Annotated in this window: 55 protein-coding genes, 2 tRNA genes and 1 rRNA gene (1 of these 58 running past the window's edge); 41 read left to right on the top strand and 17 right to left on the bottom strand. The window is 68.5% G+C overall.

The window, feature by feature from the left end; genetic code table 11:
- The 5 genes from B9C99_RS18105 to B9C99_RS18085 all read left to right on the top strand — a co-directional run.
- Positions 1–838, top strand: partial view of an aspartate-semialdehyde dehydrogenase gene (locus B9C99_RS18105; RefSeq protein WP_088898809.1) — the 3' portion only. Its footprint begins 224 nt before the window's first position; only the last 838 of its 1062 coding nucleotides appear in the window; the start codon falls outside the window, past its left edge; it ends in the stop codon at positions 836–838.
- A 143-nt stretch (positions 839–981) separates the two neighbouring features.
- Complete coding sequence (locus B9C99_RS18100) at positions 982–1560, top strand: TetR/AcrR family transcriptional regulator (RefSeq protein WP_088898808.1); 579 nt, start codon at positions 982–984, stop codon at positions 1558–1560.
- The gene (locus tag B9C99_RS18095) at positions 1557–3062 is read left to right on the top strand and encodes an NAD(P)/FAD-dependent oxidoreductase (protein ID WP_088898807.1); all 1506 of its coding nucleotides are present in this window, start codon (positions 1557–1559) and stop codon (positions 3060–3062) included. The genes B9C99_RS18100 and B9C99_RS18095 overlap by 4 nt, the downstream gene beginning before the upstream one ends.
- Positions 3059–4771: an FAD-dependent oxidoreductase gene (locus B9C99_RS18090; RefSeq protein ID WP_026061351.1), complete on the top strand. Its 1713-nt coding sequence runs from the start codon at positions 3059–3061 to the stop codon at positions 4769–4771. The genes B9C99_RS18095 and B9C99_RS18090 overlap by 4 nt, the downstream gene beginning before the upstream one ends.
- The gene (locus tag B9C99_RS18085) at positions 4764–5396 is read left to right on the top strand and encodes an acetoacetate decarboxylase family protein (RefSeq protein WP_088898806.1); all 633 of its coding nucleotides are present in this window, start codon (positions 4764–4766) and stop codon (positions 5394–5396) included. The genes B9C99_RS18090 and B9C99_RS18085 overlap by 8 nt, the downstream gene beginning before the upstream one ends.
- Position 5397: 1 nt before the next feature.
- Here the strand turns inward: B9C99_RS18085 and B9C99_RS18080 are convergent, their stop codons facing one another.
- Positions 5398–6270, bottom strand: a complete 873-nt coding sequence (locus tag B9C99_RS18080; protein ID WP_088898805.1) for a helix-turn-helix transcriptional regulator — start codon at positions 6268–6270, stop codon at positions 5398–5400.
- A 116-nt stretch (positions 6271–6386) separates the two neighbouring features.
- Between B9C99_RS18080 and B9C99_RS18075 the strand changes: the two genes are divergently transcribed.
- The 3 genes from B9C99_RS18075 (at position 6387) to B9C99_RS18065 (ending at position 9385) form a co-directional block, all read left to right on the top strand.
- The gene (locus B9C99_RS18075) at positions 6387–7307 is read left to right on the top strand and encodes an SDR family NAD(P)-dependent oxidoreductase (RefSeq protein ID WP_088898804.1); all 921 of its coding nucleotides are present in this window, start codon (positions 6387–6389) and stop codon (positions 7305–7307) included.
- An 87-nt stretch (positions 7308–7394) separates the two neighbouring features.
- On the top strand, positions 7395–7829 hold the full coding sequence (locus B9C99_RS18070; RefSeq protein ID WP_024102806.1) for a Fur family transcriptional regulator: 435 nt from the start codon (positions 7395–7397) through the stop codon (positions 7827–7829).
- A 95-nt stretch (positions 7830–7924) separates the two neighbouring features.
- The gene (locus tag B9C99_RS18065) at positions 7925–9385 is read left to right on the top strand and encodes a catalase (RefSeq protein ID WP_088898803.1); all 1461 of its coding nucleotides are present in this window, start codon (positions 7925–7927) and stop codon (positions 9383–9385) included.
- A 27-nt stretch (positions 9386–9412) separates the two neighbouring features.
- On the opposite strand, the gene B9C99_RS25925 is transcribed toward B9C99_RS18065, so the two are convergent.
- A complete protein-coding gene (locus B9C99_RS25925) occupies positions 9413–9556 on the bottom strand; it encodes a hypothetical protein (RefSeq protein ID WP_160876060.1) in 144 nt (47 codons plus the stop codon).
- Positions 9557–9716: 160 nt separating this feature from the next.
- Here B9C99_RS25925 and B9C99_RS18060 point away from each other — a divergent pair, with 160 nt between their 5' ends.
- The 3 genes from B9C99_RS18060 (at position 9717) to B9C99_RS18045 (ending at position 14150) form a co-directional block, all read left to right on the top strand.
- Complete coding sequence (locus B9C99_RS18060) at positions 9717–10550, top strand: metal-dependent hydrolase (RefSeq protein WP_088898844.1); 834 nt, start codon at positions 9717–9719, stop codon at positions 10548–10550.
- A gap of 76 nt (positions 10551–10626) precedes the next feature.
- On the top strand, positions 10627–12375 hold the full coding sequence (locus tag B9C99_RS18055) for a cholesterol oxidase substrate-binding domain-containing protein (protein ID WP_088898802.1): 1749 nt from the start codon (positions 10627–10629) through the stop codon (positions 12373–12375).
- A 281-nt stretch (positions 12376–12656) separates the two neighbouring features.
- Complete coding sequence (locus tag B9C99_RS18045) at positions 12657–14150, top strand: amino acid permease (protein WP_088898801.1); 1494 nt, start codon at positions 12657–12659, stop codon at positions 14148–14150.
- 64 nt (positions 14151–14214) lie between these two features.
- Here B9C99_RS18045 and B9C99_RS18040 read toward each other — a convergent pair.
- A tRNA-Pro gene (locus B9C99_RS18040) sits at positions 14215–14288 on the bottom strand.
- Positions 14289–14342: 54 nt separating this feature from the next.
- Complete coding sequence (locus B9C99_RS26290; RefSeq protein WP_059383099.1) at positions 14343–15296, bottom strand: metallophosphoesterase; 954 nt, start codon at positions 15294–15296, stop codon at positions 14343–14345.
- Positions 15297–15362: 66 nt separating this feature from the next.
- Between B9C99_RS26290 and B9C99_RS18030 the strand changes: the two genes are divergently transcribed.
- On the top strand, positions 15363–15839 hold the full coding sequence (locus B9C99_RS18030; RefSeq protein ID WP_088898800.1) for a GatB/YqeY domain-containing protein: 477 nt from the start codon (positions 15363–15365) through the stop codon (positions 15837–15839).
- A gap of 78 nt (positions 15840–15917) precedes the next feature.
- Here B9C99_RS18030 and B9C99_RS18025 read toward each other — a convergent pair whose 3' ends face one another.
- Positions 15918–18344 carry a transglycosylase domain-containing protein gene (locus B9C99_RS18025; protein WP_088898799.1) on the bottom strand — a complete coding sequence of 809 codons (2427 nt, stop codon included), beginning with the start codon at positions 18342–18344 and terminating at the stop codon, positions 15918–15920.
- Positions 18345–18637: 293 nt separating this feature from the next.
- Here B9C99_RS18025 and B9C99_RS18020 point away from each other — a divergent pair, with 293 nt between their 5' ends.
- Positions 18638–18961 (top strand): WhiB family transcriptional regulator, encoded by a 324-nt coding sequence (locus B9C99_RS18020; RefSeq protein ID WP_006552432.1) that lies wholly within the window; start codon positions 18638–18640, stop codon positions 18959–18961.
- 49 nt (positions 18962–19010) lie between these two features.
- Here B9C99_RS18020 and B9C99_RS18015 read toward each other — a convergent pair whose 3' ends face one another.
- Both B9C99_RS18015 and B9C99_RS18010 read right to left on the bottom strand, forming a co-directional pair.
- A complete protein-coding gene (locus tag B9C99_RS18015) occupies positions 19011–20141 on the bottom strand; it encodes an ArsA family ATPase (RefSeq protein ID WP_088898798.1) in 1131 nt (376 codons plus the stop codon).
- On the bottom strand, positions 20138–21151 hold the full coding sequence (locus tag B9C99_RS18010) for an ArsA-related P-loop ATPase (RefSeq protein ID WP_037190610.1): 1014 nt from the start codon (positions 21149–21151) through the stop codon (positions 20138–20140). The genes B9C99_RS18015 and B9C99_RS18010 overlap by 4 nt, the downstream gene beginning before the upstream one ends.
- 53 nt (positions 21152–21204) lie before the next feature.
- Here B9C99_RS18010 and B9C99_RS18005 point away from each other — a divergent pair, with 53 nt between their 5' ends.
- Genes B9C99_RS18005 through B9C99_RS17995 form a run of 3 tightly spaced genes read left to right on the top strand, consistent with a single transcriptional unit; the run spans position 21205 to position 22684 of the window.
- Complete coding sequence (locus tag B9C99_RS18005; protein ID WP_006552429.1) at positions 21205–21369, top strand: DUF4177 domain-containing protein; 165 nt, start codon at positions 21205–21207, stop codon at positions 21367–21369.
- 3 nt (positions 21370–21372) lie between these two features.
- Positions 21373–21837: a RidA family protein gene (locus B9C99_RS18000; RefSeq protein WP_016693226.1), complete on the top strand. Its 465-nt coding sequence runs from the start codon at positions 21373–21375 to the stop codon at positions 21835–21837.
- Between the two features lie 58 nt (positions 21838–21895).
- Positions 21896–22684: an MBL fold metallo-hydrolase gene (locus tag B9C99_RS17995; protein WP_088898797.1), complete on the top strand. Its 789-nt coding sequence runs from the start codon at positions 21896–21898 to the stop codon at positions 22682–22684.
- A gap of 79 nt (positions 22685–22763) precedes the next feature.
- Here B9C99_RS17995 and B9C99_RS17990 read toward each other — a convergent pair whose 3' ends face one another.
- Both B9C99_RS17990 and B9C99_RS25920 read right to left on the bottom strand, forming a co-directional pair.
- Positions 22764–23438, bottom strand: a complete 675-nt coding sequence (locus tag B9C99_RS17990; protein WP_006552426.1) for a Crp/Fnr family transcriptional regulator — start codon at positions 23436–23438, stop codon at positions 22764–22766.
- Positions 23439–23629: 191 nt separating this feature from the next.
- Positions 23630–23902, bottom strand: a complete 273-nt coding sequence (locus tag B9C99_RS25920; protein WP_060653839.1) for a hypothetical protein — start codon at positions 23900–23902, stop codon at positions 23630–23632.
- A 72-nt stretch (positions 23903–23974) separates the two neighbouring features.
- Between B9C99_RS25920 and nth the strand changes: the two genes are divergently transcribed.
- Genes nth through marP form a run of 4 tightly spaced genes read left to right on the top strand, consistent with a single transcriptional unit; the run spans position 23975 to position 27324 of the window.
- Positions 23975–24769: an endonuclease III gene (nth, locus tag B9C99_RS17980; RefSeq protein ID WP_016693229.1), complete on the top strand. Its 795-nt coding sequence runs from the start codon at positions 23975–23977 to the stop codon at positions 24767–24769.
- A gap of 4 nt (positions 24770–24773) precedes the next feature.
- Complete coding sequence (locus B9C99_RS17975) at positions 24774–25445, top strand: TlpA disulfide reductase family protein (protein ID WP_088898795.1); 672 nt, start codon at positions 24774–24776, stop codon at positions 25443–25445.
- On the top strand, positions 25442–26140 hold the full coding sequence (locus B9C99_RS17970; protein ID WP_016693231.1) for a CoA pyrophosphatase: 699 nt from the start codon (positions 25442–25444) through the stop codon (positions 26138–26140). Before B9C99_RS17975 ends, B9C99_RS17970 begins: the two co-directional genes overlap by 4 nt.
- Positions 26137–27324, top strand: a complete 1188-nt coding sequence (marP, locus tag B9C99_RS17965) for an acid resistance serine protease MarP (RefSeq protein WP_016693232.1) — start codon at positions 26137–26139, stop codon at positions 27322–27324. Before B9C99_RS17970 ends, marP begins: the two co-directional genes overlap by 4 nt.
- 27 nt (positions 27325–27351) lie before the next feature.
- Here the strand turns inward: marP and B9C99_RS17960 are convergent, their stop codons facing one another.
- The 3 genes from B9C99_RS17960 to nhaA are packed head-to-tail and all read right to left on the bottom strand — an operon-like array spanning position 27352 to position 30033.
- A complete protein-coding gene (locus B9C99_RS17960) occupies positions 27352–28287 on the bottom strand; it encodes an alpha/beta fold hydrolase (RefSeq protein WP_088898794.1) in 936 nt (311 codons plus the stop codon).
- A 16-nt stretch (positions 28288–28303) separates the two neighbouring features.
- On the bottom strand, positions 28304–28819 hold the full coding sequence (locus tag B9C99_RS17955) for a phage holin family protein (RefSeq protein ID WP_088898793.1): 516 nt from the start codon (positions 28817–28819) through the stop codon (positions 28304–28306).
- Positions 28819–30033, bottom strand: coding sequence for a Na+/H+ antiporter NhaA (gene nhaA, locus B9C99_RS17950; protein WP_088898843.1), 1215 nt, complete (start codon positions 30031–30033; stop codon positions 28819–28821). Before nhaA ends, B9C99_RS17955 begins: the two co-directional genes overlap by 1 nt.
- A 201-nt stretch (positions 30034–30234) precedes the next feature.
- Here nhaA and B9C99_RS17945 point away from each other — a divergent pair, with 201 nt between their 5' ends.
- Positions 30235–31605 carry an MFS transporter gene (locus tag B9C99_RS17945; RefSeq protein ID WP_229566877.1) on the top strand — a complete coding sequence of 457 codons (1371 nt, stop codon included), beginning with the start codon at positions 30235–30237 and terminating at the stop codon, positions 31603–31605.
- A 66-nt stretch (positions 31606–31671) separates the two neighbouring features.
- Here the strand turns inward: B9C99_RS17945 and acs are convergent, their stop codons facing one another.
- Complete coding sequence (acs, locus tag B9C99_RS17940) at positions 31672–33603, bottom strand: acetate--CoA ligase (protein WP_016693237.1); 1932 nt, start codon at positions 33601–33603, stop codon at positions 31672–31674.
- A gap of 198 nt (positions 33604–33801) precedes the next feature.
- Between acs and B9C99_RS17935 the strand changes: the two genes are divergently transcribed.
- On the top strand, positions 33802–34551 hold the full coding sequence (locus B9C99_RS17935) for an oxidoreductase (protein ID WP_172414998.1): 750 nt from the start codon (positions 33802–33804) through the stop codon (positions 34549–34551).
- Positions 34552–35000: 449 nt separating this feature from the next.
- Here the strand turns inward: B9C99_RS17935 and B9C99_RS17930 are convergent, their stop codons facing one another.
- The gene (locus B9C99_RS17930; RefSeq protein WP_088898841.1) at positions 35001–35834 is read right to left on the bottom strand and encodes an HAD family phosphatase; all 834 of its coding nucleotides are present in this window, start codon (positions 35832–35834) and stop codon (positions 35001–35003) included.
- A gap of 365 nt (positions 35835–36199) precedes the next feature.
- Between B9C99_RS17930 and ssd the strand changes: the two genes are divergently transcribed.
- From ssd to B9C99_RS17875, 11 genes are all read left to right on the top strand, one after another.
- Complete coding sequence (ssd, locus tag B9C99_RS17925; RefSeq protein ID WP_088898791.1) at positions 36200–37270, top strand: septum site-determining protein Ssd; 1071 nt, start codon at positions 36200–36202, stop codon at positions 37268–37270.
- Positions 37267–38439 (top strand): TadA family conjugal transfer-associated ATPase, encoded by a 1173-nt coding sequence (locus B9C99_RS17920; protein ID WP_088898790.1) that lies wholly within the window; start codon positions 37267–37269, stop codon positions 38437–38439. The genes ssd and B9C99_RS17920 overlap by 4 nt, the downstream gene beginning before the upstream one ends.
- Complete coding sequence (locus B9C99_RS17915; protein ID WP_088898789.1) at positions 38436–39239, top strand: type II secretion system F family protein; 804 nt, start codon at positions 38436–38438, stop codon at positions 39237–39239. The genes B9C99_RS17920 and B9C99_RS17915 overlap by 4 nt, the downstream gene beginning before the upstream one ends.
- On the top strand, positions 39236–39811 hold the full coding sequence (locus B9C99_RS17910) for a type II secretion system F family protein (protein ID WP_088898788.1): 576 nt from the start codon (positions 39236–39238) through the stop codon (positions 39809–39811). Before B9C99_RS17915 ends, B9C99_RS17910 begins: the two co-directional genes overlap by 4 nt.
- Positions 39812–39896: 85 nt before the next feature.
- Positions 39897–40076 carry a DUF4244 domain-containing protein gene (locus B9C99_RS17905; protein WP_160876163.1) on the top strand — a complete coding sequence of 60 codons (180 nt, stop codon included), beginning with the start codon at positions 39897–39899 and terminating at the stop codon, positions 40074–40076.
- 9 nt (positions 40077–40085) lie between these two features.
- Positions 40086–40460 carry a TadE family type IV pilus minor pilin gene (locus B9C99_RS17900; RefSeq protein ID WP_088898786.1) on the top strand — a complete coding sequence of 125 codons (375 nt, stop codon included), beginning with the start codon at positions 40086–40088 and terminating at the stop codon, positions 40458–40460.
- Complete coding sequence (locus B9C99_RS17895; RefSeq protein ID WP_088898785.1) at positions 40457–40816, top strand: Rv3654c family TadE-like protein; 360 nt, start codon at positions 40457–40459, stop codon at positions 40814–40816. Before B9C99_RS17900 ends, B9C99_RS17895 begins: the two co-directional genes overlap by 4 nt.
- A 485-nt stretch (positions 40817–41301) precedes the next feature.
- Positions 41302–42873, top strand: a complete 1572-nt coding sequence (locus B9C99_RS17890; RefSeq protein WP_315899239.1) for an ABC transporter substrate-binding protein — start codon at positions 41302–41304, stop codon at positions 42871–42873.
- An 81-nt stretch (positions 42874–42954) separates the two neighbouring features.
- Positions 42955–43878 carry an ABC transporter permease gene (locus tag B9C99_RS17885; RefSeq protein ID WP_016693248.1) on the top strand — a complete coding sequence of 308 codons (924 nt, stop codon included), beginning with the start codon at positions 42955–42957 and terminating at the stop codon, positions 43876–43878.
- 5 nt (positions 43879–43883) lie between these two features.
- On the top strand, positions 43884–44825 hold the full coding sequence (locus tag B9C99_RS17880) for an ABC transporter permease (protein WP_229566890.1): 942 nt from the start codon (positions 43884–43886) through the stop codon (positions 44823–44825).
- 46 nt (positions 44826–44871) lie between these two features.
- Positions 44872–46542 (top strand): ABC transporter ATP-binding protein, encoded by a 1671-nt coding sequence (locus B9C99_RS17875; RefSeq protein WP_172415000.1) that lies wholly within the window; start codon positions 44872–44874, stop codon positions 46540–46542.
- A 7-nt stretch (positions 46543–46549) separates the two neighbouring features.
- On the opposite strand, the gene B9C99_RS17870 is transcribed toward B9C99_RS17875, so the two are convergent.
- Positions 46550–48898, bottom strand: a complete 2349-nt coding sequence (locus B9C99_RS17870; protein ID WP_088898783.1) for a DEAD/DEAH box helicase — start codon at positions 48896–48898, stop codon at positions 46550–46552.
- A 434-nt stretch (positions 48899–49332) separates the two neighbouring features.
- On the opposite strand from B9C99_RS17870, the gene B9C99_RS17865 reads away from it, so the two are divergent.
- The 4 genes from B9C99_RS17865 (at position 49333) to B9C99_RS17850 (ending at position 54135) form a co-directional block, all read left to right on the top strand.
- The gene (locus B9C99_RS17865; protein ID WP_003935252.1) at positions 49333–49536 is read left to right on the top strand and encodes a cold-shock protein; all 204 of its coding nucleotides are present in this window, start codon (positions 49333–49335) and stop codon (positions 49534–49536) included.
- Positions 49537–49699: 163 nt separating this feature from the next.
- A complete protein-coding gene (locus B9C99_RS17860) occupies positions 49700–50305 on the top strand; it encodes a hypothetical protein (RefSeq protein WP_088898782.1) in 606 nt (201 codons plus the stop codon).
- Positions 50306–50398: 93 nt separating this feature from the next.
- The gene (gene topA, locus B9C99_RS17855; RefSeq protein WP_253250120.1) at positions 50399–53365 is read left to right on the top strand and encodes a type I DNA topoisomerase; all 2967 of its coding nucleotides are present in this window, start codon (positions 50399–50401) and stop codon (positions 53363–53365) included.
- A gap of 35 nt (positions 53366–53400) precedes the next feature.
- Positions 53401–54135: a helix-turn-helix domain-containing protein gene (locus tag B9C99_RS17850; RefSeq protein WP_088898781.1), complete on the top strand. Its 735-nt coding sequence runs from the start codon at positions 53401–53403 to the stop codon at positions 54133–54135.
- On the opposite strand, the gene B9C99_RS17845 is transcribed toward B9C99_RS17850, so the two are convergent.
- Positions 54072–54464 carry a VOC family protein gene (locus tag B9C99_RS17845; protein WP_026061367.1) on the bottom strand — a complete coding sequence of 131 codons (393 nt, stop codon included), beginning with the start codon at positions 54462–54464 and terminating at the stop codon, positions 54072–54074. The two genes, B9C99_RS17850 and B9C99_RS17845, sit on opposite strands and share 64 nt — an antisense overlap.
- 91 nt (positions 54465–54555) lie before the next feature.
- Between B9C99_RS17845 and B9C99_RS17840 the strand changes: the two genes are divergently transcribed.
- Together B9C99_RS17840 and B9C99_RS17835 are read left to right on the top strand one after the other, a co-directional pair.
- Positions 54556–55743, top strand: a complete 1188-nt coding sequence (locus B9C99_RS17840) for a DNA polymerase III subunit delta' (protein WP_016693256.1) — start codon at positions 54556–54558, stop codon at positions 55741–55743.
- 62 nt (positions 55744–55805) lie between these two features.
- Positions 55806–55881, top strand: a tRNA-Thr gene (locus B9C99_RS17835).
- A 10-nt stretch (positions 55882–55891) separates the two neighbouring features.
- Here B9C99_RS17835 and B9C99_RS25915 read toward each other — a convergent pair.
- Positions 55892–56137 carry a hypothetical protein gene (locus tag B9C99_RS25915; protein WP_172414997.1) on the bottom strand — a complete coding sequence of 82 codons (246 nt, stop codon included), beginning with the start codon at positions 56135–56137 and terminating at the stop codon, positions 55892–55894.
- Between the two features lie 9 nt (positions 56138–56146).
- Between B9C99_RS25915 and B9C99_RS17830 the strand changes: the two genes are divergently transcribed.
- Together B9C99_RS17830 and B9C99_RS17825 are read left to right on the top strand one after the other, a co-directional pair.
- Positions 56147–56344: a hypothetical protein gene (locus B9C99_RS17830; RefSeq protein WP_016693258.1), complete on the top strand. Its 198-nt coding sequence runs from the start codon at positions 56147–56149 to the stop codon at positions 56342–56344.
- Between the two features lie 489 nt (positions 56345–56833).
- Positions 56834–56936: ribosomal RNA gene (locus B9C99_RS17825) — 16S ribosomal RNA — on the top strand; the annotation flags it as partial.

Here is a 56936-nt window from a genome sequence, read left to right as displayed (position 1 = left end):
GGGCATCGATATCGCGCTGTTCTCGGCCGGTGGCACCCTCTCCAAGGAGCAGGCTCCGCGCTTCGCGGCCGCCGGGGCGATCGTCGTCGACAACTCGTCGGCGTGGCGCAAGGACCCCGAGGTCCCGCTCGTCGTGAGCGAGGTCAACCCGGAGCAGGTGAAGAACCCGCCGAAGGGCATCATCGCCAACCCGAACTGCACCACGATGGCCGCGATGCCGGTGCTCAAGGCACTGCACGACGAGGCCGGGCTCCAGCGCCTGATCGTGTCGAGCTACCAGGCCGTCTCCGGTAGCGGCCTGGCGGGCGTCGAGGAACTCGTCGGCCAGGTGCGTGCCGTCGCCGACGAGGCCGACAAGCTCGTCCACGCGGGCGACGCCGTCGACTTCCCGGCCCCGAACAAGTACGTCGCGCCCATCGCGTTCAACGTCGTCCCGCTCGCCGGGTCGATCGTCGACGACGGCACGGGCGAGACCGACGAGGATCAGAAGCTGCGCAACGAGTCGCGCAAGATCCTCGGCCTGCCGGACCTGCTCGTGTCGGGCACGTGCGTGCGCGTTCCCGTCGTGACCGGCCACTCGCTGTCGATCAACGCCGAGTTCGAGCGGCCGCTGTCGGTCGAGCGTGCGCAGGAACTGCTCGCGAACGCTCCGGGTGTCCGTCTCGTCGACGTGCCGACCCCGCTCGCCGCCGCGGGCGATGACGTCTCGCTCGTGGGCCGCATCCGCCAGGATCCGGGTGTTCCGGAGGGCCGCGGTCTCGCGCTCTTCGTCTCGGGTGACAACCTGCGCAAGGGTGCCGCTCTCAACACCATCCAGATCGCGGAGTTGCTCGTCTAAAGGCTCTCCGGACCTGCTCGACGGAGCGGGTGGACCTCTTCGGGTCCACCCGCTCCGTTGCGTTTCGGGCCGGACCCGGGACGCTCGAGAAATATTTACAAGCAGTCTGGACTGTTTGTTGTTTTCCCGTTACGCTGCGAAGCGTGATCCAGGACACTGCGTCGAACGGTGGTCGTACCCAGGCGCAACGCACCGCCGCGACGCGAGCCAAGCTGCTCGACGCCGCGGTCGACTCGCTCGTCGAGCACGGCTACTCGGGCACCAGCACGCAGGGCATCGCCAAACGTGCCGGAGTCTCGCGAGGCGCCCAGCTCCACCACTTCCCGACGAAGGAGAGCCTCGTCGTCGCGGCGGTCGAGCACCTCGTCGACAAGCGGCTGCAGGAGATCCTCGAGAAACGGCCCGATCCGGAGCACGGCTTCGAGGCGCTCATGGACGCCTTCTCCGGTCCGCTCTTCGCCGCAGCGCTCGAACTGTGGGTCGCGGCGCGGACCGATTCGTCCCTGCACGAGGCGATGATCCCGCTCGAACGCAAGGTCTCGGACGCGCTCCGCACGGGCTGCCTGGAGATCATGGGCGACAGGGTCTCGCCCGACCACATCGACCTCAGCATCGAAATCGCCCGGGGCTTCGCCGTCTCGGCCCTGATGCGTACCCCCGAATCCGATCGAGAATTCCGGGAGCGCCTGCTCCCGGTCTGGAAGGCGCTGGTGATGAAATGAGTCTCGCACTGCTTCCCGATCACGTGCACACGCTCGTCGTCGGCGCGGGCTTCGGCGGCATCGGCATGACCGCAACACTGTTGCGCGAGAACCCCGATGCCGACGTCCTCGTCCTCGAGCGCGGTGACGACGTCGGCGGAACCTGGCGTGTGAACACCTATCCCGGTGCCGCATGCGATGTTCCGAGTGCGCTGTACTCGTTCTCCTTCGCGCCCGAACCCGACTGGTCGCGAGCGCACGGCACCCAGGAGGAGATCTACGCGTACCTCCGCCGCGTCGCACGTGAGCAGGGCGTGACCGACCGGACGATGTTCGGGTGCGAACTGCGCGAGGCCCAATGGGACGCCGAACGTGCCGTGTGGCGGATCTCCACCTCCCGCGGCGACCTGACGGCCGACGTGCTCGTCGCCGCGACCGGTGCCCTCTCCACACCCACCTACCCGAAGGTGCCCGGCCTGGAGTTGTTCCGCGGCAAGAAGTTCCACTCGGCCGAATGGGATCACGACCACGACCTCACGGGTGAGCGTGTCGCCGTCATCGGCACCGGCGCCTCTGCCATCCAGTTCGTGCCGGCGATCGTCGACCGCGTCGAACACCTCACGCTGTTCCAGCGCACCGCCTCCTGGGTGATGCCCAAGCACGACCACGTCATCGCGCGGTCGGTCCGCACGCTCTACCGGCGCTTCCCCGTGGCGCAGAAGCTCATGCGCGGATTCGTGTACGGGCAGAAGGAAATCTACGTCGTCGGCATGACGAAGCCCTTCGCCCGCAAGTACCTCCTGCCGCTGTTCGAGGTCCGGGCACGGCAGGTGCTGCGCAAGAACGTGCGCGATCCCGAGCTGCGCAAGCGCCTGACCCCCGATTTCGCGATCACCTGCAAGCGGATCCTGTTGTCCAACGACTGGTTCCCCGCCATCACCCGGCCGAAGGTGGACGTGGTGTCCTCCGGTCTGGCCGCGGTCACCGAGAACGGCGTCGTCGACGACAAGGGCACCGAGTACCCGGTCGACACCATCATCTTCGGCACCGGCTTCACGCCGACGGAACCGCCCGTCGCGCACCACATCCGCAGTGGCGACGGCCGCACCCTCGCCGAGGCCTGGGACGGCAGCCCCTCGGCCTATCTCGGCATCACCGTGCCCGGCTTCCCCAATCTGTTCCTCATGTACGGCCCCAACACCAATCTCGGCCACAGCTCGATCGTGTACATGCTCGAATCCCAGGCCGATTACATCTCCGACGCGCTGCGCACGATGGAGCGTCGCGGCATCTCGGCCGTGGAGGTGCGTGACGACGCGGTGCGCCGCTACACCGCCGATCTCGACCCGGCGCTGAACAACACGGTCTGGAACCAGGGCGGTTGCAGCAGCTGGTACATCGACGAGAAGGGCCGCAACTCCGTGATGTGGCCGACCTTCACGTGGCAGTACCGGGCGCGGACCAAGCAGTTCGACCCGGAGAGCTACACCGAGCACCGCGCGACGGCAGGAGCAGGCGCATGACCCATTACGACGTCCTCGTCATCGGATCCGGATTCGGCGGCAGCGTCGCAGCGCTGCGCGCCACCGAGAAGGGATACAAGGTAGGTGTTCTCGAGGCCGGACGGCGCTTCGAGGACGACGAGCTGCCCGAGACGAGCTGGCGGCTGCGCAAGTACCTGTGGGCACCGCAGCTGGGGTGCTACGGGGTGCAGCGCATGCACCTGCTGCCCAATGTGCTCGTCATGGCCGGAGCGGGGGTGGGCGGCGGGTCGCTGAACTACGCCAACACCCTGTACAAGCCGCCGACGCCGTTCTTCCGCGACCCGCAGTGGGGTCACATCACCGACTGGGAAGCGGAACTGACCCCGTACTACGACCAGGCGGCACGGATGCTCGGCGTCCGACCCAATCCCAGCACCACGCCCGCGGACGAGGTGATGCGTCAGGTCGCCGACGAGATGGGTGTCGGTCACACCTACACGACGACCCCGGTCGGCGTGTTCTTCGACGAGCCCGGCAGGACGGTGCCCGACCCGTTCTTCGGCGGTGCCGGCCCCGACCGCACCGGCTGCACCGAGTGCGGCAGCTGCATGACGGGTTGCCGTGTGGGAGCGAAGAACACGCTCGTCAAGAACTACCTCTACCTCGCGGAGAAGGCCGGCGCGCACATCCACGCCCTCACGACGGTGACCCGTGTGGTGCCCCGCGCCGGTGGTGGATACGAGGTCCACACCCGCAGCACGAACGGCATCAGGAAGCGCCGCAAGGTCTTCACCGCCGACCAGGTGGTGATCGCCGCCGGTACCTACGGCACGGCGCGCCTGCTGCTCGCGAGCCGCGAGACCGGTGACCTGCCGAACCTGTCTCCGGCACTCGGCACCGTGGTGCGCACCAACTCCGAGGCGGTGCTCGCCGCGACCGCGCAGGACCGCGTCGTCGACTACACGAAGGGCGTGGCCATCACGTCGTCCTTCCACCCCGACGACCACACCCACATCGAACCGGTGCGATACGGCAAGGGCAGCAACCTGATCGGCCTGCTGCAGGCGCTGCTCGTGGACGGTGGCACGCGGATGCCGCGACTGCTGAAGTTCTTCGGTGTCGCCGCGAAGAATCCCGCTGCCTTCCTCCGCTCGCTGTCGGTGCGGAACTGGTCCGAGCGCACGGTCATCGCTCTGGTCATGCAGACCGACGACAACTCGCTCGAGCTCGCGACCCGGCGCACGCCGATCGGTCGCGGCCTGACCAGCAAGCAGGGGCCGGGTACCCCGCCGCCCGAGTGGATCCCGGTGGGGCACGAGGCGGTCCGCCGCGTCGCCGACAAGATCGACGGTGATGCCGGCGGTTCGATCGCCGACCTGTTCAACATCCCGATGACCGCGCACTTCCTCGGCGGGTGTGCGATCGGCGATTCGCCGCGTACCGGCACCGTCGACCCGTACCTGCGCGTCTACGGGCACGAGGGTCTGCACGTCGTCGACGGCTCCGCGGTGAGCGCCAACCTCGGCGTGAACCCGTCCCTCACGATCACCGCGCAGGCCGAACGTGCGCTGGCGCTGTGGCCGAACAAGGGGGAGAAGGACAACCGGCCTCCGCTCGGGTCGGCCTACGAACCCGTGCAGCCCGTGCAGCCCGTGCGACCGGTCGTGCCCGTCGAGGCCCCGGCGGCGCTGCGACTCCCCATCACTCCCGTTCGGAAGGAGAGCGCCCGTGCTCTGGACAGTGCCTGAGAGCGAGGACGACCGCACCGACTATCCGGTCTCGCCGCCACCGCCCTGGCCGGCCGCCGTGCGGGCCACCCTGTGGTGGCATCGCAGCACCTCGGACGCCGCCCAGTACGGGCCGACCGGCGCGACCCTGCCCATCACCCTCGCAATGATGGTCGACTACCTCGACTCGCCGGTCGGGCCGTACCGCGAGGTGCTGGCCAGCCCGGTGCTGCGTCGTGGCGTGATTCCGGCGATGGCGGTGCCGTTCATCGCCGTCGACTCCGAACCGTCGGTACACGGTGGTCGTGAGCACTGGAAGCTGCCGAAGGTACTCGCGAAGTTCGACGGGGACGTCCTCGGCGACTTCTCCGCGACCGGCGCCCGATGGAGCGTGGCAACCTCGGCCGCGCCGAAGGGGCCGGAGCTGCCGATCGCAGGTGGACTGACCTTCGCCCAGCCGATCCCCGGCGGCGCCGTCGAACGCGCCACCGCCCGGCTGCGGGGGAAGTTCCGCTACGCGCGGGTGACCGTCGCGGCGGAGGGACCGACGCTGAGCCGCTGGCTGCGCCCCGGCACCCACCACGGCATCGTCATCACCTCCGGGCGGATGTCCACGGGCGCGTCGCGAGTCGTGTCGCGTATGTAGGTCAACCGGTGTCGTGGGTGCGCCGCGGTGCCGGCTGCACCCACGACGCCAGCAGGTTCATCGCCTCCCGGGACGATGAATCGGGCGCGGTGGAGTAGAGGAACAACGTCTGGTTCGGGTCGTCGGGGAAGGTGAGCGATTCGAAGTCCACGGTGAGCTCGCCGACCACCGGATGGTTCAGGTGCTTCGATCCGTGCGTGCGCCGGTGGACCTGGTGCTCGGACCACCAGTGCCGGAACTCGGGACTCGCGAGCGAGAGCTCACCGACCAGTTGTTGCGCCAGCGGGTCGTCGGGGGTCGTGCCGACGTCGAGGCGCAGACTCTCCACCGCCGTCCGGGCCTGTTGTTCCCAGTCGGCGAACAGGTTCCGGGCCTCCGGACTGAGCAACATCCAGCGCGCGTAGTTGCGCTCCCGCGGCGGCATCGCATCGAAGTCGGCGAACAACGCCCGCGCCAGCCGGTTGCCGGCGAGCACGTCGGTGCGATGGCCGAGGACCAGCGCGGGCTGCGAGTCGAGACCGTCGAGCAGTTGGTACAGGCCGGGCCGCACACGTTGGACCGCACCGCGAGTGCGTCGGCCGGGTCGGGTCGAGGCGCCGATCAGGTCGTCGAGATGGGTGCGACCCGCATCGTCCAGACCCAGGGCCCGCGCGCGCGCGTCGAGAACCTGGCGTGACGGGACGATCCGACGGCCCTGCTCGAGTCGGGTGTAGTAGTCGGTGGACACCCCGGCGAGCAGGGTGACCTCTTCGCGCCGCAATCCCGGCACCCGCCGTACGCGCCCGTCCGCCGGCAGCCCGGCGTCGCCGGGTTCGCGTGCGGCGCGGGCACGGCGCAGGAAGTCCGCCAGTTCGTGATTTCTGGGAGCGGCCACCCGGCCATTGTCTCTCCGGGCAGGCGAGCGTGCCTGGTCCTCGCAGTCCTATGTTGCCGGATCCGAGGCTGCCGGGGACCAGGACGGGCAGGGCCGAAGATGCGCTCCCACGGGGCATGTTCGAGCGGGATTCTGGGATCACCCCGGCGGCGAACCCGCCCCGGAGATTCGAAAGGACAAGAATCATACTCGAATCCACCACCACCACAACCTGGTTCGTCACCGGTGCCTCGCGGGGTCTCGGTCTCGAGATCGTCGCTCAGCTCCTCCGGCGCGGTGACGACGTCGCGGCCACGACACGCTCGGTCGAGCGTCTGACCGCGGCCCTCGACGGCGTCGGCTCCGGCCGGCTCCTGCCGCTGCGGGTCGACCTGACCGACCAGCCGCAGGTCACCGCGGCCGTCGCGCAGACCCGGGAGCACTTCGGCGGACTCGATGTCGTCGTCAACAACGCCGGCTACGGATATCTCTCCGCCGTCGAGGAGATCGCCGACGACGACGCACACGCGATGTTCGACGTGCAGATCTTCGGGGTGCTGAACGTGCTGCGGGCGGCGCTTCCGGTGTTCAGGAGCAACCGACGCGGGCACATCGTCAACGTCTCGTCGATCCTGGGGCTCACGACCTTCCCGGGTTGGGGTCTCTACAGCGCGGGAAAGTTCGCGCTCGAGGCCCTGACGGAAGCGCTCGCCGCGGAGGTCGCCGATCTCGGTATCGGGGTGAACCTGATCGAGCCGGGATACGTGCGGACCGATTTCCTGACGAACGACTCGCTCGCACTTCCCGATTCGACACTCGGTGAGTATCCGACCGTGCGGGAGACGACCGAGGCGCACCGGGCGATGCACGGTACCCAGCTCGGAGATCCCGCGAAGGTCGCGGCCGCGATCATCGAGGTCGCCGTCTCGGGTACCGCTCCGCTGCACCAGTTCCTCGGTTCGGACTCGCTCTCGTTCGCCGAGACGCGGGTGAAGGCCCTGCAGGCGGACCTCGACGCATCCCGGGCGCTGGCGGGCACCGACCACACCGACCTCTGATCCGATCGGAGACCCGAAGTGGGGCGTGACGGGCACCGCACCGATCCTTTTCTTGACTTATTCCAGAAAAGGGGCATACTTGGTGTCATGCAACAAGGACACGAGCATCACTTCGACCCCAAGGAGCAACTGCGCTCCGTGGGTCTGCGGGTGACCGCTCCCCGCGTTGCCGTACTGAGAACCGTTGCCGAGCATCCGCATTCCGATGCGGACGGAATCGCCGCCCACGTGCGCGACGAACTCGGCTCGGTGTCGACGCAGGCCGTGTACGACGTACTCAAGGCATGCGTGGGGAACGGGTTGCTCCGCCGGATCGAACCGGCCGGATCACCCGCACGGTACGAGACCCGCATCGGCGACAACCACCACCACCTCGTGTGCCGCGCATGCGGCACGGTCGTCGACATCGACTGCGTCGTCGGGGCCGCACCCTGCCTGACGCCGTCCGACGACCACGGCTTCGTCATCGACGAAGCAGAGGTCACCTTCTGGGGCCTGTGCCCCGATTGTCGCGCCGACTAGCGCCCACTCGCTTCACCGGTGGTCCGGCCCCTCCGCGGGGCCGAACCACCGGCTTCGTGTCCCGAGACCCGGAACACCCGTATTCGGAGGTCACCATGACGAATGCCCGTTACACCACGAACAACGTCGGTATCCCCGTCGCCAGCGACAACGAGTCACTGACCGCCGGCACCCAGGGCCCGATCCTGCTCCACGACCACTACCTGGTCGAGAAGCTCGCGCACTTCAACCGCGAGCGGGTGCCCGAGCGCGTCGTGCACGCCAAGGGCGCCGGCGCGTTCGGTGAGCTCGTCGTCACCGAGGACGTCTCCGCCTACACGAAGGCCGAGCTGTTCCAGCCGGGCGCGAAAACCGAGATGCTGGCACGCTTCTCGACGGTCGCCGGTGAACAGGGCAGCCCCGACACCTGGCGCGACCCGCGCGGTTTCGCTCTGAAGTTCTACACCGAGGACGGGAACTACGACCTGGTCGGCAACAACACGCCGATCTTCTTCATCAAGGACCCGATCAAGTTCCCCGACTTCATCCACTCGCAGAAGCGTCTGCCCGGCTCCGGCCTGCGCGACCACACGATGCAGTGGGACTTCTGGACCCTGCGCCCCGAGACCGCACACCAGGTCACCTGGCTGATGGGTGACCGTGGCCTGCCGCGCACGTGGCGCCACATGGACGGCTTCGGTTCGCACACCTACCAGTGGATCAACGCCGACGGTGAGCGCTTCTGGGTGAAGTACCACTTCAAGACCGACCAGGGCATCGAGTTCCTCACCCAGGACGAGGCCGACCGCCTCGCCGGCTCGGATCCCGACTACCACCGCGCCGACCTCTACACGGCGATCGAGCGCGGCGAGTTCCCGAGCTGGACGCTCCACGTGCAGATCATGCCGGTCGCGGAGGCGGAGAACTACCGGTTCAACCCGTTCGACCTGACCAAGGTGTGGTCGCAGAAGGATTACCCCCTGATCAAGGTCGGCACCATGACCTTGAACCGCAACCCGCGCAACTTCTTCGCGGAGATCGAGCAGGCCGCGTTCGCCCCGTCGAACGTCGTGCCGGGCATCGGATTCTCGCCCGACAAGATGCTGCTCGGCCGCGTGTTCTCCTACGCCGACGCCCACCGCTACCGCATCGGTGTCAACCACGCACAGCTGCCGGTGAACTCCGCGAAGGCCGCCCGTGTCGACTCCTACAGCAAGGAGGGCAACATGGCCTACACCTTCAACGATCCGCAGACCCCGGTCTACGCGCCGAACAGCTTCGGTGGTCCGCATGCCGATCCCGAGCGGGCCGGCGACGAAGGTCTGTGGAACTTCGGAACCGAGGCCGTGCGTGCGGGATACGTGCAGCACCCCGAGGACGACGACTTCGGTCAGGCGGGCACCCTCGTCCGCGACGTGATGGACGACGCGGCACGCGAACGCCTCGTGAACAACATCGTCGGACACGTCCTCGGCGGTACCTCGGAGGCGCTCTACGAGCGGATCTTCGAGTACTGGCGCAACGTCGACGAGGAGCTCGGCAAGCGGGTCGAGGCGGGCGTGCGCGCCGGAGCCTGACCCGTCACCGGGGGAGATGCGGCGGGATCAGAGCAGTCCCCACCAGTAGATCAGGGCTGCCAGCGCCAGCACGATCAGCGTGGTGTCCATGTCGCTCTCCCTCCATCCGACGGCAACAACTCCATCTTCCTCGCACACGAGGAGTCCGGCACAGACGGCAGGGTCGTCCACCTCTTACGGTGGGCGGCCCTGCCGGCGTCTGCCGAACATATCGGCTGTTCGAACACGCGTGTGACAGCTGTGTCGGCTGTGGTTGTTAGGTTGGAGATCCGGGCCGGCGTCGTCACGCGGGGCCGGGTTCGCGCTCGTTCGTCGAAAGGTGTTGTCCGACATGGTGATGGGTCCTACCCATGCAGTATCCGGGGCGCTGGTGGGGCTCGTCGTCGCAGATCTGCTTCCTCCCGACTGGGGTGCACCCGCGTCCACCGCGGAGACCTTCGCCTTCGCGGCGGTGTGTTCGGGGGCGGCCCTGCTACCGGATCTCGACACGGCACAGTCGACGGTCGCGAGGTCGTTCGGGCCCGTGAGCCAGACCTTCGCCAAGGGCATCGACGCGGTCTCGCTCGGCTACTACTCGCTCACCAAGGGCAGCCGCGACCGGAAGCGGCGCGGCGGGCACCGCACCATGACGCACACCGCGCTGTTCGCGGCACTGCTCGGAGCCGGAGTCTCGGCGCTCGTCGCGAGCTTCGGCAGGGAAGCGATCATCGGGGTCCTGTTCGTCACTCTCGGTCTCGCGCTGCGTGGGTTGTTCGGATCGTGGGCGAAGAAGCGCGGGTGGGTGGTCGTCACCCTGAGCGCGGCAGTGCTGTCGATCCTGTCGTGGACGTGGTTCCCGCAGGAGGTCGCGTCGACGGGCCTGGGGGTCGCGGTGGCCCTCGGATGCGCGACGCACTGTCTCGGCGACGCCATCACCAAGGAGGGCATCCCCTTCCTCGCGCCGTTCGTGCCCTGGCGCGGGTCGCGCTGGTGGGAGATCAAGCTGCCGTCGGCGTTGTCCATCCGTGCGGGTGGGCCGTTCGAGCTCGGCATCCTCGGTCCGGCTCTCACCGTTGCGGCGGTCGCGATGGCCGTCTGGTCGGTCGACGGCGCGCCCGAACACATCCTCGGCACGTTGGAGGCGTCGGGCCTGTCGTTCTGGAGCGAGGGCACCGCACACCGGTAGCGGCACTGGAGAATAAAGAGAACTTGTTCTATTTTTGCGGAGTCCGTGCCCGCAGAACAGAACGGAACCCGCCCTCGTGAGCACTCGAGCCTCTGGTCCCACACTCAGTCGTCGAGGTCTTCTCGGAGCAGCCGCAGGAGCGGCCGTCCTTGCAGGCACGGGATGGACGCTCGCGGGTGCGGTGCCGCTCGGCGACCCGGCTGCCACGATCCCGGCGCCGCCGGACTTCCCGGCCGACATCCCGCTCTCGCAGCAACAGTTCGTCAACTGGGCGAAGACCATCCAGTTCGACGCGGTGTGGACCGCGACCGCGCGCACCGCCGACGACGTCGTCCGCCTCGCGAACTGGGCACACGCCCACGGTTTCCGGATCCGTCCCCGCGGGTCGATGCACAGCTGGAGTCCGCTCACCCTCGAGGCCGGGCAGGACATCGAGAACGTCGTGCTGGTCGACACCATGTCGCAGCTCAACCAGGTCGTCGTCGACGCGGGAGCCGCACCTGCGCGCGTGACCGCCGGCGGTGGCGCGAGCATCGAAGCGATCCTCACCGCGCTCGAAGCGAACGGACTGGGGTGGGCCAACTCGCCGGCCATCGGGGACATCTCCATCGCGGGGGCACTGTCGATCGGTGCCCACGGCGCCACCTACCCGGCAGCGGGGGAGACGGTGGTCCCCGGCCAGTCGTTCGGCTCGCTGTCCAATCTCGTCCTGGCTCTGACCGCCGTGGTGTGGAACCCGTCGGCCGGTGCCTACGAACTCCGCGAGTTCCGCCGCGCCGACCCGGAGATCGGACCCCTGCTCGCCCACCTCGGACGCACCTTCGTCACCTCCGTGACGTTGCAGGCCGGAGCGAACTACCGGGTGCGCTGCCAGAGCTTCACCGACATCCCGTGGCGCGAACTGTTCGCACCGCCCGGCTCGCCGGGGCGCACCTTCGAGCGCTACGTCGAGGAACACGGTCGGGTCGAGGCGATCTGGTTCCCCTTCACCGAGACACCCTGGCTCAAGATCTGGTCGGTCTCCCCGGAGAAGCCCGCCGCCTCCCGTGAGGTGCAGGGCCCGTACAACTACTATTTCTCGGACAGCCTGCCCGAGGAGCTCACCGACCTGCTGGGGCAGGTCGTGCGCGGCGCCCAGGGCGTCACACCGGCCTTCGGTGCGTCGCAGTTCGGAGCGGTGGCAGCGGGACTCGCAGCGACCGGCACGAACGATCTGTGGGGCTGGTCCAAGGACCTGCTGTTCTACCTGCGCGCCGCGACCCTGCGCGTGGTCGCCGGCGGCGGTGTCGTCGTGACGAGACGCGACAACATCGCCCGCGTCATCAACGAGTTCACGACGTGGCTGCACGAGCGGATGACGCACTACGCCTCGCTCGGCCAGTACCCCGTGAACATGCCGTTCGAGGTGCGTCTGTGCAAGGTCGACGACGCCGACGAGGTGCTCGTCGACGCTGCCGGTGTGCCGGACCTGTCGCCGGTGCGTCCCCGCCCCGACCGCCCCGACTGGGACACCGCGATCTGGATGAACGTGGTCTCCATCCCCGGAACGGCAGGGATGCCGGCCTTCTTCCGCGAGATGGAACAGTGGATGGCCGCCCACTACTCGGGCGACTACGCGACCTTCCGTTCCGAGTGGTCGAAGGGCTGGGCGTTCGACGACCAGGGCGGCTACCGCGACCCCGGTTTCCTCGGGGAGACGGTGCCGGCCATGTACCGCACCGGGTTGCCGTCCGGCCAGGGTTGGGACGCCGCGCTCGCAGCCTTCGAGCAGTACGACCCGCATCGGGTGTTCAGCAACCGGTTCCTCGACCGGTTGCTGCCCTGACGTCCCGTCTCAGCACCCCGTGTGCGAGAAGGCCCGCATGTAGCCGGCGGTCTGATAGGCGTACGCCCATGCCCAGTACGACAGGGCGATGTCGGCGGGGCTGGCGGCCATGATGAGCTCGCCGGCTTCTGCGCCGGCACGGCGTCCTCTTTTCCCTGCGCAGAAGCACCGTTCCAGGAGCGGATGGCGGCCTATTCTGCTCTTACGCCCTGCGGCAGAACAGCTCGCAACCTCGGGTCGTGCCCGAAGCGATGGGGTTCCCCTCCGGGGAGAGGATCGCGATGACTCGGATCGGTAGGACCCCGAGGACCGGACTCCTGCGTGCCAAGTCGGTGGAGCAGTCCATCCGTGACACGGACGAACCGGATTCGAAATTGCGCAAGGACCTGACCGCCTGGGATCTCATCGTGTTCGGCGTCGCAGTCGTCATCGGCGCCGGCATCTTCACGCTCACCGCCCGCACCGCGGGTAACGTCGCCGGTCCGTCGGTGTCCCTGGCCTTCGTGTTCGCTGCGATCGCGTGCGCGCTCGCAGCCCTCTGCTACGCCGAGTTCGCCTCGACCGTGCCTGTCGCCGGCAGTGCCTACACCTACTCGTTCGCGACCTTCGGAGAGTTCGTCGCGTGGATCATCGGATGGGATCTCATCCTCGAGTTCGCCCTCGCCGCAGCGGTGGTGGCGAAGGGGTGGTCGCTCTACCTCCACGAGGTCGTGGCCGTGTCGTCGAGCGTCATGATCGGACCGGTGAAGATCGACTGGGGTGCGATCCTGATCGTCGCGGTGATCGGCGTGCTGCTCGCCACGGGAACCAAACTCTCGTCCCGGGTCTCACTGGTCATCACGTCGATCAAGATCGCAGTGGTGGTGTTCGTGGTGGTTCTCGGCGCCTTCTACATCGAGACCGAGAACTATTCGCCGTTCGTCCCGCCCTCGGAAGCCGGCGACACAGGTGAGGGGTTGCACCAGTCGTTGTTCTCGTTCGCGACCGGGGCAGGCGGCAGCACCTTCGGCTGGTACGGGTTGTTGGCCGCAGCCAGCCTGGTGTTCTTCGCGTTCATCGGATTCGACGTCGTCGCCACCACGGCCGAGGAAACGCGCAACCCGCAGAAGGCGGTGCCGATCGGCATCCTCGGCTCGCTCGCGATCGTGACGGTGCTGTACGTGGCCGTCAGCCTCGTCCTCACCGGCATGGTCGACTACACCGAGCTCGAAGGGGACGAGTCGACACTGGCGACGGCCTTCGCACTCAACGGGATGGACTGGGCCAAGAACCTGATCTCGATCGGCGCCCTCGCGGGTCTGACCACGGTCGTGATGGTGCTGATGCTGGGTCAGACGAGGGTGCTGTTCGCGATGGCACGGGACGGACTCATGCCACGCGGGCTCTCCCACACGGGCAGCCATGGAACTCCGGTACGCACGACGGTGCTCGTGGCGGTGATCGTCGCAGTACTCGCGGGGCTCGTGCCGCTCGGCACTCTCGAGGAGATGGTCAACATCGGCACACTCTTCGCGTTCGTACTCGTGTCGATCGGCGTGATCGTGTTGCGGCGCACGCGACCGGACCTCGAACGCGGGTTCCGGGTGCCGCTGGTACCTCTGGTGCCCATCCTTGCGGTGATCGCCTGTGTGTGGCTCATGGTGAATCTGTCCGTCGAGACATGGTTGCGGTTCGTGGCATGGATGCTCCTCGGCCTGATCATCTACTTCGCCTACAGCCGGAACCACTCCGTCCTCGCGACCCCATCCCGGGTTCGGGCCGGCCCGGAAACGTAGTCGGGAAAGCAATCAGGGCACTTTCTCCGCGAGGAGAAAGTGCCCTGACGAGTTCTTCCACGAGTCGGGGTGGCGGGATTCGAACCCACGACCTCTTCGTCCCGAACGAAGCGCGCTACCAAGCTGCGCCACACCCCGTATTGAACCTCGGTCAGCTTACAACACGAGGCCGCAGAAGATTAAATCGGCTGGTCAGCGACGTAACCCGGCGCGCTCTGCCGCATCGCCGCTGGCCTGCTGCGCGGTGTCGCGCGAGGCCGGAACGAGGGTCAGCAGAGTGGCCTCCGGACGGCAGAAGAACCGAGCGGGAGCGAACGGCGACGTGCCGATGCCCGCGGAGACGTGCAGTCGCATGTGGGCACCCCAGCGCGACGCGCCCTTCACCCGCGACCGGTCGATCCCGCAGTTGGTCACCAGCGCGCCGTAGAACGGCAGGCACAGCTGGCCGCCGTGGGTGTGGCCGGCGAGGACGAGGTCGTAGCCGTCCTCGGCGAAACGATCGAGCACCCGAGGCTCGGGGGAGTGCGTCATGCCCAGTCGCAGATCGGCCGAGGGATCGGCCGCACCGGCGATCGTCTCGTAACGGTCGCGGTCGAGATGCGGGTCGTCGACACCACCGACGGCGATGCGTACGCCGCCGACCTCGATGTCACGGCGCACGTGCGTCATGTCCTGCCAGCCACGTTCGGTGAACGCCGCACGCAGGTCGCCCCACGGGAGCGGAGGACCGTAGACGCGATCGTGGTCCTTGTCGAAGTAGGCGAGCGGGTTCTTCAGCACGGGAGCGAAGTAGTCGTTGCTCCCGAAGACGAACAGACCCGGGCGGGCGAGGAGTCCGCCGAGCGCCTGGACGACGGCCGGAACGGCCTTCGGATGCGACAAGTTGTCGCCCGTGTTCACGACGAGATCGGGCTCGAGGCCGTCGAGCTCGCGCAACCAGTTCTGTTTCAGCTTCTGGTTGGGGGTCATGTGCAGGTCGCTGATGTGCAGGACCCGCAGTGTCGACGCGCCGGGTGCGAGCACCGGCACCGTGACCTCGCGAAGGGTGAACGCGTTCCGTTCGATCAGCGTGGCGTAACCGAGGCCGAGAGCGGCGGCGCCGGCAGCACCGAGGGTTACGCGGCGAATTGCAGACAGGTCAGGCACTTCTCCAGCGTACCGCCGTGCGTGGTCCTCGCACGTGGTTCGCCTGCCCCGCGTAGCGTTTCCGGCATGAGCGACACCACATCCTCCCTCGAATCCAGGCTGCGGACGGACTTGACCGCAGCGATGAAGGACAAGGACAAACTGCGGACCGAGACCCTCCGGATGCTGCTCGCGGCGGTCCGGAACGAGGCGGTGTCCGGCAAGGAGGCGCGTGAGCTGTCCGACGACGAGGTGCTCGAGGTCCTTGCGAAGGAGTCGAAGAAGCGGGGCGAGGCCGCCGAGGTCTACACCGAGAACGGCCGCGGTGAGCTCGCGGCCAAGGAGCACGCCGAGGCGCGCATCATCGACGAGTATCTGCCCACCCCGCTGACCGATGCCGAACTCGTCGACGTCGTCGACACCGCCCTCGCGCGCGTCGCCGAGGAACTCGGCGCGCGTCCGGGTCCGAAGAACATGGGCCAGGTGATGAAGGTCGCCACCGAGATCGCAGCAGGCAAGGCCGACGGCAAGCGCCTGTCCGCGGCCGTGCGTTCACGCCTGTAACCGAACGGCCGCGCAGTTCTCGTCGACCGTCACGAGGACGGGACGACGAGAACTGCACGGCCGTGGAAGCCCTGCGGCTCAGTTGTCGGGGCGGCTCGGTGTCGTCGTGGGAGTGGAGTCCTCCTCCGCCGGCGGGCTCGACTCGCTCTGCTCGAGCTCACGTCCCGGGATGGGCGCGGGCGTCGACCGGCGGGTCGTGTCGGGCACCTCGCGGTCGCGCGGGCGGGCCGGGGTGGCGCTCGTGGTGGGAGCCACGCGGACCGAGCCGTCGCTGATGAACAGTGTGACCGTCGATCCCGGGACGGCCGAGCCGCTCGGGGACGTACCCGTCACTGTTCCGGCGCGTTCCTCACCGGCGATCGTCGCCTCCGAGACCGAGAATCCGGCGTCCTGCAGCCGCTGCACCGCGCGATCCTTCGAGAGGCCCGTCACGTCCGGAACCTGGGCGTTGCCCGCGCCGCGGACGTACCGGGGATCGGGGGCGGGCAGTTCGATGGAGCCGAACTTGTTCGCCACCGGCAGCATCGCCGAGAACCATGTCCGCGCCGGTTCGGTACCGCCGAAGAGGTTGCCGTCGTAGCAGGGGCGGACCGGACCCGAGCAGATCTGGCCGGGGGTGGGGGAGTCGCCGTAGGTGTAGACCACGCCGGCGAACCGGTTGGTGAAGCCGAGGAAGGCCGACGACATGTGCGATTCCGTCGTACCGGTCTTCGCCGCGACCGGCAGGTTCCAGCCCACCGATCCCGCGGCACCCGAGGCGGTACCGCCGGCAGCGGTGTCCTTGCTCATCGCCGTGGCGAGGGTATCGGCGAGGCCGGGCTCGACGACCTGCTCGCAGGCCTGCTGCGTGATCGGTACGGGCTTGCCGTCGCGGTCGAAGACCTCCTCGATCGGGCTGGGCGGGCACCACTTGCCGTGCGAGGCGAGGGTCGCCGCGACGTTCGACAGTTCGAGCGCGTTGATCCACGTCGGGCCGAGCGTGTACGAGCCGAGGTGCTGCTCCTTCTGCATCTCGGCCATCGATTGGTCGCCGAAGCCGGAGGTGCGCGGCTGCAGGTACGAACGCAGACCCAGGCGCACCGACATGTCGACGGCCGCGTCGACGCCGGTGGCCTCGATGAGCTTGACGAACGCCGTGTTCGGCGACTGTGCCAGCGCGTCGGTCACCGACAGTCGCGACGGATACGGTGCGGCGTTCTCGACGCAGTAGTAGTTGGCCGGGCAACCGCGGGCACCGCCGTCGCCCAGACCGCGGGCGTTGTAGCGGGACGGGACGTCGAGCACGGCCGAGGTGCCCAGGCCCTGTTCCATGGCGGCGGCGACGGTGAAGATCTTGAAGATCGACCCGGCGCCGTGACCGGCCAGCGAGTAGGGCTGCGGCTGGACCGTCTCCTTGGCCTCGGCGTCGAGGCCGAACTTGCGGCTCGACCCCATGGCGAGGACCTTGTGCGAATCCTGGCCCGGCTCGATCACGTTCATCACCGAGGCCACGTCGTCGACGGTGGGGCTGGTGAACCGGTCGAGCGACTCCTTGACGGAGTTCTGGACCTCGGGGTCGAGGGTCGTGCGGATGAGATATCCGCCCCGGTCGATCTGCTCGCGCGACAGGCCGGAGTTCTCGAGGTACTGCAGCGCGTACTCGCAGAAATAGCCGCGGTCGTCGGCGGCGATGCAGCCGCGGGGGAGCGTGTTGGGCTCGGGCAGCACGCCGAGCGGCAGTTCCTTCGCGGCGCGGATCTCGTCGGCGCGCTCCGGGATGTTGTCGATCATCGTGTCGAGCACGATGTTGCGACGGGTGAGCACGCCGTCGGGATTGGTGTACGGGTTCAGCGCCGAGCTGGACTGCACCATGCCCGCGAGCATCGCGGCCTGCGGGATGTTCAGGTCCTTCGCGTCGATGCCGAAGTAGGTCTGGGCGGCGTCCTGGATGCCGAACGAACCGTTGCCGAAGGGGACGAGGTTCAGATAGCGGGTGAGGATCTCGTCCTTGGTGAGCTGATCGTCGAGGGTCAGCGCCATGCGGATCTCACGGATCTTGCGGGCCGGCGTCGTCTCGATCGCCGCGCGGCGTTCGGCGTCGGTCTTCGCGATCACGTGCAGCAGGTAGTTCTTGACGTACTGCTGGTCGATCGTGGAGGCGCCCTGCTCGACCTGACCGCTCGTGGTGTTGGTGAGGAACGCGCGGATGGTGCCCTGCCAGTCGACGCCCTGGTGCTCGGGGAACCGCTTGTCCTCGATCGAGACGATCGCCAGTTTCATCTCGTTGGAGATCTGGTCGCTGGGCACCTCGAAGCGACGCTGGTCGTAGAGCCACGCGATCGGCTCACCCGCCTTGTCGACCATGGTCGTCACGGCTGGGACGACACCTTCGACGAGCTCTGCGGAACTGTTGTCGACGGTGTCCGCGGCGCGGTTCGAGACGTACCCGAATCCACCCGCGGCCGGGAAGAGCATCCCTGCTACGAGAACGCCGCCGAGGGCCGTGCAACCAGCGAGCTTCGCCACCGTTCTTCGGATCGACACGCCTACACACTACGTGGCGGGGGACCGGCCGGCGGTTTCCAGGGAGCGGGCGTGGCACGACGGGCGCTGTGAAAACGCCTCCGACGTGCAACTTTGTACGTACGTACCAGAAAAGGTTTCGTTCGCCTTGCGCGTGGGCATCAGTTTACCTAGATTGAGACATCAGTGTGACGCAGATAACACCTTGACGGGCAGGTTTCGCGCCGTCGCGGCACACGGACGGCGCAGACCTCGAACACCGCGAACCGGCGTTCGGAAAGTAAAGGGGCAACTGAATGCACATGACCACCCCGACGACCCGACTCGACGTCGACCAGGCCGAAGCGCGCATCGCTTGGGTCTCCAAGGCTCGCTGCCGCGAAGTCGATCCCGATGAACTGTTCGTGCGTGGCGCAGCGCAGCGCAAGGCTGCGGTGATCTGCCGGCACTGCCCGGTGATGCTCGAGTGCGGGGCGGACGCCCTCGACAACCGTGTCGAGTTCGGCGTGTGGGGAGGCATGACGGAGCGGCAGCGTCGTGCTCTCCTCAAGCAGCATCCCGAGGTCGAGTCCTGGGCCGATTTCTTCCAGGCGCAGCGACAGCACCAGAGCGCGGTCTAGTCACCACCTCACCGGTACACGAACCGCCGAGATCATGACCCGCGAGACATCACGCCTCGCGGGTCAATTGCTCGCCCACCGCCCGCAGCGCCTCGAGATCCGAGACCTCGAAGGGCAGCGAGGGCACCCCGACCACGGGGACGGCAGGGTTCGCCGCGGTGAAGTTGCGTAGCAACCGCAGCTCCCGCTTGGCGATCACGGCCCGGTGCGCGTGGATGCGGAGAACGGCCTCAGCGGCCTTCGCGTCCACGCCCTCCTCCTCGGCGAGCTGATCCGCTGCGGTGAGGGCGTGATCGGACGGCAGCGCCGAGAGTGTCGGATGGGTGCGGTTGAGCACCAGGCCCGACAGCGGCATGCGATCGCCCGAGAGTCGCTCGACGAAGAACGACGCCTCGCGCAGGGCATCGGGTTCGGGTGCCGCGACCACCATGAAGTGGGTTCCCGGCTGCTGCAGCAACCGGTAGGTGCGGTTGGCGCGCTCGCGGAAACCCCCGAACATCGAGTCCAGCGACTGCACGAAGGCCGACGCGTCCGACAGCATCTGACTCCCGACGATCGTCGAGACCGCTTTGAGCGCGAGCCCCATCGCGCCCGTCACCAGGCGGCCGAAGCCACGCCCGGGTGCCGTGAAGATCCGGATCATCCGGCCGTCGAGGAAGGCCCCGAGGCGCTGCGGAGCGTCGAGGAAGTCGAGTGCGTTCCGGGACGGCGGGGTGTCGACGATGATGAGATCCCACTCGTCGCTCTGCGCGAGCTGACCGAGCTTCTCCATCGCCATGTACTCCTGCGTGCCGGAGAACGACGACGCCACGGTCTGATAGAAGGGGTTGTCGAGGATCTGCTGCGCCTTCTCCGGCGTCGAGTGCTCGAGCACCATGTCGTCGAAGGTGCGACGCATGTTGAGCATCATCGCGTGCAGCTCGCCCTTCGCCTCCGGCCCGAGCTCCACCTTCTGCGGTGAATTGTCGAGCGAGGCGACCCCGAGGGCCTGCGCCAGTCGCCGCGCAGGGTCGATCGTGAGCACCACGACGCTGCGGCCTCGCTCGGCCGCGCGCAACGCGAGCGCCGCGGCGGTGGTCGTCTTGCCGACACCGCCCGACCCGCAGCACACGATCACCCGGGACGAGCGGTCGTCCAGGATGCGGGCGACGTCGAGGACCTTCCGGATCTGTGCGCTCATCGGACACCCTGCTCGGCGAGGGCGTCGGCGAGTTCGTAGAGGCCACCGAGATCGACACCGTCGGCGAGGGCCGGTAGGGACATGCGTGCCACCTTCACTTCGTCGAGTTGAGCGGCGCTCACCTGTTGCGCCTGGAGTACCGCGGCGTGCTCGATGGTCTCGGTCAGCAGGCCGGCGAAATCGTCGTCGGAGAGCTTGACGGACACCTTCTCCAGGGTCGTCCGGATCGCGGGCCCGGCGATGCGGCCGGCGGCGACGTCGTCGACGAGTTCCTCGGGCAGGTGTTCGGGGGCGGTGCGGTTGACGATCACCGTGCCCATCCGGAGATCGGCGGCCTCGAGTTCCTCCACCGCGTCGGCCGTCTCCTGCACGGGCAGTGCCTCGAGCAGGGTCACCAGGTGGACGACGGTCTGATCGGAGTGCAGCAGCCGGACCACGCCCTCGCTCTGCGACCGGATCGGACCGGACTTCGCGAGGTCGGCCATGGCCTTGGTGACATCGAGGAAGCTGCCGATGCGGCCGGTGGGCGGGGAATCGACGACGACCGCGTCGTAGACAGGGGTGCCCGTCGCGTCGGTCCGCACCACGGTCTCCTTGATCTTGCCGGTGAGGATCACGTCGCGCAGACCCGGCGCGAGCGTGGTCACGAACTCGATCGCGCCCATCCGCCGCATCGCGCGACCTGCGAATCCGAGGTTGTAGAACATGTCGAGGTATTCGAGGAAGGCCGCCTCGATGTCGATCGCGAGAGCCGATACCTCACCGCCACCCGGCGCGGTCGCGATCTTCGTCTCGACCGGCGGGAGCGGCGGCACGTCGAACAGCTGCGCGATGCCCTGACGTCCCTCGGTCTCGACGAGCAGGACCTTGCGACCTCCGGCGGCGAGCGCCAGCGCGAGCGCTGCGGCCACGGTGGACTTCCCGGTGCCACCCTTGCCGGACACGAAGTGCAGTCGCGCCTGGGCGGCGCCTGCCGGCCATTCGCCGGAATGTGATGTCGGAGATGCCACGATCACGAGCCTATAAGTCGTGGACGGTGAACGGTGCCGGATAGGGTCAGGACATGAGTGAAACCACCACATGGGAATACGCAACCGTGCCGCTGCTCACGCACGCGACCAAGCAGATCCTCGACCAGTGGGGTGCCGACGGCTGGGAGCTCGTCACCGTCCTGCCCGGCCCCACCGGTGAGCAGCACGTCGCCTACCTCAAGCGTCCGAAGGGCTGACCCGTGTCGCACAGCACCTGGAGCGAACGCCTGACCGAACTCGGCATCACCCTGCCACCGGTCGCCGCCCCGGTGGCGGCGTACGTGCCCGCCGTCCGCAACGGCGACGTCGTCTACACCTCCGGTCAGCTGCCGCTGGTCGACGGGAAGCTGACGCACACCGGCAAGGTGGGCGCCGCGGTGTCGGCGGAGGAGGCGAAGACCGCGGCCCGCACCGCCGCGCTCAACGCGCTCGCCGCCGTCGATGCTCTCGTCGGACTCGACAACATCGCGAGTGTCGTGAAGGTCGTCGGCTTCGTGGCGTCCGCCGAGGGCTTCACCGGGCAGCCCGGCGTCATCAACGGCGCGTCGGAACTGCTCGGGGAGATCTTCGGTGAGGTCGGCGCGCATGCCCGTTCGGCCGTCGGCGTCGCGGAGCTGCCCCTCGGCGCTCCCGTCGAGGTCGAGTTGATGGTGGAAGTACGCTGACGCCACCCTCCCCGACCGAGGGCGGCTCCCGACGGATCCGACACGAGAGGCACGACTGATGGCGCTGGTCCACCCCGCCTACGCGCAGCTGCGGCAGGTCACCGAGAACGCCGCGGTGATCCTGGCCGAGAACCCCTCGATCATGTCCCTCGAGGGAACGAACACCTGGATCCTCCGGGCACCCGGCAGCGACGAGTGCGTCGTGGTCGATCCGGGTCCCCTCGACGAAGGGCATCTCGAGCGGATCGCGCAGGTGCCGGTCGCGGCGACCCTCATCAGTCACCGCCACTTCGACCACACCGAGGGTGCCGAGCGGTTCTCGCAGCTCGCCGAATGCCCGGTGCACGCGGTGCTGCCGGAACACCGCCACGGCGGTGGGCAGCAGCTGTCCGACGGCGACGTCGTCGAGGCGGCGGGCCTGCGCATCCGGGTCGTCGCGACCCCGGGGCACACCGCCGATTCGCTGTCGTTCGTGATCGAGCAGGACCGCAGTGTGCTCACCGCCGACACCATCCTCGGCCGCGGCACGACCGTGCTCGACGACTCCGACGGCGACCTCGGCGACTACCTGCGGTCGCTGAGGTCGCTCATCGGTCTCGGCGGTGGCTACACGGTGCTGCCCGGGCACGGTCCCGAGCTGCCCGATCTGGAGACGATCGCGCGGGAGTACCTCGCGCACCGGGAAGGCCGGCTCGAGCAGGTGCGCGGTGCACTGCGCACCCTCGGCGCCGACGCCTCCGCACGGCAGGTCGTCGAGCACGTCTACGCCGACGTCGACCCCTCGCTGTGGGGTGCGGCGGAGAAGTCGGTCAACGTGCAGCTGGAATACCTGCGCAGCCATGGCTGAGCCAGGGCAGCCCGGACGGGCCGGAACACCCGAAAGGCCGGGACGCAGCGAGCGTCCCGGCCTTTCGGTGATCTGTGGGTCAGCGAGCGCGACGCGCCAGACGCTCCGAGTCGGAGATCAGCACGCTCTTGCCCTCGAGACGCAGCCAGCCGCGGTGCGCGAAGTCGGCCAGGGCCTTGTTCACGGTCTCGCGGGACGCGCCGACGAGCTGCGCGATCTCTTCCTGCGTCAGGTCGTGGGTGACACGCAGGGCGCCGGCCTCCTGGGTGCCGAAACGCTGGGCGAGCTGCAGCAGCGCCTTGGCGACACGACCGGGGACGTCGGTGAAGATCAGGTCGGCGAGGCTGTTGTTGGTGCGACGCAGACGACGGGCCAGCACGCGGAGGAGCTGCTCGGCGATCTCGGGGCGCTGGTCGATCCACGCCTTGAGTGCGTCGCGGTCCATGCTCACGGCACGCACCTCGGTGACGGTGGTGGCGGTGGAGGTGCGCGGACCCGGGTCGAAGATCGACAGCTCGCCGAACATGTCGGACGGGCCCATGATCGTCAGGAGGTTCTCGCGGCCGTCGGGCGAACGACGTCCGAGCTTCACCTTGCCGGAAACGATGATGTACAGCCGATCGCCGGGCTCACCCTCGTTGAAGATGACATGGCCGCGCGGGAAATCTACAGGCTGAAGCTCTTTGATCAGCGCCGCAACCGCCGAGGGCTCGACTCCTTGGAAGATGCCTGCTCTGGCCAGGACCTCGTCCACGTGCGCTCCTTTTGGGAATGATTCGTCATCTACTGCCGGGTCTGCACGTCGACGGACTTCCCGGGCAGGTCACCTGTCAGGCGTACGAGCGCCCAGTCTATCGTGCGCGCTGCACGAGTGAGTGACCGATACCACGGAAACGGTCGACGAACCCGATCATCGGCACTTCGAGGCTACCGGCAGGTAGTCGTTCAGCTGGCGCGGCGCGCGCGCAGATGGCCGTCCGAATCGTCCGCTCCGTCGGCGCTCGGTCCGCGGCGGCGGCGACGCTGGAAGCGAGCCAGGGCCCCGGGGAAACCTTCACGAGCGAGTGCCGCGACATCGGCCTGGTCCGCTTTGTCGAGGAACTCCTCCACTTCCTGCTCGCGGACGGACAACCGACTCAAGCGCGCTTCGACACGTTCCATGGACAGTGCGAACAACATGAGCAGCACCGGGAAGAGGACGACAGCAAGAGCTTGCATACCCGGAAGTAAACACCCGGAAGGTCTCGGAAGAGACACGGGGCCGGATCCTGGGGAGAGTGTTTACGTAGAGTGGATCAGGTGCATGCCACCCAGTCCGAGAGCCCCGAGACGGCCCCGCGCCGAGTGAACGGAAAGGCTCGCGGACCGGAGTCGCGACTGGCGCTCGTCCGTCGCGCACGACGGATGAACCGACGCCTCGCCGAGGCCTTCCCGCACGTCTACTGCGAGCTCGACTTCACGAATCCGCTCGAGCTCGCCGTCGCCACGATCCTGTCGGCACAGTGCACGGATGTGCGGGTCAACCAGGTGACTCCCGCTCTGTTCGCCCGGTATCCCGACGCCCGCGCGTACGCGGAGGCCGACCGCGCCGAGCTCGAGGAGTACATCCGCTCGACCGGCTTCTACCGCAACAAGGCCAACTCGCTCATCGGCCTCGGTCAGGCTCTGCTCGAGCGGCACGACGGTGAGGTTCCGGCCCGCCTGAAGGATCTCGTCGCGCTGCCCGGCATCGGCCGCAAGACCGCCAACGTCATCCTCGGCAACGCCTTCGATGTGCCGGGTATCACGGTCGACACCCACTTCCAGCGGCTCGTGCGTCGCTGGGAATGGACCGACGAGACCGATCCGGTCAAGATCGAGCACGCGGTGGGTGCGCTCATCGAGCGCAAGGAGTGGACGCTGCTGTCCCATCGCGTGATCTTCCACGGTCGGCGCGTGTGCCACGCACGCAAGCCGGCATGCGGGGTGTGTGTCCTCGCGAAGGACTGCCCCTCCTACGGGACCGGGCCCACCGATCCGCAGACCGCGGCCGCGCTGGTGAAGGGACCGGAGACCGAGCACCTGCTCGAGCTGGCCGGGCGGTGACGGAGTGCGTCCTTCCACAGCAGGCCGCTGGAGCCTGGCAGCCCTCGTCGTCGTCATCGCGTTGATCGTCGCCATCTGGCCGCGCGACCGCAGCGACCCGCCACCGGCCACCGGTTCGGGACCGGCCACTCCCTCGGCCGCACCCGTGGACCGCCGGCCCCAGGACGACGCGCAGGCCCTCGCCCCGCTGCGCGAGAACGCCGCACTGGATCCGTGCCCGCAGCCGGGCGTGTCCTCGCCCGCTCCCGCCGGTCCGCTCGCCGGGCTGGTCTTCGAGTGCGTGGGCGACGGATCTCCCGTCGACCTCGCGGCCGCCCTCGCCGGAAAACCCGCCGTGGTGAACCTGTGGGCCTGGTGGTGCGCTCCCTGCGCCGAGGAACTACCGGTTCTCCAGGACTACGCAGCCCGGGTGGGCGAGGAGGTCACCGTCGTCACCGTCCACACCGACCCGAACGAGTCGAACGCCCTCGGCCGGCTCACCGACTACGGCGTGCACCTGCCGGGTGTGCAGGACGGCTCGGGACGCGTGCAGGCCGCGGTCGGCGCGCCCGCCGTCCTTCCCGTGACGGTGCTGCTCCGCGCCGACGGATCGGTCGCCGCGGTGCTCCCGATCCCGTTCCGGTCGGCCGACGAGGTCGCCTCGGTCGTCGAGGAGCACCTGGGGGTGGCCGCATGATCCCCGAATGGCTCCGGCGCGTCGCCTCGGTCTCGCCCACCGACCCGCACGGTCTCAACCCGATCCTGAACCGCCGCGCCCCGCGCGACGCGCGGGTGCGGCAGGCCTCGGTGCTGGTGTTGTTCGGCGGGTCGCCGGAGGCCGATCCGATGGCCCGCGGCGGACTTCCCGCCGATGCCGACGTCCTGCTCACCCAGCGCGCCGCGACCCTGCGGCAGCACAGCGGGCAGGTGGCCTTCCCCGGAGGCGCCGCCGATCCCGAGGACTACGGCGCCATCCACACCGCACTGCGTGAAGCGGAGGAGGAGACCGGCCTGGATCCGTCCGGGATCCGGCCGCTCGCCGTGCTCCCCGAACTGTTCATCCCGCCTTCCGGCTTCGACGTGACCCCCGTGGTCGCCTACTGGGAGACCCCGAGCCCCGTCGGCGTCGTCGATCCGCAGGAGGCGACCCGCGTGGTCCGGGTGTCGCTGCACGAGCTGCTCGACCCCGACAACCGTTTCCAGGTCCGGCACCGGCTGGGTTATCAGGGCCCGGCCTTCCAGGTGGACGGGATGCTGGTCTGGGGCTTCACCGCGGGCGTGCTCGCGGGTCTGTTCGCGGTGTCGGGGTGGGAGATCGAGTGGGATCACCACGATGTCCGTGACCTCGACGTCGTACTCGCCGAACTGGAGACGGGGGTGGTCGAATCATGACCGGATCGGGCTGGATCGATCTGATCATCGTGGTGATCGTCCTGATCGCCGCGTCCTCCGGGCTCCGGCAGGGAGCCGTCGCTTCGGCGCTCGCCTTCCTGGGCGTGTTGCTCGGTGCGGTCGCGGGCATCCTCATCGCCCCGCACGTGCTCGTGCACATCGACGACGCGCGCATGCGCATCCTCGCCGGGATCGCACTGATCGTGGTGCTGGTGGTGATCGGCGAGGTGGCCGGCATGGTGCTCGGACGCGCCGCGCGCAGCGGCATCCACAGTCCGGGCGCGCGGGCGGTGGACAGCGTCGTCGGTGCCGGGCTGCAGTCGGTCGCGGTGCTCGTCGCCGCGTGGCTGCTCGCCATCCCACTGACCGCCACGACCCAGCCCGCCGTCTCCGCGGCCGTGCGGGGATCCCAGGTGCTGGGGACTGTCGACGACGTCGCCCCCGACTGGATGCGCGCGATCCCCAACGAGTTCTCGGCGCTGCTCGACACCTCGGGTCTGCCCGAGGTGATCGGGCCGTTCGGACGCACCCCGATTGCCGAGGTCGAGGCACCCGACGGTGGTCTCCTCGAAGGATCGGTGCCCGCCCGGCTGCAGACGAGCGTGCTGCGCATCAACGGCGTCGCCCCCAGCTGCCAGAAGGCGCTCGAAGGATCCGGTTTCGTCGTGGCGCCCGAACGGGTGATGACGAACGCGCACGTCGTGGCCGGAACCGCAGCGGTGACCGTCGATACGGAGGGCGGTCCGCTCGAAGCGACCGTCGTGCTGTTCGACCCGGAGGTGGACGTCGCGATCCTCGCGGTGCCGGGACTGACTGCGCAGCCGCTGGGCTTCGCGCCGGAGCCGGCGGAGTCGGGTGACGACGCGATCGTGCTCGGCTACCCGGGCGGTGGCCCGTACACGGCGAGCGCGGCGCGCATCCGCGAGACGCTCGACCTGCAGGGCCCGGACATCTACCGCGGCGGCACCGTCGAACGCGAGGTGTACACGGTGCGCGGCACGATCCGGCAGGGCAACTCGGGTGGTCCGCTGGTCGATCCGTCCGGCAGCGTCCTCGGCATGGTCTTCGGCGCGGCGGTCGACGACACCGACACCGGTTTCGTTCTCACCGCCGCAGAGGTCAGCCGGCAGCTGGAGATGGCCGGAGTGAATCAGCCGGTCGCGACCGGCGCCTGCATCGTCTGACGCCTGCCCGTCCGGCGGACGGGCAGGTCAGTCGAGCCTGCGGACGAAGTCGGCGAGCAACGCCGTCACCGCGCCGGGCTTCTCCTGATGGGCGTAGTGGCCGGCCCCGTCGACGAACTTCAGGATCCGTCCGGGGGCGTGCCGCACGCAGCGTCGGAGGGTCGCGGCGAGCACGTAGGGATCCAGCGCGCCGTGCAGCTGCAGGATCGGCAGGGTGAGCTCGACGTCCATGGCCTTCATGAAGCGGCGACCGTCGGGACGCCACTGGCTGCGGAACGCCCAGCGCTGGTATTCGAGGGTCAGGTGCGCCGTGCCCGGGATGCGGATCGCGGTGCGCAGCCGGTCGACGACGTCGGCGAACTCGTCGGTGCGTCGCCAGTCCGGGCCGCACCGCACGCGCAGCAGCCGTTCGATCTCCAGGCCGTTGTCGCGGACCAATTTCCGTTCGGGACGCCACGGCAGCTGGTAGGCGAGGAAGGTCGGCAGCAGGGCCTTGCGTTGCGCGTGGTCGCGCAGGGTCGCATCGCGCAGCGAGATGGGGTGCGGGGAGTCGACGACCGCGATCGCCCGCACGACATGGGGATGGAGCACCGCGGTCGCCCAGCACACGAGACCGCCGTCGGCGTGGCCCACGAGGATCGCCTCGGTGTGCCCGAGGGCGCGGATCAGTCCCGCGATGTCGTTCGAGAGCGTCCAGCCGTCGTATCCGCGCGGCGGCTTGTCCGTGTCGCCGTAACCGCGCAGGTCCACCGCGACCGCCCGGTAGCCGAGATCGGCGAAGGCGGTGAGCTGGTGACGCCACGACCACCACAGGTCGGCGAAGCCGTGCACGAACACCACGAGCGGTGTGTCCGGGTCGTGCGGGCCGGCTTCGACGGCATGGAAACGGATGCCGTTGGCGTGGATGTCTCGATGCGTCCACGGTCCGGGATACCGGACCGTGGACGGGTCGGGGACGGGCACTGACGGTTCCGGTCCGTCAGCGGGCGGCGTGACGCGGCGCGGCGTGGCGCGGGCCGTCGGCGTCGTGTCCGTCCTGGCTGCTCGGGAGGATCGACGCGGTCTGCTTGAGCGAGTCGATGGTCTTGTTGGGCGCGCGCAACTTGCGGACCCGCATGTAGCCGATCAGGGCCAGCAGGCCCGTCACCACCAGCATGATCAGGAAGACGATGAGGAAGGCGAGCCAGCGCGCCACCCAGACGTCGAGGAGTTCGGCGAGAAAGAAGAAGAAGAAGAACGAACTGAAGGTCAGTACGGCGAGCGCGAGGATGAAGAACAGGCTGCCCTGCACGCCCTTCTTGACCTCACCGGTCACCTCGGCCTTGGCGAGCTGGACTTCGGCGCGGAACAGTGTGGACAGCTGCGTCGCGGCGTCGCGTACCAGTTCGCCCACACTGGCATCGCGGGGTGTCGGAGCGTCCACCTTCGTCAACGGGATGCCCGAGATGCTCGACGGGACTCCGTTCTCCGGACGATTCGCGTTCGTCACGCTCACTACTCGACCCCTTCGGTTGGTTCGTTCCGTTGGCGGTGGGCGCGCCCACGCAGTAACAGTAGCGCCGACCCGAGGAGAGAGGCGATCAATGATGTCACCAGCACGGCGGCCTTGGCGATCTCGGCGGAGTCTCCGGTCAGCGACAACTCGGTGATCAGCAGACTCACGGTGAATCCGATCGCGCCGAGCACGGCGAGGGCGAAGACGTCGCCCCACTGCAGCCCGGTCGGTTTCGTCGCGACCCGGAAGCGGATGGCCACCCACGTGCTGCCGAAGATGCCGACGGTCTTGCCGACGAGCAGACCGAGGACGATGGCGAGGCCGACGGGCTCGGTGAAGACGTTGCCGAGCATCTCGGCGCCGATGGGAACACCCGAGGCGAACAACGCGAAGATGGGGACGCACAGACCTGCCGACCACGGCTGGAGGCGGTGGGCGAGTCGCTCGGCGGGCCCGTAGTCCTCCCCGGGATCGGTGCGGACGCGGGTGAGCAGGCCCAGGAGGACCCCGGCGACGGTCGCGTGGATGCCGGCGCTGTGCATCGCGTACCAGGTGAACAGCGCGAGCGGCACGTACAGCAACGGGGTGGTGATGCGTTGCTTCTGCGCGAACCAGTACGCCGCTGCCGCAGCCACCGTGGCGACCATCCAGCCGAGCGCGAGGCCGGAGGTGAACAGGATCGCGATGAGTGCGATGCCGATCAGGTCGTCGACGACGGCCAGGCTCAGCAGGAAGACCCGGGCGCTGGTGGGGATGCGCGAACCGGTGAGTGCGAGCACGCCGAGAGCGAAGGCGATGTCGGTTGCGACCGGGATCGCCCAGCCCCGGTCCATGCCGGGGGTTCCCCAGCCCACGGCGGCGGCGATGAGGGCCGGCAGCAGCACACCGCCGCAGGCCGCGATGACCGGAAGGATCGCCTTCCTGCGGTCGGCGAGTTCACCGATGACCAGTTCGCGCTTGAGCTCGAGGCCGGCGACGAAGAAGAAGACGGCGAGCAGTCCGTCCTTCGCCCACGTCCCGAGCGACAGGTGCAGATGGAGGAACTCCGGCCCGATCTCGAAGTCGCGCAGGGCGGTGTAGGAGTCGCCGAAGGGGGAGTTGATCCAGATCAGCGCGATCGCCGCGGCGATGAGCAGCAGTGAACCGCCGACCGTCTCGGCGCGGAGATAGCGGTTCAGGGAACTGGTCCAGGTAACGGAGGAAGTGTCGGACACGGGCGTCTTTCGCTGGGCGGATACGGGCACGGGCGAACCGTCGCCGACCAGACTTCCCGGCACACCGGGGAAGAGTCTAACGCCGGACGGAGGGCGTCCGTAGGAGTGTCCGATTTGCGGTGGGCGGAAACTCGGGTGTTCACTTTTCCTAGTAAGTGGGATTCGGTCTCAGAATGTGAGTGGAGTAATGGGGATGGTTCAGTGAGCACATCGGTCGGAGTGGAGGACGGGGGTTCCTCGCTCGTCGCAGGCGTTCCTCGCCGGCGCATCGTCGTCGCCAGCATGGTCGGCACGTCCATCGAGTTCTACGACTTCTACATCTATGCGACAGCCGCCGTCTCGGTCTTCCCGCACCTGTTCTTCCCGCAGGGCAACAGCACGACCGCGCTGCTCGCCTCCCTCGCGACCTTCGGCATCGCCTTCGTCGCCCGCCCGGTCGGATCCGTCCTCTTCGGACACTTCGGCGACCGCATCGGCCGCAAGGTCACCCTCGTCGGCTCACTCCTGACGATGGGCATCGCGACCTTCCTCATCGGCCTGCTGCCGACCTACCACCAGGCCGGACTCATCGCACCGGCCTTGCTGGCGCTCATGCGCTTCTGCCAGGGTCTGGGTCTCGGTGGGGAGTGGTCGGGGGCGGCGCTGCTCGCCACCGAGACGGCCGAACCCGGCAAGCGCGCCTGGGCGGCGATGTGGCCGCAGCTCGGCGCACCCATCGGCTTCATCGGCGCCAACGGCCTGTTCCTGATCATCACGCTGACGCTCGGCCACGACAACGGTGATCCCGACCTGTCGAGCGCCTTCCTCGAATGGGGCTGGCGCATCCCGTTCCTGCTCAGCGCCATCATGGTGATCATCGGTCTGTACGTCCGGCTCAAGCTCGAGGAGACGCCGGTCTTCGCCAAGGCCGTCGCCGAGGGCAAGAAGGTCAAGACGCCTCTCGCCGAGGTGTTCAAGACCAGCTGGCGGCAGCTGATCATCGGCACCTTCGTCATGCTCGCGACGTACACGCTCTTCTACATCATGACCACCTGGGTCCTGAGCTTCGGAACGGGCAAGACCCCCGCCGAAGGCGGCCACGGCGCCGGATTCCAGTACTCGGACTTCCTCGTGCTGCAGCTGGTCGCGGTGCTGTTCTTCGCCGCGGCCGTGCCCCTCGCCGGATGGCTCGCCGACCGCTACGGACGCCGCTCGACCCTGCTCGTCGTCACGGGCGCGATCATGGTGTTCGGCCTGTGCTTCCAGTTCCTGCTGTCGAGCGACGGCATGAGCTCCGGCCGCATGCTGTTCTTCCTCATCGTCGGCATGCTGCTCATGGGTCTGACCTTCGGGCCGCAGAGCGCGATCCTGCCCGAGCTGTTCCCGACGAACGTCCGCTACACCGGCTCCGGGATCTCCTACAACGTCTCGAGCATCCTCGGTGCCGCCGTCGCCCCGTTCATCGCGACCTGGCTCGCCACGAGCTACGGCGTCGGCTGGGTGGGCATCTACCTGCTCATCGCCGCGGCGACGACCTTCGTGGCGCTGCTCGTCGTCAAGGAGACGCGCGACCGGTCGCTCGACGAGGTGTAGTCAGTCGTACCGACCGCGAAAGGCCCCTCCCGGATCGATCCGGAAGGGGCCTTTCGCATCTCGGGACTACTTGCCGCGGATGGCGTCGAAGACGGCCGGATCGACGAGCGTCGAGGTGTCGCCGAGCTCGCGACCCTCGGCGACGTCGCGCAGCAGGCGGCGCATGATCTTGCCCGAGCGGGTCTTCGGCAGCTCCGGCACCACCGTGATCTGGCGTGGCTTGGCGATCGGGGAGATCTCCACCGCGACGTGATCGCGCAGTTCCTTGATGAGCGTGTCGCCGGTGTTCTCGACGTGCTCGCGCAGGATCACGAACGCGACGATGCCCTGACCGGTGGTCTCGTCCGCCGCGCCGACGACCGCGGCCTCGGCGATGGACGGGTGCGACACGAGCGCCGACTCGACCTCCGAGGTGGAGATGCGGTGACCGGAGACGTTCATGACGTCGTCGACGCGGCCGAGCACCCACAGCGCTCCGTCGTCGTCGTAACGCGCACCGTCGCCGGCGAAGTACCAGCCCTGATCCTCGTAGCGCGACCAGTAGGTCTCGCGGTAACGCTGGTCGTCGCCCCAGATGCCGCGCAGCATCGCCGGCCACGGCTGATCGAGCACCAGGTAGCCGTTACCGCCCGCGCCGAGCGGCTTGGCCTCGTCGTCGACGATCTTCGCCGAGATGCCGGGCAGCGGCGCCATCGCGGAGCCGGGCTTGGTGGCCGTGATGCCGGGCAACGGCGAGATCATGATCGCGCCGGTCTCGGTCTGCCACCAGGTGTCGACGATCGGTGCCGAATCCGCGCCGATGACCTCGCGGTACCACCGCCACGCCTCCGGATTGATCGGCTCGCCGACGCTGCCGAGCAGACGGATCGACGACAGATCGTGGGCGTCGGGGATCTCGCGACCCCACTTCATGAACGTGCGGATCAGCGTCGGGGCGGTGTAGTAGATCGACACCCCGTACTTCTCGATGATCTCGAAGTGCCGGTGCTCGTTCGGCGAGTTGGGGGTGCCCTCGTAGACGACCTGCGTGACGCCGTTGCTCAGCGGTCCGTAGACGATGTAGCTGTGACCGGTGACCCAGCCGATGTCGGCGGTGCACCAGTAGACGTCCTTGCCCGGCTTGTGGTCGAAGACGTAGTGGTGCGTGTACGACGCCTGGGTCAGGTAGCCACCCGAGGTGTGGATGATGCCCTTGGGCTTACCCGTGGTGCCCGAGGTGTACAGGATGAACAGCGGGTGCTCGGAGTCGAACGGCTGCGCCTCGTGCTCCGGCGACGCCTTCTCGACGGTCTCGTGCCACCAGAGGTCGCGTCCCTCGGTCCACTCGACGTCGATGCCCGTGCGCGCGACGACCAGCACGTGCTCGATCGACTTCGCGTCGGCGACGGCCTCGTCGGCGGCGGTCTTGAGTGGTGCGGCCTGGCCGCGGCGCCACTGGCCGTCGACCGTGACGAGCAGCTTGGCCTGCGCGTCGTCGATGCGCGAGCGCAGTGCCGACGACGAGAAGCCTCCGAAGACCACCGAATGGGTCAGGCCGAGGCGCGCGCACGCGAGCATGGTGACGATGGCCTCGGGGATCATCGGCATGTAGATCGCGACGCGATCGCCGGCGACGAGGCCGAGCTCGGTGAAGGTGTTCGCAGCGCGGGAGACCTCGGCGAGGAGGTCGTTGTAGGTCAGCGACCGGCTGTCGCCGGGCTCGCCCTCGAAGTGGATGGCGACCCGATCGCCGTTACCGGCCTCGACGTGCCGGTCGACGCAGTTGTAGGCGACGTTGAGCTTGCCGCCGACGAACCACTTCGCGAACGGAGCGTTCGACCAGTCGAGCACTTCCGTCCAGGGCTCCGCCCAGTCGAGTCGTTTCGCCTGCTCGTCCCAGAATCCGAGCCGATCGGCGTCGGCCGCGGCCTGCAGTTCCGGACCGGCGTTGGCCGTGGCGGTGAACTCCGGGCTCGGCGGGTACGCCTTCGATTCGTGCTCCTGGGCTGCGCTCGTCATGATGCGGGGCCTCTTTCCGGGATGGTTCCATTCGGGCTCTTGTGAGCGTAATCATCTGTGACCGGCGCCGCACCGTTGCATCGATATGCAACCCCGTCACTTTCGCTCATCGGTCGAATTCGCGCGACGAACGGCATTCGGACGCGACCGGTGAACCTCTCGTCCGTCCACCGCATCCGCGCCGGTACCGTCGTCGACGTGACTGACCCTCTTCAGCCTCTCGTCGACCTTCCGGGCGTACGCGACGCCGCCGACCGTGCCCGCGACGCGCTCGCAGAGGTGCATCGTCATCGAACCAATCGGCGTGGCTGGGCGAACACCGCCGCGGAGGCGTCGGTGCGGGCCGCCCGCGCCTCGGCGTCGATCGACGGCGGGTCGACGGAACTTCCGCAGCCGGGGGAGAGCGGCGACCCGATCCTGGCCGGAGCGCTGCGGGTCGCGCAGACGCTCGACGGTGACGCGCTCGGCAACATGGTCGCGACGTGGCGACGTGCCCCGCTGCAGGCGCTCGCCCGCCTGCACCTGCTCGCCGCCGCGGATCTGGTGGAGGACGCCGAGGAACTGGGTCGTCCGCGGACGGAACCGGGGGTCGCCGAGCGTCTCGACGGGCTCGCGCAACTCGTCACCGGCGGGACGAACGCGCCGGCGCCGGTTCTCGCGGCGGTCGTGCACGGTGAACTGTCCGTTCTGAAGCCCTTCGGTGTCGCCGACGGCATCGTCGCGCGGGCCGCGTCCCGGCTCGTGTGCGTCGCGTCCGGACTCGACACGCGCAATCTGGGCGTACCCGAGGTTCACTGGATGCGCCGGCTGCAGGCCTACCGCGACGGGGTCGCCGGATTCGGGGCGGGAACCGTGGAGGGCGTCGGCGGCTGGGTGCTCTTCTGCTGCGGGTCGCTCGAGGCCGGGGCTCGTGAGGCCGGCTCGATCGCCGAGGCGTTCGCCGGCTGAGTGCCGGGTGGGGCTTCGCCGGCCGAACCGAGTCCGAGGCGCGAAACCCCCTGCACGCGAAAGCGGGTGGCATATCGATCGAGATCGATTCCGCCACCCGCTAGCACGGGCGGTCCGAGTTACCATGCGTGCTGAAATGGGTTGTGATTCAACGGCCTCGGCGATGATCCGGGTATCGTCGATTCGTCCTCGCAACGGGTGCGGGGAACTCGTCTTCGAAAATCCGGAACTCGCAGGCCCACAACACTCGTGCCCTTATAGTGGCATCGGCTTCGCGTGGGTACTCGGTGTCCGTGCTGGGAAGAACAGTCGGGAGATCGAATCTTCTCTTCCGATTCGGTCTTGGCCTTCCGTCCTTCCGTAACTCCTTTCTACCCCGTCCGCGAGATGTCGGCAAGCCCCCCGCGGCAATGCTCCGTTTTCGATCTCGCGGCGAGTGACCCTGAGTGTCAACGTATCCGGCGCTTGGCCAGTCGACGGGTGGCACCCAGTATCAGTGCGGTCGCGCCGAGGGTGGCGGCGAGCGTCGCCAGGGCACGCGGCGACGGACGGGCGCGACGTCCGAGCGGTACCGGACGAGCGAAAGTGAGCACGGGCCAACCGTTTTCGGTCGCCGCTCGGCGCAGTGGGCGGTCGGGGTTGACCGCGCGCGGATTGCCGACCTCGAGCAACATCGGCAGGTCGGTGGCCGAATCGGAGTACGCGTAGCTGCGGGAGAGGTCGTAGCCGTACTGCTCGGCGAGCTCGCGGATCGCGACCGCCTTCGCCTCCCCGAAACAGTAGAACTCGAGCTCGCCGGCGTACCGGCCGTCGACGATCCGCATCCGGCTCCCCGTGCTGTGGGAGGCACCGAGTGTCCGGGCGATCGGAGTCACCACCTCCTGGCCCGACGCGGACACGATGATCACGTCGTGACCGCGGGCCCGATGATCGGCGATCAGATCCTTCGCCTCCGCGTAGACGAGCGGTGTCACGACGTCCTGCAGGGTCTTCTCGACGATCGATCCGACCTGCTCGACATCCCATCCCTTGCACATGTGCGCGATGTGTTCGCGCATCCGGTCCACCCGGGCCTGATCGGCCGCCGACAACAGGTAGAGCAGCTGGGCGTAGGTGCTCTGCAGCACGGCCCGGCGGCTGAGGAGACCCTCCTCGAAGAACGGCCGGGTGAACGCCAGCACGCTCGACTTGGCGATGACGGTCTTGTCGAGATCGAAGAACGCTGCGATGCGAGCCGAGTCCGGTGAGTCCCCCGTCGACGGGGCCGGTCGGGACGGGTTCACGGACGTGTCGGTCACGATCACCACAATAGGGGCGCGCCGCGCCGGTGTTTGAAGTTGCAAGCAGTCACGCCTAACGGTGTACTATCGCGAATGCCCGGGTCGATACTCGGGTTGTGTTCAGCCCGACCCCCCGGGGCTGAACGCAGACGGCCCTCGCCTCCTCCCCCCTGGCGAGGGCTGTCGCTTTGTATGAGGGCCTTTCCCACACGTCTTCGTACTGTCTTCTACACCCGCCGACCTGCGCACAGGTACGACGAGGGTGTGTACGGCCGGGTTGTCCACAGGCCCCCGATCCATCCACAGACGTGGCTTCCGAGGCCGTTTCCGCGACACTCACGACTCCGCAGCCGGGCAGCCTGTCGGGCATGAACGACATCCTCGGACTGGTCGACGATCCCGCGCTGCTCGCCGACCTCCGTCGCGTGGTCGCGGCGGCCGACCGCACACTGCACGAGATGTCCGTGCCGGTGCCCCGCAGGGCGTGGACCGACGCGGCGATCGTCGTCGTCGACGCGTCCGCGGCAGCGGCATGTGCGGCCGGATATCCCCGCCGCCCCGGCGTGATCCTCGTGTGCAGCGAAACGGCCGGACTGGCGGACTGGCAGGCCGCCGCGACCGTCGGCGCCGAACACGTCCTCGCCCTCCCGTCCGAGGAGGTGGAACTGCTCTCGATCGTCGCGTCCGCCGACGAACCCTCCAGCGGTACCGGCACCGTCCTCGCGGTCGTCGGAGGATGCGGGGGAGCGGGCGCGTCGACCTTCGCCGCCGCGCTGGCCTGGGCCGCGGGGCACGACGAACGACACGACACCCTGCTCGTCGACGCGGATCCGTTCGGCGCGGGACTCGACGTCCTCACCGGTCTCGAGGAGCGTCCCGGAGTGCGGTGGTCCGGTCTCACCGTCGACGGCGGACGGGTCTCCGCGCGTGCCCTGCGCGACGCCGTGCCCGTGTGGGCATCCGGGGTGGGCGTGCTGTCCACCGACCGTGAGAACACCGATCGGCTCACCCCCGTCGCCGCAGAATCCGTCGTCGACGGGGTGCGCGGAGCGGGAGCCACCGTCGTCTGCGATGTGGGACGCAGTTTCGACCCCGTCGCCGACGTGGTGATCGCACTGGCCGACCTCACCGTCGTCGTCGTGCCGGCCCGGATCGGCGCGGTGCTCTCCGCTGCCCGGGTCGCCCGCACGCTCGCGGCGCGGGGCGAGCCGGCCGGAGTCGTCGTCCGCGGACCTGCACCGGGCGGCCTGCGGGCCGTCGACGTGGCCGACGCCGTGGGCCTGGAGGTGCTCACCTCGATGCGTCCCGAGCCGGGCCTGACCGAGATGCTCGAACGTGGAGGGCTGCGGCTGCGGCCGCGCTCACCGTTGCTCGGTGCGGCGCACGACGTGCTGGCGGCCGTCGGGGCCGACCGCGACGGCCCGGGACGTGCGGCATGACCGGGATCCTCGGGGACGACCTCCTCGCGCGGGTCCGCGACCGGCTGGCCGACGAGACCGGTGAGCTCACGTCGGCCCGCGTCGCTGCGGCCCTGCGCGCGGAATCCGGGGGAGTGCTCGGGGACTCCGATCTGCTTGCGGCACTGCGACATCTGCAGACCGAACTGACCGGCGCGGGTCCGCTCGAGGATCTGCTGGCAGACCCGGCGGTGACCGACGTGCTCGTCACCGCTCCCGACCGTGTCTGGGTGGATCGCGGCAACGGGCTGCACCTCACCGAGGTCACCTTCCCCGACGAGGCAGCGGTCAGACGACTCGCGCAGCGACTGGCACTGTTCGCCGGGCGTCGACTCGACGACGCCCAGATGTGGGTCGACGGCAGACTGCCCGGGCACGGTGAGTTCGGCGTCCGATTGCACGCGGTGCTCTCCCCGGTCGCGCAGGCCGGGACGTGCCTGTCGCTGCGGGTGCTGCGACCCGCGACCCAGGGGCTCGAGTCGCTGCGGGATCGCGGTGCGATCTCCGAGGCCGCCTACCGGTTGCTGCTCCGCATCGTCCGCGCGCGCCTGGCCTTCCTCGTCGTGGGCGGTACGGGTGCGGGCAAGACGACGATGCTCGCGGCGCTGCTCGGCGCGGTGGACCCGACCGAACGCATCGTCTGTGTCGAGGACGCCGCCGAACTGGTCCCGGCCCACCCGCACGTGGTGCGCCTCGTGGCACGGGCACCCAACGTGGAGGGCGTCGGCGAGGTCACCGTCCGCGATCTCGTGCGGCAGGCGCTGCGGATGCGCCCGGACCGCATCGTCATCGGCGAGGTGAGAGGCGCCGAGGTCGTCGATCTCCTGACCGCGCTGAACACGGGTCACGACGGTGGTGCCGGGACCGTGCACGCCAATTCGCCCGACGAGGTGCCCGCGCGACTCGAGGCCCTCGCCGCGCTCGGCGGTCTCGACCGGGCGGCGCTGCACAGCCAGCTCGTCGCAGCGGTGCAGGTGATCCTGCACGTCCACCGGGGCAGCGACGGAGTGCGCCGTCTCGTGGGGATCGGTGTGGTCGAGCGGGACCCCGTCGCGGGCGTGATCGTCACACCCGCGTGGACCCACGACAAGGGCGACGAGCACGGCATGGATGCCCTCGAGCGGATCCTGCGTCGACGGGACACACCGTGAACGCGACGCTCCTGTGCCTCGCGGCGGCGCTGTTCGTCCTGCCCTCGTCCTCCGCCCGGCGCCGACTGCGACGCGGGGTGCCCGACGCGACGCCGCGCCCGATACCGCGCGCCCTCGTCGCCGGGGTGGCGGTCATCGTGCTCGCGACGGTGGTGGTGTGGGTGGGGATCACGCCGGCCCTGGCCGGCGCGACCGTCGCCACGACCGCGGTGTGGCGTCGCCGATCGCGTCGTCGCGCTGCGGAGCTCGATCGGCAACGACGGATGTTGCTGTCGGGACTCGACACCGTGATCGCCGATCTGCGGGTGGGGACGCATCCCGCCGACGCGTGTGAGACGGCGGCCGGGGAGACGGCCGGGCCCGTCGCCGGTGCCTTCCGGGTCGCTGCGGCCCGGGCGCGCCTCGGTGGGTCGGCAGCACACGGATTGCGATCGGCCGCAGCATCGTCGGGCGGTGAGGGTGTCGCCGACAGTCTGGGCCGTGTCGCCGACGCGTGGGCGGTCTCCGACCACCACGGTCTCGCGCTCGCCGAACTGCTCGGAGCCGCGCGCGTCGATCTGGCCGCCCGTATGCGGATCCGCGCCCGCACGGAGGCCGGGCTCGCCGGCGCGCGCGCCACGGCGACGGTCCTGGCGGGACTGCCGGTGCTCGGGGTGGGTCTCGGGCAGCTCATGGGTGCTGCCCCGCTCGGCATCCTTCTCGCCGGTGGGCTCGGCGGCGTCATGCTCGTGGTCGGCACGGCGCTGGTCTGTGCGGGTCTGCTGTGGACGGACCGGATCGCAGCACGGGTGGGGACATGAGCGCGACGTGGACGGTGCTGCTGGGAGCGGCCTCGCTCGTCGTCGCACCGATGCCTCGCGGAGCGACCCGCTTGTCTTCCACGAGATCCGTTGCTGCTCCTTCGGATACGTCTGCGCCCGAGACCGACCCGCACGCACTTCCAGCCGCCTTCGATCTCTTCGCGGCGTGCCTGCGCGCGGGGATGCCCGCCGGCTCTGCGGCGCGGGTCGTCGCGGAGTCCGCTCCACCCGACCTCGCAGCAGCACTGCGGAGAGGCGCCGACCGACTGGCGCTCGGAGCCGATCCGGCCGACGCGTGGGGAGGGTCGGGAGCAGTCGACGCGCTGGACGATTTCGCCCGCGCGGCGCGTCGATCGGCGAAATCCGGTGCACCCCTGTCGGACACCGTTGCCGAACTCGCGGTCCGGCAGCGCGCCGAGACGGAGGATCGGGTCGCCGCCGAGATCGATCGGGCGGGAGTGCTCGTGAGCGGGCCGCTCGGTCTGTGCTTTCTGCCCGCTTTCGTGTGCCTGGGCATCGTGCCGGTCGTCGTCGGTCTGGCACGGGACGTACTGGGTGCCGGGCTGATGTGAACGTCGGCGCGGACGGTCCGCGCCGTACGGATGGGAGGGATGGAAGATGGGGAAACGAACAGTGACCGAAGCGTTCGCACACGGTCTGCGTGGTCGTCTCGGAGCGCTCGTCGTGCAGGACGACGGCATGTCGACGGCGGAATATGCGATCGGGACCATCGCGGCGGCGGCCTTCGGGGCGGTGCTGTACACGGTGGTGACCGGCGACTCGATAGTCTCCGCGCTGACGGGCATCGTCGAGCGTGCCCTGAACACGGCGGTGTGACGCCGACACATGCGAAAGGTGCTCGGACGACGATGGTTACGCGACTTCGTCCGCAAGGACGAAGGAGGAGTCACCGTCGAGGCGGCTCTCGCCGTCGCAAGCCTGGTCACGGTGCTCGTGTTGTGCCTCGGTGCGGTGCTGGGCATCGCGTACCAGGTGAGGTGTCATGACGCCGCGCGTGAAGCCGCCCGCCTCGCCGCGCGGGGAGACCAGGCGAGGGCGGTCGATGTGGCCACGCGAGTCGCGCCTCCGGACGCACGCGTTACGGTACGCGAGGAGGGGGATCTGATCGTGGCGGTCGTGACCGCGGAGAGCCCGCTGCTCCCCTTGCTGACCCTCACGGCCGAGGCGGTGGCGGTGCGCGAGCCGGAAGGAACGCGATGAGGTCGGGCCCGTCCCTCCTCGGTGACGACGGGAGCGCGAGTGTGATCGGCTGTGCCGTGATGGCCGGCCTCATCGCGATCACGGCCACGTTGCTGCACGTCGGGTCGGTCGTCGTCACACGTCATCGTGCGCAGGCGGCGGCCGACCTGGCGGCGGTGGCGGTCGCCTCGGCGCTGGACCGTGGGGTCGTGCAGGCGTGCGAGGCGAGCGAGGTGGTCACCACGCGGATGCGAGTGCGATTGCGGCGCTGCGAGATCGACGAGTGGGACGCGGTAGTCGAGGTCGCCGCTGCGGTGTCGTCCCTCTTCGGCGGGAAGGAGGCGACGGCCGTCGCGCGAGCCGGTCCTGCCCGATGAGGTCGGTCGCGGGTCGCTCGTGGCCGTATCCAGCGGATTCGCGCTCGTTGCTTACCTGTGCTTATTATGTGTGACGGTCGTCATAGACGATTGTGGACACAGTGGTGGTGGACGAAGCAATTCCGGTTCCCGGTCGGGCAGCGGTAAGGGGTGCGGGAGCGGATGTAGTGCGGGGATGAGGGTCGGTTCCGTGGTCGGAACCCTTTCGCATCGACGTATCCGGCAGGCGACGTGTGTTCCTGTCCGATTACGAAGGTATTTCGTTCGTTCTTTTCCGGTCCCCCGATCGGGGACGCCGCGTGACGGACTCTCGAAGTGTGTCTAGAGTCCTCCGACATTCCGGGCTGCGCATCGATTCGCACTGTGGCCCACACCGACACCGCGGACCATCGCGGCCTGCGGGACGGCGACCCCGTCCCGCAGGAACTGAGGGAGGATCGATCTTGAGGGTCAAGCGCGTAATCGCGGCCGTGTCGGCAGGCTTCGTGGCTGCCGGCCTGCTCGCGGCATGTGGGGGCAGCAGCGCTTCCGGTGCCGAGGGCGTCTACAGCCTGCACATCATGCAGCCCGAGAACCCGCTGGTTCCGGGCAACACCACCGAGAGCGAGGGCAATCAGGTCCTCAAGTCGCTGTTCACGCCGTTGGTGCGCTACAACGACGAAACCAGCGAGGTCGAGTACACCGGCGTCGCGAAATCGGTCGAGTCCGAGGACCAGATGACCTGGACCATCGAACTGAACGAGGGCTGGACGTTCCACGACGGAACTCCCGTCACCGCGAAGTCGTATGTCGACGCGTGGAACTACACCGCTCTGAGCACCAACGCGTACGGTGCCTCGTACTTCTTCGAGAACGTCAAGGGATACGACGAGCTGCAGGCCGCGGACGGTGCCGAGCCCGCCGCGACCACCATGTCGGGCCTCGAGGCCGTGAACGACACGACGATCTCCGTCGAGCTGAAGGAACCGTTCGCGATCTACCCGGTCACCCTCGGGTACACCGCGTTCTACCCGCTGCCCGAGGCATTCTTCGACGATCCCGAGGCGTTCGGTCGCCGTCCGATCGGCAACGGCCCGTTCAAGGCCGACGAGGACTTCGTCGACGGTCAGGGCTTCACCGTGACCAAGTACGAGGACTACGCCGGCGACAATCCGGCGCAGGCCGAGGGTGTGCAGTTCAAGGTCTACACCGAACTGACCACCGCCTTCACCGACGTCCAGGCAGGCGGCCTCGACGTGCTGCTGGACCTGCCGCCGGACGCCTGGGCCACCGCCCGAGACCAGTTCGGTGATCGCTACGTCGAGCGCGCCCGCCCCGACATCACCGCGCTCTCGTTCCCGACCTACGACGAGCGCTTCGCCGATCCCCGTGTCCGCGAGGCATTCTCGATGGCCATCGATCGTCAGGCCATCACCACGGCCATCTTCACCGACACCCGCACGCCGGCGGCCTCCTTCGGGTCGCCCGTCGTCGAGGGCTACCGCGAGGACGCCTGCGGCGCCAAGTGCGAGCTGAACGTCGAGCAGGCCAACAAGCTGCTCGACGAGGCCGGCTTCGATCGCAGCCGGCCGGTCGATCTGTGGTTCAACGCCGGAGCCGGGCACGACCAGTGGATGACCGCGATCGGCAACCAGTTCCGCAGCAACCTCGGTGTCGAGTACGTGCTTCGCGGTGATCTGCAGTTCGCGCAGTACCTGCCGCTGCAGGACGACAAGGGCATGACCGGTCCGTTCCGGATGGGCTGGATCATGGACTACCCGTCGCTGTACAACTTCCTGGCGCCCGTCTACAGCACGGCCGCGACGCCGCCGGCCGGTTCGAACATGTCCTTCTACAGCAACCCCGAGTTCGACGGGGCACTGTCGGCCGGTAACAACGCCGACACCCTCGACGAAGCCACGGTGGAATACCAGCGTGCCGAGGACATCCTGTTCCGCGACATGCCCGCCACGCCGCTCTTCTACGGACTGAACCAGGCCGTGACGAGCGACCGGGTCGACAACGTGAAGATCGACGCGTTCGGCGACATCGTGACCGAAGAGGTCACGGTCGGCTGAGTGACGAGTGGTGGGGTGTCCCGCGCAGACGGGACACCCCACCACCCGCGTAGGACGTTCTGTTCCGTATAGGAGAACCCAGTGGGTCGCTTCATCACGCGCCGATTGCTGCTGACCGTTCCGGTCCTGATCGGCGCCTCGTTCCTCATCTTCGCGATGGTCTACGCCCTTCCGGGCGATCCCATTCGCGCGCTGGCGGGCGATCGCCCGCTCGCTCCCGCGGTCGTGGCGCAGCTCCGCGCCCAGTACAACCTCGACGATCCGTTCTTCGTCCAGTACATCAAGTACGTCGGCGGACTGTTCCAGGGCGACTTCGGATCCGACTTCTCCGGTAGGCCGGTGCTGGACACCATCTCGCAACGGTTGCCGGTCACCATCCAGCTGACCGCGGTCGCCGTGGTCTTCGAGATCCTCATCGGCGTCACGGCCGGTGTGCTCGCAGCGCTGCGCCGCAACTCCTTCTTCGACAATCTCGTGCTCGTCTCGTCGACGCTGCTCGTCTCGATCCCGGTGTTCGTCCTCGGCTTCGTCTCGCAGTACGTCCTGGGATACAAGCTGGGTCTGTTCCCGATCGCCGGTATCAACGACGGCTGGTACAGCTACCTGTTGCCCGGCCTGGTGCTCGCATCCCTGTCGATGGCCTACGTGGCGCGACTGACGCGCACCGCGGTCTCGGAGTCGATGGCGGCCGACTACATCCGCACCGCCCGTTCCAAGGGCGTCGGATACAGCCGCATCGTGACCCGGCATGCCTTGCGCAACAGCCTCATCCCGGTCGTGACGTTCATCGGTGCCGACATCGGCGCGTTGCTCGGCGGCGCGATCATCACCGAGTCGGTGTTCAACATTCCCGGGCTCGGCCGCGCCATCTTCGACGCTGTGCAGAACCAGGAAGGTGCAGTGGTCGTCGGCATCGTCACGCTGATGGTCTTCTTCTACATCTTCTTCAATCTCGTCGTGGACGTGCTGTACGCCTTCCTCGACCCACGGATCAGATACGAGTAGTGGTGATGGATTCCAATAACGCCGAGGCCGCCCGCCAGCACGCCGTGCAGGAAGGCGAGCCGGGAAATGTCGTGACCGGTGAGGCCGTCGAACTCGTCGGCCAGGCGAGTCTGTGGGGCAACGCGTGGAAGAAGCTGCGCCGCAGCGCGTTCTTCTGGTTCGGAGCTGTCATCACCATCGTCCTCGTCGCGATGGCGGTGGTGCCGCAGGTGTTCGCCCGCGGGATCGATCCGCGGGCCTGCGACCTGTCGGACACCCGCCTCCCGCCGAGCGCACAGCACTGGTTCGGAACCGATCTGCAGGGTTGTGACTACTACGCCAACGTCGTCTACGGCGCCCGCGTGTCGCTGTCCATCGGTCTGCTGGCAGTCATCGGCGTGCTGGTCATCGGCATCCTGATCGGTTCGCTGGCAGGATATTTCGGAGGAATCCTCGACAGTGTGCTGGCGCGGTTCACCGATGTCTTCTTCGGCATCCCGCTCCTGCTCGGCGCGCTCGTGCTGCTGACCGTGACCAGCGAGAGGACGGCCCTGACGGTCGCGATGGCGCTGATCGCCTTCGGCTGGATGACTGCGATGCGTCTGGTGCGGTCGTCGGTCATCGCCGTCAAGGGCAGCGAGTACGTCCAGGCGGCGCAGGTGCTCGGCGCGTCGACCTTCCGCATCCTCGTCCGGCACATCCTCCCGAACGCCCTGACCCCGGTACTGGTCTACGCCACCGTGGCCGTCGGTACGTTCATCGCGGCCGAGGCAGCGCTGTCGTATCTCGGTATCGGCCTGCAGATGCCGGCCATGTCCTGGGGTCTGCAGATCAATCTGGGCCAGAACTATCTCTCCACCTCGCCGCATCTGGTGCTGTTCCCGGCAGGCTTCCTGTCGGTCACGGTGCTGGCCTTCATTCTCATGGGTGATGCGTTGCGCGATGCGCTCGACCCGAAACGGAGCTGACGCAATGAGTCTCGATATGCGTGAGAAGACCACCCCCGGTGCCCCGATCCTGCAGGTCTCCGGTCTGACCATCGATTTCGAGGTGGACCGGACCTGGCGGACCGCCGTGCGCGACGTCTCGTTCGAGGTGGCACGCGGAGAGATCGTGGCGATCGTCGGCGAATCCGGTTCGGGCAAGTCCACGACCGCCATGGCAGTACCGGGTCTGCTCGCCGACAACAGCAGGGTCGACGGCAGCATCGCCCTCGGTGGACGCGAGCTCGCCGGCCTGACGGAACGCGAGCTGAACTCGGTGCGCGGCAAGGACATCGCCGTGATCTTCCAGGAGCCGATGACGGCTCTCAATCCCGTCTACACGATCGGGTGGCAGATCACCGAGGCCATCCGCGCGCACGCCGACGTGACGAAGACCGAGGCGAAGGAGCGCGTGATCGAGCTGCTGCGTCTCGTCGACATGCCCGAGCCCGAGAAGCGCGTCGGCTACTACCCGCACCAGCTCTCCGGCGGTCAGCGTCAGCGCGCGATGATCGCGCAGGCGCTGGCCTCGGAGCCGTCGGTGCTCATCGCCGACGAACCCACCACGGCCCTCGACGTGACGGTGCAGGCGGAGATCCTGCAGCTCATGCGCGACCTGCGCGAGCGGGTGGACGCGGCGATCGTGCTCATCACGCACGACATGGGTGTCGTCGCCGACATGGCCGACCGCATCATCGTCATGCGCAACGGCGCGATCGTCGAGCAGGGGACGTCGGAGCGGATCTTCGGCACGCCGGAGCACGCCTACACCCGCGAACTGCTCGCCTCGGTGCCTCACCTCGGCTCGCGCGCCGGTGAGACGGGTGCCGACGACACTCCGGACGTGCAGCACGCGCTCCGGCTCGTCGACGCGGTGATCGAGTACCCCGGTGCCCGACGCAACAGCGGCTTCCGCGCCGTGGACGGGGTCGGTCTCGACATCGAACCGGGCGAGGTCGTCGGACTCGTCGGCGAGTCGGGCTCGGGTAAGTCGACCATCGGCAAGGCCGCGGTCGGCCTTGTCGGATTGCACTCGGGTTCGTTGTCCGTCGGCGGTGTCGACATCACGAACATGTCGGCGCGCGACCTGCGTCCCGTGCGCCGCAACATCGGCATCGTCTTCCAGGATCCGGGTTCGTCGCTCAATCCGCGGTGGCCGATCGGGCAGTCCATCGCTGAGCCGATGCTGCTGCACACCGAGATGGACCGGACGCAGCGGGACAAGAAGGTCGAAGAACTCCTCGATCAGGTGCATCTGTCCCGCGACATGCGCAACCGCTATCCGCACCAGCTCTCCGGCGGACAGCGTCAGCGGGTGGGCATCGCGCGGGCACTCGCGCTCGAACCGACACTGCTGATCGCGGACGAACCCACCTCTGCGCTGGACGTGTCGGTGCAAGCCAAGGTGCTCGAGCTGTTCCGGGAACTGCAACGTGAGTACGGCTTCGCGTGCCTGTTCATCAGCCACGATCTGGCCGTCGTCGAGGTGCTCGCCCGTCGCATCGCCGTGATGCGCGCCGGCAAACTCGTCGAGTTCGACCGGACCGATCGCATCCTGCGCTCGCCGTCCGATCCGTACACCAAGCGGCTGCTGGCGGCCGTTCCCGTCCCGGATCCGGCCGAGCAGGCGCGGCGGCGCGAGGAGCGTGCCGCGCTGCTGGCCGCCGAACGGGCCGAGGCCGGCGGCGCGCCGGTGGCCTGAGCCGGCGTCATCCTCCGATCGCAGCGAGGACGGCATCGAGGACGGCGACCGCCCCGGCCTTGTCGAGCGGATCGTTGCCGTTCCCGCACTTGGGGGAGTACACGCACGAGGGGCATCCGGCGGCGCACTCACAGGCCGCGACCGCATCGCGGGTCGCGGTGAGCCACTTGGTGATCCGGTGGTATCCGCGTTCGGCGAATCCGGCACCGCCGGGCTGTCCGTCGTAGACGAAGACGGTGGGCAGCCCGGTGTCGGGGTGCAGATCGGTGGAGACACCGCCGATGTCGCCGCGATCGCACGTCGCGAGCAGGGGGAGCAGACCGATCGCGGCGTGCTCGGCGGCGTGGAGTGCGCCGGGCACGCGATCGGGGGTCACGCCGATCCGGTCGAGCAGGTCGGGGTCGATCGTGTACATCACCGCGCGGGTGTCGAGCGTGTGCTCCGGCATGTCGAGCGGGATCTGGTCGAGCACCTCCCCGGACGGCAGTCGGCGCAGATAGCCGACCACCCGGTGCGTCACCTCGACGCCCACGGACGCGACCGTGACGGGCCCGAACTCGCGGTGTTCGTCGACGGAGACGCAGCAGATGTCGGTGATCTCGCGTGCACTCGTCGACCATTCCGGGTCCTCGGCGTGCACGAGGGCGATGCCGTCCTCGAGATACAACTCGTCGACGACGAAGGTTTCGCCCTGGTGCAGGTGCACCGCTCCGGGATGGACGGTCGCGGGCGCGCGGGCGGCGTCGACGGTGCCGAGCATGCGACCGGTGTCGCCCTCCACGATCGAGACCTGGTGGCCGATCCCGCCGCGGATCTCGACCTCGCCGTGCGGTTGCGTTCCCGGGGTGACGAACCAGCCGTGCGGCCGGCGCCGGATCAGTCCCTGCTCCGCGAGGGCCGTGAGGACGTCGAGCGCGCCGAACTCCTCGACCTCGGCGTCGCTGAGCGGTAGTTCCGATGCGGCGCAGAGGAGTTGGGGTCCGAGCACGTACGGATTGTTCGGGTCGGTGACCGTCGCCTCGACCGGCCGGTCGAGCAGTGCCTCCGGATGGTGCACGAGGTAGGTGTCGAGCGGATCGTCCCGGGCGACCAGCACGACGAGCGAACCCTGCCCGCGGCGACCCGCGCGACCGCCCTGCTGACGGAAGGACGCGACCGTGCCCGGGAATCCGGCGACGATCACCGCGTCCAGACCGGCGATGTCCACTCCCAGTTCGAGGGCGTTGGTGCTGGCGACGCCGAGCAGACGACCGTCGGACAGAGCGGCCTCGAGATCGCGCCGATCCTCGGCGAGGTAGCCCGCCCGGTAGGCCGCCACCCGGTCGACGAGATCGGGTGCCGCCTCGGCGAGAAGCCGGCGTGCACCCATGGCCGTGAGCTCGGCGCCGTGACGCGACCGCACGAACGCCAGGGTGCGGGCACCTTCGACGACGAGGTCGGCGAGAAGACGCGCGGCCTCGGTGCCGGCGGCCCGTCGCACCGGTGCGCCGTGTTCACCCGTGAGTTCGCGCAGCAGGGGCGGTTCCCACATCGCGACCGTGCGGGGGCCGTGCGGTGAACCGTCCTCGGTGACCTCGCGGCAGGGTGCCCCGATGAGGCGGGACGCCGCTGCCCCCGGTTCGGCGGTCGTCGCGGAGGCGAGGACGAAGACGGGGTCGGCGCCGTACCGGCGGGCCACGCGCCGGAGCCGACGCAGGATCAGTGCGACGTGCGAGCCGAACACGCCTCGATAGGAGTGGCATTCGTCGACGACGACGTACCGCAGGCGCCGCCACAGCCGGGCCCATCGCGCGTGGGCGGGCAGCAGTGACAGGTGCAGCATGTCGGGATTGGTGAAGATCCAGCGCGAGTGCCGGCGCGTCCACTGGCGGATCTCGGTGGAGGTGTCGCCGTCGTAGGCGCACGCGCACACGGACGACAACGCGTCGATGTCGGAGGTCAGTTCGGTGACCGCGCGCAGCTGGTCGGCGCCGAGGGCCTTGGTGGGCGACAGGTACAGGGCGGTGGCGTGCGGGTCGTCGGCGAGCGCGCTCAGGACGGGCAGTTGGTAGGCGATCGACTTGCCCGATGCGGTTCCGGTGGACACCACCACGTTCTCCCCGCCGGCCGCGATGTCGGCGGCGCTCGCCTGGTGGTGCCAGGGACGCTCGACACCCTGTGCGCGGAAGGCCCGGACGACCTCCTCGTGCGCCCATTGCGGCCAGTCGCTGTGGTGGGCGGGCCGGGCCGGGATCTCCGCGACGTGGGTCAGCGGTGACTCGCCCGTCGGGGTTCCGGCGAGGAGACGGTCGAGCAGCTCGCGACCGTAGGTGGGGGCGGTGGCGTCGCCGCTGTGGAGGAAGGGCGAGCCGGTCACGCAGTACTCCGCTGGGTGGGACGAGGTGTCTGTCGGAAACGTCTGTGGATAGAAGTGTGCCGGATACGGGGAGGCCGTGTCGGATGCGGGAGACCCGGGTCCGGGACGAGTGGGGCCGCAGTGGACTCCCGTAACATGGCAGCAACAGCTACCCGTGGGTAATGCTACCGAGACATGAACAAGATCAGGGAATTGGCACGTTTGTGCCCATTCCTACTGTTGCGCGTGCCCAGAACGTGGTTGACTGACACCCGGTCGCAGCTTCTGTGTTCGTAGACTTGGAAAAGTGCACGCTCGCAGGATCGATGGTTGCGAGCGCGGTGCTTTAGCTCTTCCAACGGGGGACTCGAGAAGTACAGCGGTCGGAACCGGGACCTGGCGGATCGCGTACCCGGCGGTTCGTCGAATCCGGTGTTAGAAAGAGAAGGAAAAGCATGGCACAGGGCACTGTGAAGTGGTTCAACGCGGAGAAGGGCTTCGGCTTCATCGCTCCTGAGGACGGCTCCGCCGACGTGTTCGTTCACTACTCCGAGATCCAGGGTTCCGGCTTCCGCACCCTCGAGGAGAACCAGCGAGTCGAGTTCGAGGTCGGTCAGGGCACCAAGGGCCCGCAGGCCACCGGCGTGCGCGCACTCTGATCCACCCGCTCGAGCGAGCAACCGGGCAAGGTCAACCACCTCGCCCGATCGTCCCCCGTCGCCTCAGGTGATGGGGGACGATGCATTTTCCGGGACGTGTGCGCGAACCGGTCGTGCGACCTCGCCGCCCCGTCGCGCTCACGGAGCCGGGAGAGGAGGACCCGTGAGTCAACTGTCCTTCTTCGGGGCCGACACGATGCCGCCGGCCCTGGCCGACCTGAGCGGCCTGCTCGCGGCACACGGACGTGCGCGGCTCACCGACGACGGCGCGGTGCTGACCGTGGAGGTCGACGCCGAGTGGCGCGCCCGCGCGATCGCGCAGCTCGTGACCGACACGGGAATCGGGGCGGAGATCGTCGCCGACGGCGAGCTGTTCACCGTCAGCACGTCCGCCGACGCCGCTCTCGTCCCGCTCGCGACCCAGTGGAGCAGCGACGACGGCAAGATGGTTCCGACCGGCTGGGTCCCGTCCTCGCGGGCCCAACGGGCGTGGTTCCTCGCGTCCGGTCGCATGGAGGTCGAGGGAGCACAGTATGTTCTCGGTCTGGACCCGACGGCTCCCGACACCCATGCGACCCTGGCGCAGGCGCTCATGCGCGCCGGCATCGCACCGACCCTGATCGGTACGCACGGCACCGGTGGGCCGGGGTTGAGGATCTCCGGCCGGAGGCGTCTGACGAGGCTCGTCGAGAACATCGGTGCACCTCCGGACGCCGACGCGGCACGCCGGATCTGGCCGCATGTGGAACCGGGTGATCATCACTTGTGAAGAGCCGTTCCCCGAGGATGTGCGACCCTGTGTGTGGCCGCGTCTGGGGAACGGGTCGGTATACATGTCTTCGAACAAGGCGACATGTCGGCAATGAGGGAAGGTGCGGGCGGCACGGTGGCAGCACGGGAGAAGAGCACTGCGGGCGGTTCGTCGGGCACGCGTCGGCTCGTGATCGTCGAGTCCCCGACCAAGGCGAGGAAGATCGCCCCCTACCTCGGCCGCGACTACGTCGTCGAGGCATCGGTCGGTCACATCCGCGACCTGCCGCGCGGCGCCGCGGACGTCCCCGCCAAGTACAAGGGCGAGTCGTGGGCGCGCCTCGGTGTCGACGTCGATCACGACTTCGAACCGCTCTACGTCGTCAGCGCCGACAAGAAGACCAAGGTCTCGGAGCTGAAGAGCCTGCTCAAGGACGCCGACGAGCTCTACCTCGCCACCGACCCCGACCGCGAGGGCGAGGCCATCGCCTGGCACCTGCTCGAGACCCTGAAGCCCAAGGTGCCGGTCCGGCGCATGGTCTTCCACGAGATCACCGAGCCCGCCATCCGCGCGGCCGCCGAGAACACCCGCGACCTCGACAACGACCTGGTCGATGCGCAGGAGACCCGCCGCATCCTCGACCGTCTCTACGGCTACGAGGTCAGCCCCGTGCTGTGGAAGAAGGTCATGCCCCGTCTGTCGGCGGGTCGTGTGCAGTCGGTGGCGACCCGCGTGATCGTGCAGCGCGAACGCGAGCGCATGGCGTTCAAGTCCGCCGAGTACTGGGACATCGCGGCCACGATGGACGCCGGTGCCGACGCGAGCCCCCGTTCGTTCGGTGCCCGCCTGGTCAACGTCGACGGTTCCCGCGTCGCCTCGGGCCGCGACTTCGGGCCCGACGGGAACCTGAAGTCGAACGGTGTCGTCGTCCTCGACGAGGACCGTGCCCGCCGCCTCGCAGAGGCACTCGCCGGTGTCGCGCTGACGGTGTCGTCGGCCGAGAGCAAGCCGTACACCCGCAAGCCCTACGCGCCGTTCATGACGTCGACGCTGCAGCAGGAGGCGGGCCGCAAGCTGCGGTTCTCGTCCGAGCGCACGATGCGCACCGCGCAGCGTCTGTACGAGAACGGCTACATCACCTACATGCGTACCGACTCGACGACGCTGTCCGAGTCGGCGATCGCGGCGGCCCGCGCACAGGCCACTCAGCTGTACGGCGCCGAGTTCGTCCATCCGACGCCGCGCCAGTACACCCGCAAGGTCAAGAACGCGCAGGAAGCACACGAGGCGATCCGTCCCGCCGGCGACGTCTTCGCGACCCCGGGTGAGCTGCACGCGCGCCTCGACGGCGACGAGTTCAAGCTCTACGAGCTCATCTGGCAGCGCACCGTCGCCTCCCAGATGGCCGACGCGCGGGGCACGACGCTGACGCTGCGCATCACCGGCACCGCGGGCACCGGCGAGGAGTGCACCTTCTCGTCGTCGGGCCGCACCATCACGTTCCCGGGCTTCCTCAAGGCGTACGTCGAGAGCGTCGACGAGGAGGCCGGCGGTCAGTCGGACGACGCGGAGTCGCGCCTGCCGAACCTGTCCGAGGGCGCGTCGGTCACCGCGACGAAGCTCGATCCGGACGGTCACTCCACCAACCCGCCCGCCCGGTACACCGAGGCGAGCCTGATCAAGACGCTCGAAGAGCTCGGGATCGGTCGCCCCTCGACCTACGCGTCGATCATCAAGACCATCCTCGACCGCGGCTACGTCTACAAGCGCGGCAGTGCGCTCGTCCCGTCGTGGGTGGCGTTCGCCGTCATCGGCCTGCTCGAGGCGCACTTCGCCCAGCTCGTCGACTACGACTTCACGGCCGGGATGGAGGACGATCTCGACGAGATCGCCTCGGGTCACCGGCAGCGCACCGACTGGCTGACGCGGTTCTACTTCGGCAGCGACGACGGTCACGAGGAGTCGGTCGCCCGCAAGGGTGGCCTGAAGAAGCTCGTGGGGGAGAACCTCGAGGACATCGACGCCCGCGAGATCAACTCCATCCGCCTGTTCGACGACTCCGAGGGTCGCGAGATCCACGTGCGCGTGGGCCGCTTCGGTCCGTACCTCGAACGGATGGTCACCGACCCCGACAATCCCGACGCCGAGCCGACCTCGCAGCGCGCGAACCTGCCCGACGACCTGCCGCCGGACGAGCTCACCCTCGAATACGCCGAGAAGCTCTTCTCGACGCCGCAGGAGGGACGTGTCCTCGGTGTCGATCCGTCGACCGGCTACGAGATCGTCGCGCGGGAGGGTCGCTTCGGTCCCTACGTGACCGAGCTGATCCCCGATCCGACACCCGAGCCCGAACCGGAACCGGACGTCACGCCCATCCCCGTCGAGGAACTCGGCTCGGAGGGAGAGGGCGGCACGAAGACCGCCACCAAGAAGGCCGTCGCCAAGAAGACGGCGAAGAAGGCTCCCGCCAAGAAGGCCGCGAAGAAGACCGGCCCGAAGCCGCGCACGGGTTCTCTGTTCAAGACGATGGACCTGTCCACGGTCACCCTGGACGACGCCCTGAAACTGCTGTCGCTGCCGCGCGTGGTGGGTGTCGATCCGGAGTCCGGCGACGAGATCACCGCTCAGAACGGCCGCTATGGTCCGTACCTGAAGAAGGGCACCGACTCGCGGTCGCTCGCGAACGAGGAACAGATCTTCACCGTCACCCTCGAGGAAGCGCTGAAGATCTACGCCGAGCCGAAGCGCCGCGGCCGGCAGGCCGCCGCCACGCCGCCGCTGCGCGAGCTGGGCACCGACCCGGTCAGCGGCAAGCAGATGGTGATCAAGGACGGCCGGTTCGGTCCGTACGTCACCGACGGTGAGACGAACGCGAGCCTGCGCAAGGGCGACGAGGTCGAGTCCATCACCGACGAGCGGGCGTCCGAACTGCTCGCCGACCGTCGGGCGCGTGGTCCGGCCAAGAAGACCGCGAAGAAGACGGCAGCGAAGAAGACGGCCGCCAAGAAGACCACCGCCAAGAAGACGGCGGCGAAGAAGACGACGAAGAAGACCGCCGCGAAGAAGACGACGGACTGACGGTTCCCGTCGGCGTACGCGGATAACCTCACGGTGTGTACCGCGAACTGCCGTCGGGGATCCCCGGCGTCACACTGTGGCAGTCCGAGCCGTCCGGTGCCCGCGTGGGCGGAACCCACGTGCTGCCGGACGGATGCATGGACCTCATCCGGCACGCCGACGGCTTCCTCGTCGCCGGCCCGGACACGACGTCCCAGTTCTCCGATCTGGCGGCGGATCGACCGCTGACGGCCGTCCGGTTCGAACCCGGCCTGGGGCCGCGGTTCTTCGGCGTCGACGCGAGCGAGCTGACCGATCGACGGGTTCCGCTCGACGATCTGTGGCCGTCACGTCGTGTGCGTCTCCTCGCGGTTCGAGCCGAGGACGATCCCGTCGCTGCGCTGGTCGACGCCGTCCGAGGCGCGGTCGACGAACACGATCCGATGGCCGACCTCGCGCGGGCGCTGGCCTCCGGCGCGGCCGTCACGGAAGTCGCCGCGATCCTCGGCTGGAGCGACAGGACACTGCGGCGTCGCTCGGCCCGGGCCTACGGATACGGACCGAAGACGTTGTCGCGGGTACTGCGCTTCCGTCGGGCGGTCGCGCGTGCCCGGGCCGGCGACGACTTCGCCCGTGTCGCGGCCGACTGCGGGTACAGCGACCAGGCGCATCTGGCCCGGGACGTTCGTGCGCTGTCGGGTGTCACCCTCGGTGAGCTCGTCCGGAGTCATCCCGGGAGCGCGGCGAACAGGTCGAGGCTGTGGCCGTCCGGATCCATCGCGCTCGCGTAGCGCTGTCCCCAGAATGCGTCCCAGGGTGCCTTCGTCGACGTGCACCCGGCCTCGATCAACGCCGCAAGTGTCTCGTCGACCGCGTCGGGGGAGCCACAGTCGAAGGCGAGCGCCGTCCCGCCTCCGGACGACGGCTCGAACTCCGGATCGAAGCTGCGGACGGACTCGACGGTGTCCCACATCAGGCGCAGACCACCGGGGAGAGTGACCTCGAAGTGCGGTACCTCGGGTGCGTCGGTGGGCAGGTCGAGGCCGAGCACTCGATAGCACGCGAAGGACCGATCGAGATCGGCGACGACGAGCCCCACAGCGGAGAAATGAATGGTCATGGCCCGACGGTAGGACCGAGCACGTGTGGCCGTCTTGAACGTTTCGGACACGTGATCCGGACCCGTCGGACCCGGTCGTTAGGCTGAGCGCATGCCCGGGGTCTTCGATCGTCTCGTCGGTCAACGTGATGTCGAGACCGAACTCGTCGCGGCCGCAGTAGCTGCCCGTCGGGGCGACACCGGATCGGCGATGACGCACTCGTGGCTGTTCACCGGTCCTCCCGGGTCCGGTCGCTCGGTCGCGGCGCTGTGTTTCGCCGCCGCCCTGCAGTGCACCGACGAGGAGACTCCCGGCTGCGGGCGATGCCACGCCTGCACCACCACGATGGCCGGCACCCACGGCGACGTACGGCGGGTCGTGCCCGAGGGGCTGACGATCAGCGTCAAGTCGATGCGCGACATCGTGCAGGTCGCGTCGCGGCGTCCCAGCACGGGCCGATGGCAGGTCGTGGTGATCGAGGACGCCGACCGTCTCACCGAAGGCGCCGCGAACGCGTTGCTGAAGGTGGTCGAGGAACCGCCGCAGCGAACGGTCTTCCTCCTGTGCGCGCCGTCGGTCGATCCCGAGGACATCTCGGTGACGCTGCGCTCGCGCTGCCGTCACATCGGGTTGGTCACTCCCAGCGCCGATGCAATCGCGCGCGTCCTGGAGGCCACCGACGGCATCGATCCGAAGACGGCGCAGTGGGCCGCATCCGTCAGCGCAGGCCACGTCGGCCGGGCCCGACGGTTGGCCACCGACGAGGGCGCCCGCGACAACCGGGCACGTGCGCTCGCTGTCGCCGGCGCGGTCCTGCGCCCCGCCACCACCTACTCCGCAGCCGATGACCTCGGCCGCAGCGCCGAGACCGAGGCTAAGGAGATCAGTGCGGAGCGCGATGAGCGTGAGACCGAGGAGCTGAAGACCGCTCTCGGTGCCGGCGGTACCGGCAAGGGTGCCGCGGGTGCGCTTCGCGGTTCGGCCGGGGTCCTCAAGGAACTCGAACGCACCCAGAAGTCGCGGAAGACGCGAACCGAGCGCGACATCATGGACCGAGCCCTGATCGATCTCGCCGGTCTGTACCGGGATGCACTGGTGCACGCCTTCGGATCGCAGGTCACGCTCAACCATCCGGACATGTCGGATCGTGCGGCCGACCTCGCATCGAGGACCCGGCCGGAGTCGCTGCTCGAATGCATCGAGGCCATCCTCGACTGCCGGGAGGCGCTCGCCCAGAACGTCAAACCCCGCTTCGCCCTCGCGGCGCTCGCAGCCCGGTTGAGCTCGGCGTTCCGGTAGCCGAAGTGCCGGTTTGCGTCGGGGTGGGGGTAGTCCGCTAGACTTCGGACGCCGAAAGGCTCGCTGCCTTAGCTCAGTCGGTAGAGCATTTCACTCGTAATGAAAAGGTCGTCGGTTCGATTCCGACAGGCAGCTCCACGAAGGCCCCTCACCCCGGTGCGGGGCCTTCGACGTTTCTGCGCGCTGTGCGATTCGCGCGGATGATGGAGACATGTTGATGGAACTGTTCTCCTTGGTCCTGATCATCGGCGCTCTCGCCGTGGTTCTGCCCATGGCCGTCCGGGTCTTCCGGGACAAGGACCGTTGACGCGAAGCGACCGCGACTATCGACGCGCACGACGGCGGTCTCGGACACGGCGTCGAAATCCTCGACAACCCGGTCACCGCGCAGCATGCTTCTCTCATGGCTGAGTCGTTGAAGGACCGGGTTCGGGAGAAGATCCTGCGGCAGCGCGCCGAGGACGGGGGCCGGCCGATCGGCGACGCGGAAGGGGACGACCCTCGCCTCATGGATCTCCGCAGCGATCTCGCGATGCTGGAGCAGGCCGAGGAGGACGATCCGATCGTCCAGCATCTCGCTGCCAAGTACTGGGTCCCCTGAACACCCTCACAACGACGCTGCATGAGCCGATAAACCCACTCTGACCTGGCGATTTGGTGTTCTGGGAGATGTTCGCGTAACTTATTCCAGGTCAGAGCGACACGGACACCGACCCGGGCCGAGAGGAACGGGACAACGAGGTTGGACGAAGGCGCCTGCAGATTTCACTGGTTCGAAACCTTCTGGTAAGGTTTGGAGCCGTGCCCGAGAGCCGGAAGGCCCTCGGATGAACAGTCACCCCGGAGTGAACGAACCGGAAGGTTCGGGATCGATGGTGTGTGCGTGTTCTTTGAGAACTCAACAGTGTGCCGATGAATGTCAGTGCCAAATAATATTTGGTGCGACCACTTCACTTTTTGTGGGTGGTTGTTGCTGGACATCGCATTCTTCCGTCTGCGGTGATCCAGTGTTTAGCTAGTTTGAGTTTTTATGCTAGTGATTTGACTCGATGTCTTTGACTGATTACCCCTTCGGGGTGATTGTGAGTCTTCAACGGAGAGTTTGATCCTGGCTCAGGACGAACGCTGGCGGCGTGCTTAACACATGCAAGTCGAACGATGAAGCCCAGCTTGCTGGGTGGATTAGTGGCGAA

The sequence above is a fragment of the Rhodococcus sp. BUPNP1 genome (assembly GCF_002215235.1).
Taxonomy (GTDB): Bacteria; Actinomycetota; Actinomycetes; order Mycobacteriales; family Mycobacteriaceae; genus Rhodococcus.
The sequence above is the reverse complement of the archived record's forward strand: the minus strand, read 5'-3'. Positions and strand labels throughout refer to the sequence as shown.

Bases quoted from the DNA above. Each gene is read 5' to 3' on its own strand.
- B9C99_RS18095 (WP_088898807.1), top strand. From the start codon at position 1,557: ATGAGTCTCGCACTGCTTCCCGATCACGTGCACACGCTCGTCGTCGGC.
- B9C99_RS18090 (WP_026061351.1), top strand. From the start codon at position 3,059: ATGACCCATTACGACGTCCTCGTCATCGGATCCGGATTCGGCGGCAGC.
- B9C99_RS18075 (WP_088898804.1), top strand. From the start codon at position 6,387: ATGTTCGAGCGGGATTCTGGGATCACCCCGGCGGCGAACCCGCCCCGG.
- B9C99_RS18070 (WP_024102806.1), top strand. From the start codon at position 7,395: ATGCAACAAGGACACGAGCATCACTTCGACCCCAAGGAGCAACTGCGC.
- B9C99_RS18065 (WP_088898803.1), top strand. From the start codon at position 7,925: ATGACGAATGCCCGTTACACCACGAACAACGTCGGTATCCCCGTCGCC.
- B9C99_RS18060 (WP_088898844.1), top strand. From the start codon at position 9,717: ATGGTGATGGGTCCTACCCATGCAGTATCCGGGGCGCTGGTGGGGCTC.
- B9C99_RS18045 (WP_088898801.1), top strand. From the start codon at position 12,657: ATGACTCGGATCGGTAGGACCCCGAGGACCGGACTCCTGCGTGCCAAG.
- B9C99_RS18030 (WP_088898800.1), top strand. From the start codon at position 15,363: ATGAGCGACACCACATCCTCCCTCGAATCCAGGCTGCGGACGGACTTG.
- B9C99_RS18020 (WP_006552432.1), top strand. From the start codon at position 18,638: ATGCACATGACCACCCCGACGACCCGACTCGACGTCGACCAGGCCGAA.
- B9C99_RS18015 (WP_088898798.1), bottom strand. From the start codon at position 20,141: ATGAGCGCACAGATCCGGAAGGTCCTCGACGTCGCCCGCATCCTGGAC.
- B9C99_RS18005 (WP_006552429.1), top strand. From the start codon at position 21,205: ATGAGTGAAACCACCACATGGGAATACGCAACCGTGCCGCTGCTCACG.
- B9C99_RS17995 (WP_088898797.1), top strand. From the start codon at position 21,896: ATGGCGCTGGTCCACCCCGCCTACGCGCAGCTGCGGCAGGTCACCGAG.
- B9C99_RS25920 (WP_060653839.1), bottom strand. From the start codon at position 23,902: ATGCAAGCTCTTGCTGTCGTCCTCTTCCCGGTGCTGCTCATGTTGTTC.
- B9C99_RS17970 (WP_016693231.1), top strand. From the start codon at position 25,442: ATGATCCCCGAATGGCTCCGGCGCGTCGCCTCGGTCTCGCCCACCGAC.
- marP (WP_016693232.1), top strand. From the start codon at position 26,137: ATGACCGGATCGGGCTGGATCGATCTGATCATCGTGGTGATCGTCCTG.
- acs (WP_016693237.1), bottom strand. From the start codon at position 33,603: ATGACGAGCGCAGCCCAGGAGCACGAATCGAAGGCGTACCCGCCGAGC.
- ssd (WP_088898791.1), top strand. From the start codon at position 36,200: ATGAACGACATCCTCGGACTGGTCGACGATCCCGCGCTGCTCGCCGAC.
- B9C99_RS17920 (WP_088898790.1), top strand. From the start codon at position 37,267: ATGACCGGGATCCTCGGGGACGACCTCCTCGCGCGGGTCCGCGACCGG.
- B9C99_RS17910 (WP_088898788.1), top strand. From the start codon at position 39,236: ATGAGCGCGACGTGGACGGTGCTGCTGGGAGCGGCCTCGCTCGTCGTC.
- B9C99_RS17900 (WP_088898786.1), top strand. From the start codon at position 40,086: ATGCGAAAGGTGCTCGGACGACGATGGTTACGCGACTTCGTCCGCAAG.
- B9C99_RS17895 (WP_088898785.1), top strand. From the start codon at position 40,457: ATGAGGTCGGGCCCGTCCCTCCTCGGTGACGACGGGAGCGCGAGTGTG.
- B9C99_RS17880 (WP_229566890.1), top strand. From the start codon at position 43,884: ATGGATTCCAATAACGCCGAGGCCGCCCGCCAGCACGCCGTGCAGGAA.
- B9C99_RS17865 (WP_003935252.1), top strand. From the start codon at position 49,333: ATGGCACAGGGCACTGTGAAGTGGTTCAACGCGGAGAAGGGCTTCGGC.
- topA (WP_253250120.1), top strand. From the start codon at position 50,399: ATGAGGGAAGGTGCGGGCGGCACGGTGGCAGCACGGGAGAAGAGCACT.
- B9C99_RS17845 (WP_026061367.1), bottom strand. From the start codon at position 54,464: ATGACCATTCATTTCTCCGCTGTGGGGCTCGTCGTCGCCGATCTCGAT.
- B9C99_RS17840 (WP_016693256.1), top strand. From the start codon at position 54,556: ATGCCCGGGGTCTTCGATCGTCTCGTCGGTCAACGTGATGTCGAGACC.
- B9C99_RS25915 (WP_172414997.1), bottom strand. From the start codon at position 56,137: ATGCTGCGCGGTGACCGGGTTGTCGAGGATTTCGACGCCGTGTCCGAG.
- B9C99_RS17830 (WP_016693258.1), top strand. From the start codon at position 56,147: ATGGCTGAGTCGTTGAAGGACCGGGTTCGGGAGAAGATCCTGCGGCAG.